Origin of the sequence: Streptomyces sp. UG1 (assembly GCF_049974585.1) — a bacterium.
Lineage (GTDB): Bacteria > Actinomycetota > Actinomycetes > Streptomycetales > Streptomycetaceae > Streptomyces.
The window spans coordinates 1-57,671 of record NZ_JBNGGG010000020.1; the positions used below are offsets into that span (position 1 = coordinate 1).

The 57,671-nt window shown below is 72.5% G+C and carries 46 protein-coding genes and 1 pseudogene (1 of these 47 running past the window's edge); 21 read left to right on the forward strand and 26 right to left on the reverse strand.

From position 1 onward, the window contains the following. Positions 1 to 56 precede the first annotated feature (56 nt). Positions 57 to 677, reverse strand: coding sequence for an ATP-binding cassette domain-containing protein (locus ACP4J3_RS22485; RefSeq protein ID WP_426537155.1), 621 nt, complete (start codon positions 675 to 677; stop codon positions 57 to 59). A gap of 15 nt (positions 678 to 692) precedes the next feature. Here ACP4J3_RS22485 and ACP4J3_RS22490 point away from each other — a divergent pair, with 15 nt between their 5' ends. Next, on the forward strand, positions 693 to 1,112 hold the full coding sequence (locus tag ACP4J3_RS22490; protein ID WP_426537409.1) for a hypothetical protein: 420 nt from the start codon (positions 693 to 695) through the stop codon (positions 1,110 to 1,112). A gap of 101 nt (positions 1,113 to 1,213) precedes the next feature. On the opposite strand, the gene ACP4J3_RS22495 is transcribed toward ACP4J3_RS22490, so the two are convergent. Beyond that, positions 1,214 to 1,789 carry a TetR/AcrR family transcriptional regulator gene (locus ACP4J3_RS22495; RefSeq protein ID WP_426537157.1) on the reverse strand — a complete coding sequence of 192 codons (576 nt, stop codon included), beginning with the start codon at positions 1,787 to 1,789 and terminating at the stop codon, positions 1,214 to 1,216. A 134-nt stretch (positions 1,790 to 1,923) separates the two neighbouring features. On the opposite strand from ACP4J3_RS22495, the gene ACP4J3_RS22500 reads away from it, so the two are divergent. The 3 genes from ACP4J3_RS22500 (at position 1,924) to ACP4J3_RS22510 (ending at position 4,820) form a co-directional block, all read left to right on the forward strand. Beyond that, complete coding sequence (locus ACP4J3_RS22500) at positions 1,924 to 2,085, forward strand: hypothetical protein (RefSeq protein ID WP_426537159.1); 162 nt, start codon at positions 1,924 to 1,926, stop codon at positions 2,083 to 2,085. 5 nt (positions 2,086 to 2,090) lie between these two features. Then, positions 2,091 to 2,648 (forward strand): hypothetical protein, encoded by a 558-nt coding sequence (locus ACP4J3_RS22505; RefSeq protein ID WP_426537161.1) that lies wholly within the window; start codon positions 2,091 to 2,093, stop codon positions 2,646 to 2,648. Positions 2,649 to 3,323: 675 nt separating this feature from the next. After that, on the forward strand, positions 3,324 to 4,820 hold the full coding sequence (locus ACP4J3_RS22510; protein WP_426537163.1) for a vanadium-dependent haloperoxidase: 1,497 nt from the start codon (positions 3,324 to 3,326) through the stop codon (positions 4,818 to 4,820). 222 nt (positions 4,821 to 5,042) lie between these two features. Here the strand turns inward: ACP4J3_RS22510 and ACP4J3_RS22515 are convergent, their stop codons facing one another. Continuing rightward, a complete protein-coding gene (locus ACP4J3_RS22515) occupies positions 5,043 to 5,924 on the reverse strand; it encodes a cytochrome P450 (RefSeq protein WP_426537165.1) in 882 nt (293 codons plus the stop codon). A 106-nt stretch (positions 5,925 to 6,030) separates the two neighbouring features. On the opposite strand from ACP4J3_RS22515, the gene ACP4J3_RS22520 reads away from it, so the two are divergent. Together ACP4J3_RS22520 and ACP4J3_RS22525 are read left to right on the forward strand one after the other, a co-directional pair. After that, a complete protein-coding gene (locus ACP4J3_RS22520; protein ID WP_426537167.1) occupies positions 6,031 to 6,435 on the forward strand; it encodes a PaaI family thioesterase in 405 nt (134 codons plus the stop codon). Between the two features lie 42 nt (positions 6,436 to 6,477). Further along, complete coding sequence (locus ACP4J3_RS22525; RefSeq protein WP_426537169.1) at positions 6,478 to 7,122, forward strand: TetR/AcrR family transcriptional regulator; 645 nt, start codon at positions 6,478 to 6,480, stop codon at positions 7,120 to 7,122. Between the two features lie 58 nt (positions 7,123 to 7,180). Here the strand turns inward: ACP4J3_RS22525 and ACP4J3_RS22530 are convergent, their stop codons facing one another. From ACP4J3_RS22530 to ACP4J3_RS22545, 4 genes are all read right to left on the reverse strand, one after another. After that, a complete protein-coding gene (locus ACP4J3_RS22530; protein WP_426537171.1) occupies positions 7,181 to 7,330 on the reverse strand; it encodes a hypothetical protein in 150 nt (49 codons plus the stop codon). 209 nt (positions 7,331 to 7,539) lie between these two features. Beyond that, positions 7,540 to 7,983, reverse strand: coding sequence for a hypothetical protein (locus ACP4J3_RS22535; RefSeq protein ID WP_426537173.1), 444 nt, complete (start codon positions 7,981 to 7,983; stop codon positions 7,540 to 7,542). Between the two features lie 222 nt (positions 7,984 to 8,205). Then, complete coding sequence (locus ACP4J3_RS22540; RefSeq protein WP_426537175.1) at positions 8,206 to 8,364, reverse strand: hypothetical protein; 159 nt, start codon at positions 8,362 to 8,364, stop codon at positions 8,206 to 8,208. Positions 8,365 to 8,813: 449 nt separating this feature from the next. Further along, complete coding sequence (locus ACP4J3_RS22545; RefSeq protein ID WP_426537177.1) at positions 8,814 to 10,349, reverse strand: fused MFS/spermidine synthase; 1,536 nt, start codon at positions 10,347 to 10,349, stop codon at positions 8,814 to 8,816. 219 nt (positions 10,350 to 10,568) lie between these two features. Here ACP4J3_RS22545 and ACP4J3_RS22550 point away from each other — a divergent pair, with 219 nt between their 5' ends. Together ACP4J3_RS22550 and ACP4J3_RS22555 are read left to right on the forward strand one after the other, a co-directional pair. After that, on the forward strand, positions 10,569 to 11,855 hold the full coding sequence (locus ACP4J3_RS22550; protein WP_426537179.1) for a cytochrome P450: 1,287 nt from the start codon (positions 10,569 to 10,571) through the stop codon (positions 11,853 to 11,855). A gap of 164 nt (positions 11,856 to 12,019) precedes the next feature. Then, positions 12,020 to 13,216: a CynX/NimT family MFS transporter gene (locus ACP4J3_RS22555; protein ID WP_426537181.1), complete on the forward strand. Its 1,197-nt coding sequence runs from the start codon at positions 12,020 to 12,022 to the stop codon at positions 13,214 to 13,216. Here the strand turns inward: ACP4J3_RS22555 and ACP4J3_RS22560 are convergent. Next, the gene (locus ACP4J3_RS22560; RefSeq protein WP_426537183.1) at positions 13,116 to 13,877 is read right to left on the reverse strand and encodes a response regulator; all 762 of its coding nucleotides are present in this window, start codon (positions 13,875 to 13,877) and stop codon (positions 13,116 to 13,118) included. The two genes, ACP4J3_RS22555 and ACP4J3_RS22560, sit on opposite strands and share 101 nt — an antisense overlap. A 289-nt stretch (positions 13,878 to 14,166) precedes the next feature. Between ACP4J3_RS22560 and ACP4J3_RS22565 the strand changes: the two genes are divergently transcribed. Next, positions 14,167 to 14,820, forward strand: a complete 654-nt coding sequence (locus tag ACP4J3_RS22565) for a class I SAM-dependent methyltransferase (RefSeq protein WP_426537185.1) — start codon at positions 14,167 to 14,169, stop codon at positions 14,818 to 14,820. A gap of 177 nt (positions 14,821 to 14,997) precedes the next feature. Here the strand turns inward: ACP4J3_RS22565 and ACP4J3_RS22570 are convergent, their stop codons facing one another. From ACP4J3_RS22570 to ACP4J3_RS22580, 3 genes are all read right to left on the reverse strand, one after another. After that, positions 14,998 to 15,720 (reverse strand): Crp/Fnr family transcriptional regulator, encoded by a 723-nt coding sequence (locus tag ACP4J3_RS22570; RefSeq protein ID WP_426537187.1) that lies wholly within the window; start codon positions 15,718 to 15,720, stop codon positions 14,998 to 15,000. A 191-nt stretch (positions 15,721 to 15,911) separates the two neighbouring features. Then, positions 15,912 to 16,394, reverse strand: coding sequence for a hypothetical protein (locus ACP4J3_RS22575; protein WP_426537189.1), 483 nt, complete (start codon positions 16,392 to 16,394; stop codon positions 15,912 to 15,914). 175 nt (positions 16,395 to 16,569) lie between these two features. Next, on the reverse strand, positions 16,570 to 17,217 hold the full coding sequence (locus ACP4J3_RS22580) for a peroxiredoxin-like family protein (RefSeq protein ID WP_426537191.1): 648 nt from the start codon (positions 17,215 to 17,217) through the stop codon (positions 16,570 to 16,572). 107 nt (positions 17,218 to 17,324) lie between these two features. Here ACP4J3_RS22580 and ACP4J3_RS22585 point away from each other — a divergent pair, with 107 nt between their 5' ends. Further along, positions 17,325 to 17,924, forward strand: a complete 600-nt coding sequence (locus ACP4J3_RS22585) for a TetR/AcrR family transcriptional regulator (protein ID WP_426537193.1) — start codon at positions 17,325 to 17,327, stop codon at positions 17,922 to 17,924. Positions 17,925 to 17,942: 18 nt separating this feature from the next. On the opposite strand, the gene ACP4J3_RS22590 is transcribed toward ACP4J3_RS22585, so the two are convergent. Both ACP4J3_RS22590 and ACP4J3_RS22595 read right to left on the reverse strand, forming a co-directional pair. Next, positions 17,943 to 18,521: an SRPBCC family protein gene (locus ACP4J3_RS22590; protein WP_426537195.1), complete on the reverse strand. Its 579-nt coding sequence runs from the start codon at positions 18,519 to 18,521 to the stop codon at positions 17,943 to 17,945. Then, positions 18,518 to 18,823, reverse strand: coding sequence for a DUF427 domain-containing protein (locus ACP4J3_RS22595; RefSeq protein WP_426537197.1), 306 nt, complete (start codon positions 18,821 to 18,823; stop codon positions 18,518 to 18,520). The genes ACP4J3_RS22590 and ACP4J3_RS22595 overlap by 4 nt, the downstream gene beginning before the upstream one ends. Before the next feature lie 215 nt (positions 18,824 to 19,038). On the opposite strand from ACP4J3_RS22595, the gene ACP4J3_RS22600 reads away from it, so the two are divergent. After that, positions 19,039 to 20,091 (forward strand): ABC transporter substrate-binding protein, encoded by a 1,053-nt coding sequence (locus ACP4J3_RS22600; RefSeq protein ID WP_426537199.1) that lies wholly within the window; start codon positions 19,039 to 19,041, stop codon positions 20,089 to 20,091. Positions 20,092 to 20,465: 374 nt separating this feature from the next. Here the strand turns inward: ACP4J3_RS22600 and ACP4J3_RS22605 are convergent, their stop codons facing one another. Beyond that, entirely contained in the window at positions 20,466 to 20,897 is a 432-nt protein-coding gene (locus ACP4J3_RS22605; RefSeq protein ID WP_426537411.1) for an antibiotic biosynthesis monooxygenase family protein, read from the reverse strand. After that, a pseudogene (locus tag ACP4J3_RS22610) lies at positions 20,883 to 21,260 on the reverse strand (RidA family protein); the annotation flags it as partial. The gene ACP4J3_RS22605 and the pseudogene ACP4J3_RS22610, both read right to left, overlap by 15 nt. Positions 21,261 to 21,332: 72 nt before the next feature. Here ACP4J3_RS22610 and ACP4J3_RS22615 point away from each other — a divergent pair. Beyond that, positions 21,333 to 22,256 carry a LysR family transcriptional regulator gene (locus tag ACP4J3_RS22615; protein ID WP_426537201.1) on the forward strand — a complete coding sequence of 308 codons (924 nt, stop codon included), beginning with the start codon at positions 21,333 to 21,335 and terminating at the stop codon, positions 22,254 to 22,256. 94 nt (positions 22,257 to 22,350) lie between these two features. On the opposite strand, the gene ACP4J3_RS22620 is transcribed toward ACP4J3_RS22615, so the two are convergent. Beyond that, positions 22,351 to 23,856 carry a salicylate synthase gene (locus ACP4J3_RS22620; RefSeq protein ID WP_426537203.1) on the reverse strand — a complete coding sequence of 502 codons (1,506 nt, stop codon included), beginning with the start codon at positions 23,854 to 23,856 and terminating at the stop codon, positions 22,351 to 22,353. Then, complete coding sequence (locus ACP4J3_RS22625; RefSeq protein ID WP_426537205.1) at positions 23,853 to 25,475, reverse strand: (2,3-dihydroxybenzoyl)adenylate synthase; 1,623 nt, start codon at positions 25,473 to 25,475, stop codon at positions 23,853 to 23,855. Before ACP4J3_RS22625 ends, ACP4J3_RS22620 begins: the two co-directional genes overlap by 4 nt. Positions 25,476 to 25,588: 113 nt before the next feature. Between ACP4J3_RS22625 and ACP4J3_RS22630 the strand changes: the two genes are divergently transcribed. From ACP4J3_RS22630 to ACP4J3_RS22665, 8 genes are read left to right on the forward strand one after another with little or no spacing between them, the layout of a single operon-like run. Further along, positions 25,589 to 33,229, forward strand: coding sequence for an amino acid adenylation domain-containing protein (locus tag ACP4J3_RS22630; protein ID WP_426537207.1), 7,641 nt, complete (start codon positions 25,589 to 25,591; stop codon positions 33,227 to 33,229). Next, complete coding sequence (locus ACP4J3_RS22635; RefSeq protein WP_426537413.1) at positions 33,226 to 34,698, forward strand: condensation domain-containing protein; 1,473 nt, start codon at positions 33,226 to 33,228, stop codon at positions 34,696 to 34,698. Before ACP4J3_RS22630 ends, ACP4J3_RS22635 begins: the two co-directional genes overlap by 4 nt. After that, complete coding sequence (locus ACP4J3_RS22640; RefSeq protein WP_426537209.1) at positions 34,695 to 40,115, forward strand: amino acid adenylation domain-containing protein; 5,421 nt, start codon at positions 34,695 to 34,697, stop codon at positions 40,113 to 40,115. The genes ACP4J3_RS22635 and ACP4J3_RS22640 overlap by 4 nt, the downstream gene beginning before the upstream one ends. After that, on the forward strand, positions 40,112 to 41,212 hold the full coding sequence (locus tag ACP4J3_RS22645; protein WP_426537211.1) for a saccharopine dehydrogenase NADP-binding domain-containing protein: 1,101 nt from the start codon (positions 40,112 to 40,114) through the stop codon (positions 41,210 to 41,212). The genes ACP4J3_RS22640 and ACP4J3_RS22645 overlap by 4 nt, the downstream gene beginning before the upstream one ends. Then, the gene (locus tag ACP4J3_RS22650) at positions 41,209 to 42,294 is read left to right on the forward strand and encodes a Gfo/Idh/MocA family oxidoreductase (RefSeq protein WP_426537213.1); all 1,086 of its coding nucleotides are present in this window, start codon (positions 41,209 to 41,211) and stop codon (positions 42,292 to 42,294) included. The genes ACP4J3_RS22645 and ACP4J3_RS22650 overlap by 4 nt, the downstream gene beginning before the upstream one ends. Further along, positions 42,291 to 43,397 carry a cytochrome P450 gene (locus ACP4J3_RS22655; protein ID WP_426537215.1) on the forward strand — a complete coding sequence of 369 codons (1,107 nt, stop codon included), beginning with the start codon at positions 42,291 to 42,293 and terminating at the stop codon, positions 43,395 to 43,397. Before ACP4J3_RS22650 ends, ACP4J3_RS22655 begins: the two co-directional genes overlap by 4 nt. Positions 43,398 to 43,400: 3 nt before the next feature. Then, on the forward strand, positions 43,401 to 44,189 hold the full coding sequence (locus tag ACP4J3_RS22660; protein WP_426537217.1) for a thioesterase II family protein: 789 nt from the start codon (positions 43,401 to 43,403) through the stop codon (positions 44,187 to 44,189). Positions 44,190 to 44,213: 24 nt separating this feature from the next. Next, complete coding sequence (locus ACP4J3_RS22665) at positions 44,214 to 45,236, forward strand: methyltransferase (RefSeq protein ID WP_426537219.1); 1,023 nt, start codon at positions 44,214 to 44,216, stop codon at positions 45,234 to 45,236. Positions 45,237 to 45,291: 55 nt separating this feature from the next. Here the strand turns inward: ACP4J3_RS22665 and ACP4J3_RS22670 are convergent, their stop codons facing one another. The 8 genes from ACP4J3_RS22670 to ACP4J3_RS22705 form a co-directional block, all read right to left on the reverse strand. Next, positions 45,292 to 47,028: an ABC transporter ATP-binding protein gene (locus tag ACP4J3_RS22670; protein WP_426537221.1), complete on the reverse strand. Its 1,737-nt coding sequence runs from the start codon at positions 47,026 to 47,028 to the stop codon at positions 45,292 to 45,294. Next, complete coding sequence (locus ACP4J3_RS22675; protein WP_426537223.1) at positions 47,025 to 48,824, reverse strand: ABC transporter ATP-binding protein; 1,800 nt, start codon at positions 48,822 to 48,824, stop codon at positions 47,025 to 47,027. Before ACP4J3_RS22675 ends, ACP4J3_RS22670 begins: the two co-directional genes overlap by 4 nt. A 42-nt stretch (positions 48,825 to 48,866) precedes the next feature. Then, positions 48,867 to 49,595: a class I SAM-dependent methyltransferase gene (locus tag ACP4J3_RS22680; protein ID WP_426537225.1), complete on the reverse strand. Its 729-nt coding sequence runs from the start codon at positions 49,593 to 49,595 to the stop codon at positions 48,867 to 48,869. Continuing rightward, a complete protein-coding gene (locus ACP4J3_RS22685; RefSeq protein WP_426537227.1) occupies positions 49,579 to 51,180 on the reverse strand; it encodes an MFS transporter in 1,602 nt (533 codons plus the stop codon). Before ACP4J3_RS22685 ends, ACP4J3_RS22680 begins: the two co-directional genes overlap by 17 nt. Positions 51,181 to 51,265: 85 nt before the next feature. Next, positions 51,266 to 51,931, reverse strand: a complete 666-nt coding sequence (locus tag ACP4J3_RS22690) for a TetR/AcrR family transcriptional regulator (protein ID WP_426537229.1) — start codon at positions 51,929 to 51,931, stop codon at positions 51,266 to 51,268. Between the two features lie 15 nt (positions 51,932 to 51,946). Further along, positions 51,947 to 54,436 (reverse strand): ATP-binding cassette domain-containing protein, encoded by a 2,490-nt coding sequence (locus ACP4J3_RS22695; protein ID WP_426537231.1) that lies wholly within the window; start codon positions 54,434 to 54,436, stop codon positions 51,947 to 51,949. Further along, positions 54,433 to 55,410, reverse strand: coding sequence for an ABC transporter permease (locus ACP4J3_RS22700; RefSeq protein ID WP_426537233.1), 978 nt, complete (start codon positions 55,408 to 55,410; stop codon positions 54,433 to 54,435). The genes ACP4J3_RS22695 and ACP4J3_RS22700 overlap by 4 nt, the downstream gene beginning before the upstream one ends. Before the next feature lie 5 nt (positions 55,411 to 55,415). Then, complete coding sequence (locus ACP4J3_RS22705) at positions 55,416 to 56,984, reverse strand: ABC transporter substrate-binding protein (RefSeq protein WP_426537235.1); 1,569 nt, start codon at positions 56,982 to 56,984, stop codon at positions 55,416 to 55,418. A 263-nt stretch (positions 56,985 to 57,247) separates the two neighbouring features. Here ACP4J3_RS22705 and ACP4J3_RS22710 point away from each other — a divergent pair, with 263 nt between their 5' ends. Continuing rightward, entirely contained in the window at positions 57,248 to 57,406 is a 159-nt protein-coding gene (locus ACP4J3_RS22710) for a hypothetical protein (RefSeq protein WP_426537237.1), read from the forward strand. Between the two features lie 81 nt (positions 57,407 to 57,487). On the opposite strand, the gene ACP4J3_RS22715 is transcribed toward ACP4J3_RS22710, so the two are convergent. After that, positions 57,488 to 57,671 carry the 3' end of a PP2C family protein-serine/threonine phosphatase gene (locus tag ACP4J3_RS22715; protein ID WP_426537239.1) on the reverse strand. Its footprint extends 917 nt past the window's final position, so only the last 184 of its 1,101 coding nucleotides appear in the window; the start codon falls outside the window, past its right edge; the stop codon is at positions 57,488 to 57,490.

The following is a 57,671-nucleotide window of genomic DNA, read 5'->3' on the forward strand; positions in this document are numbered from 1 at the left end:
CGAGCACTTCCTGGCCTTCACCGCCATCGCCTGCAGCCTCATCTGCTACCGCAGACTCACCAAATGAGACGACGTCTAAGTACGAGGCTCAGTAGCGTTTCGTAGCGACCGGACAGCCGGGTGATCTCCTCGTGGATGCCCGCGCGTCGGGCGGCACGCTCGATCAGCGCAGTGTCGCCCAGTACTTCCAGCCGGCCGCTGGCGATGTTCTCCGCGGCGGTCAGGTCGCATTCCATGAAGCCCTGGAACATGGCGCTGAGTCGGGCCCGGTACGCCTCGGGCTCGTAGTCACGGATGTCGACGCCGTCCCAGAGGATGCGGCCCTTGCAGGGGTCGAAGAAGCGGCAGAGGAGTTTGATCAGCGTGGATTTGCGCGCGCCGTTGATCCCGACGATCGCGGTGGTGAGGCCCACCGGGATGTGCAGGGTCACGCCGCGCAGGATCCAGTCCTGATCATCGTGGTAACGGAACCAGACGTCTACGAAGGCGCCCGCGCGAAACAGCCGGATCTCCTTGGCCGTGCCCTTGGCCGCGCGATGCCCGGTCAGCAGTTCGGAGTAGAAGGACTCCCTGCGGTGGACCGGGCCGAGCAGCCACATGTTGCGCGCCTGCTGGCGGTGGATGTGTGCCTCCATGACGACCGGGTCGTCCACGCCCTGGCGCAAGCGGCACGACACGCCGGCCCCGTGCCGATGGTGACCGTCCTGCGGTCGGGCTGCTACGTGACCCACGACCACGGCACATACGAGCACGTCTCCCCGCTGCCCGGGCTGAAGGCGGCGCCGACCGTGCGGGCGGTGGTCCTCTCCACGTCGGAGCCGGGGCGTGCCGTCGTCGGCGCCGGCAAACGTGAGTTGCCCTACGACGCCGGCCTGTGCGTCCTGCTCGCCGCGCACGACGCACAGGGCGTGCCGCGAGCCGGCGTCACGGCGGTCGCGGCCCAGATCTACGACCACCACCTGGTCCTCACCGGCGTACGCGGTCTGCATGTCGGTGACGAGGTCGACCTCGGGATCTCCCACCCCTGCTCCGCCTTCGACCGTTGGCCCGACATCACCGTGGTCGATGGCCGGGGTCATGCGCGCGACGTGTGGCATCCCCGATTCCGCTGATCCCGTCGGCCGATCGACGGCCCCTTTCTGAGGGGTGGTCCGAGCGGCGTCGGCATGTGTCTCGACTGCACCCCGGAGGACGCACAGCCATAGGACCGCGGTCAGGCGGGAGGCCGCAGCCCGGCCAGGGTGACCATCACGAGCCGCCGCACCGCAGCCTTGGATGTCAGGGCGCCGGCCCCGGCGAGAGCATGCAGGCAGTACCCGGTCAGTTCGTCCGGCGCGACATCGCTGCGGACCTCGCCCGCCCGGACCCCCTCCTCGAGCAGCCCACGGATGAATTGGCGCAGATGCTGCTCGGCGTGCACGACATGGTCGCCTCGGTGCAGGACGGCCGAGAGTTCCCCGCCATGACCGTGGCGCTGCTGCTGGATGAACGCATAGCGTTCCAGCACCGCTTCGAGACGCTCACCAGGGGCTCCGGGACGGTCCCGGAGCTCGGCGAGTTCGTCGAGGTGGGCGGCGATTCGTCGTTCATGCCACGCCATCATGATCGACTCGATGTCCGGGAAGTACTTGTACAGCGTGGCCCGGCCGATACCGCTCTCCTCGGCAATCCGTGACATCGTCACGCCGCGCAACCCGTGCTCGGCCACGAGCGCCGCCGTGGTCTCCAGCACCGCGTCGCGAACAGCGCGGCGGTGCTCCTCGATGGTCTCGTTCCACAACTTCGGCACCAGTGCAGTGTACGCAACGACATCATCGAAACACTGCGACTTGACGTAGACATAGTGTCTCGATAAGAGTTTTCAGTGTGAGAGATGCGAGAGAACAGCCCGGGGAACGCGTCGGCCCGACCGAGGGGACACGTATGAACGACTCGCCGTCCGGATCCGCACCCGGTGACGGCTCAGCCCCCGCCGCCCCGCGCTGGGTGAAGCTCTCCGGCGCCGTGGCACTGGCCGTGGTCGCGGTGTTCCTCGTCCTGCACCTCGCCGGCAGCACAGGCCCCGGTATGCACGGCGGCCACTGATGGCGATGCCGTCCGGCCTCCGCAAGGTCGCCCTCACCGCGCACGTCGCCTCCTCGGTCGGCTGGCTCGGGGCGGTCGCCGCCTTCCTGGTGCTCGCGGTCTTCGGCCTGACGGGCGAGGACGCCCAGCGCGTGCGAGGCGCGTATCTCGCCATGCAGGTCACCGGCTGGTACGTGATCGTCCCGCTGGCGCTCGCCTCCCTGCTGACCGGGACGGTCCAGTCGCTGGGTACGACTTGGGGACTGCTGCGCCACTATTGGGTACTGGTCAAGCTCGCGCTGACCGTCTTGGCCACCTTCCTCCTCCTTGTGCACATGCAGGTGGTCGACCACGTGGCGGACACGGCCGCGCAGATGGACCTGTCCGGCTCCCAGCTCGACGGGATGAGGATGCAGCTCGTGTTCGACGCCGCCGCCGGTGTCGCCGTACTGCTCACGGCGACGGCCCTGTCCATCTACAAGCCACGCGGCGTCACCCGGTATGGATGGCGGGTCCAGCAAGGACAGCGGAAGCAACGGGCCGGCGGCGGGACCGCGGACACGACGGCCCCCGCCCGGCTCTGATCAGGCTGTTCCTGTCGGAACCCCTCGACCGGTGCGCGACGGGCTGAAGCCCTGTGCGGCGTCCTGATGGAAACTCGCGCTCTGCCCAACTGCACCCCAGAAGACAGGATCAGTCCCGCTCCGGCCGCTGATCACCGGGAAGGTTGATCGCGTCCTGCCGATGCAGACTGGACACCTCGGCGAGAGTCATCGCACTCGGGCACTTCATGGTGGCGCCCAGACCCTCTGACCGCGAAGGCACCCAGCGCCCTGTGGGCGGCGTCCCCGATCCCGGGGGTGGAGGGTGGTCCTGGAACGGACTCGACGGCGATACGGCCTGGCCGGGCGTGAGCTGGAAGGCCAACGGGCGCAGCGGCCGTCGGCCGTCATATGGATCTTGATGGTCAGTCCGCCGCGGGACCGGCCGAGGGCAAGCCCCGTCCGGGGCGCGCACCATCGTGCCGTCCACCGCGACCCGCCGTCCAGGTCGCCGTCGGCGTCCGCCCGCGCGAGCAGCACGGTGAACACCCGGGGCAGAGTGGACAGGCCCTAGGCGCATATCGGGAATCTCATGCGTCATTTGTGCAGATGTCATTGGTTGTCATTTATCGCACAACGATTTCAGGCTACTTGGTGTCTCATGAGATGAGTGCGATGTCACGCACGACTCATGGGGGAACACGGGGGTATGCACAAATGAGTGATCGTCGCTTTGCCGCGCGCGACGCGCGCGTCCGGGCCGCCGAGGCGGAGTTTCAGCGCCACGTGCCGGTCCACGCCTCGAACGGGGAGGAAACGGACTACCCCTTCGTCGCGAACTACTCCAAGGGGCTGCCGCACGACAAGTTCGGAGAGGTCGCCCCGGCCGCGTACCACCTGCTGCGCCGAGCGCTGGCCACAGGCAGCTACGAGGACTTCGAGCGGATCCCGCTCGCAGACACCCGCAAACTGGTCAACCCGCAGGCCGGTCTGGCCTTCGACCCGCAGGGCCCGGACGCCCAGGCACTGTCCATGCCCCCGGCGCCGCGCATCGACAGCGCACAGAACTCCGCCGAGGCCGTCGAGCTGTACTGGATGGCGCTGTGCCGTGATGTGCTGTTCACCCGGTTCGCCGAGAGTGACCTGGTCGCCGAGGCGGCCGGTGAACTGAGCGGGCTGACGGACTTCCGGGCGCCGAAGCTGGACGGTCAGGTCACGCCGCAGACCATCTTCCGGGGGGACACCCGGGGCGATCTGGCCGGGCCCTACCTGTCGCAGTTCCTGCTCAAGGACATCCCGTACGGGACGCTGCTGGTCGACCAGCGGCAGGACACCCTCGTCCGCCCCGTCGACCATCTGACCACCTGGGGCGACTGGCTGGAGGTGCAGAACGGCTCCGAACCCGAGCCGGACGAGCGGGACTTCGCCACCCGGCGCTACATCCAGACCCCGCGCGACCTGGCGCACTACGTCCACTTCGACGCGCTGTACGAGGCGTACCTCAACGCCGCGCTGATCCTGCTGGGCGACAACGCGCCGGTGGACGCGGGCAATCCGTACAACTTCTCCCGCAACCAGATCGGCTTCGGGACGTACGGCGGACCGCATGTCCTCTCGCTGGTGACCGAGGTGGCCACCCGCGCGCTGAAGGCGGTGTGGTTCCAGAAGTGGTACGTGCACCGGCGACTGCGGCCGGAGGAGTTCGGCGGCCGGGTCCACCAGCAGTTGCGCGGGCAGCGCGAGTACCCGATCGACTCCGGTGTGCTGGACTCCGTCGCCGTGAAGCGGGTCTTCGAGAAGCACGGCAGCTACCTGCTGCCGCAGGCCTTCCCGGAGGGCAGCCCGACCCATCCCTCGTACGGATCCGGGCATGCCACGGTCGCCGGAGCGTGCGTGACCATCCTCAAGGCGTGGTTCGACGAGTCGCACATCCTGACCGACCCGGTCGTCCCCACCACGGACGGCACCGCCCTGGAGCCGTACACCGGCCCCGACGCCGACCGGCTCACCGTCGGCGGCGAACTCAACAAGGTCGCCGGCAACATCGCCACCGGCCGCAACATGGCCGGTGTGCACTGGCGCACCGACTACACCGAGTCCGTCCGCTTGGGTGAGGAGATCGCCATCGGCGTCCTGCGCGAGGCCAAAGAGGCCACGCTGGAGGACGCGGTCTTCACCCTGAGCCGCTTCGACGGCACCACCCTCGCCATCTGACCACCTCCGGACCTGCCGGCCTGGTGTCTCCGGGGAACCCGGCGACACCAGGCCGGTCAGTGCAGTGGCAGCACGTGCTCGTCCACGGTGAAGATCATGCTGCGGACCGGGGCGAGTTATCGGAGACGTGACGCGTGGGCCGCGGTGTCGCGTGCCTCGGGTGTGGCGGTAGCAGGTGATGACGGCGGCACCGGCCTGCTCGGCAGCCAGTCGAAGACACGCTCAGGCTCCCGGCGACGACCCCGTCCCGCCGCTCGCGTTTGACGGCGTCCACCAGGTCGCCGTCAAGAATCTGGGAGTTCGCCACGCCGACGTGTCGGTGTGGGGGGGCAGCGTGCGGGAGGCGACCAGCTTCCGCACGGCGTTCATCCGCGGGCGCGGCGAACGGATCGTCGCGACCCGGCCACAGCCGCGAGAACGGCTGCCAGGTGGTGCTGCGCACGAGCAGTAGCACCCGTCGTCCAGCGCGCGGCCGAGAGGCGGAGCCTGTCTCCGGCGACCGCCTCTGGGCCGTGCCGGATTGCCCAGCCGCCCAGCGGCGTGCCACGGATCCGTCCCGGTCGGAACGCTGACGCGTCGGGCGGCGTTGGTCTCGCGGCGGAGGGCTCCCGGGCGCGAGGGGCGTGCGGCGGCCTGATCGGTACGGATCCTCCTGATCGCGACGCGGCGGCCGCCGAGCGATTCGAGCGATCGGGCGATCGGGCGAGGTAGCTGGCACCCGTGCCGCCGCCGGTTTGAAGCGGTCGTGGACGAGGCAGGGCCCGAGGTCCTTGAGGGAGGTTGGTTCATCGAAACGGGGCCACAGTTGCAGAACGGTCGCCAGGATGATCCGCAGCTCGCTCCACACGAAGTCCTCGCCGATGCACTTTCGGCGCCCTCGGGGATGTGGTGGCCGCCCAGGTCGATGTCGCGGGCCGCGGTCCTTGTCGCCATCCACGCAGGCCCGTACTTGCGGACGGCTTCCTGCTGCACCTGGCGGGCGTACGGAAGTGGGTCGAGGTCGTCGTACTGAAGGTGCCGGGTGATCTCGTACAGCGTCCAGGCCAGAGTGGTGCCCGTGGTCTCGATGGCACCGGTCAGCAAAGTGACGGCCTCGTGCCGCAACTGCTGGCGCGTCAGCGGATCTACGGCTGACCGGCCCGAAATCCTGTGTTGACGGCATGAGTTAACGTCGATAACTTATCGTCATTCACTCAGATGGGAGTAGCCCGTGCCCGCACTTGCAGCCGAGGACGTCTACGCTTTCGCGCCGTACGCCAAGACACTCGGAGTCGTGTTCGACGAGATGGCCCCCGCCGGCGTTCGCGCCACGCTGGCGCACGACCTCTCTCTTTCCACGGTGGGCGGCGGCCTCCATGGCGGAGCGTTGATGGGGCTCGCCGATGTGAGCGGTGCCGTGTGCGCCGCTCTCAACAGTCCGCCCGGCACCGCACCGGCCACGGTGGAGTCGACCACGCACTTCCTTCGGCCGGCCCACACGGACGTCGTCGCGACGGCCCGCCCCCTGCGCGTGGGGCGCAACACCGTCGTCGAGGTCGACGTGCACGACACTCAAGGCGAACTGTGCGCCCGGGTGACCCAGGTGGTCACCGCCGTCAAGCCGAAGACACCCTGAAGACGCCCTCATGCCACTCCTTGCTCCCGAAGGCCTGTTCCTGTGACCGGCTCCCGAGTTCGCGCTGCCAAGGGCCAGGGGGGCCTGCTCCGTGACCAACTGCTCGACATCGCCGATCAGTTGCTCGAAGACGGTGGCGCCGACGCTCTGACGATTCGCGCGGTAGCGACAAGTGCAAGTGTCACCCCGCCGGCCGTGTATCTCCACTTCGCCTCGAAGAGGGAACTCATCCACGCCACATGTCTGCGTGTGTGGAGTTCACTGTTCATCGAGTTGGAAGCGGTGTCCCGGGAGCTCCCGGATCCTGTGACGGCGCTCTACGAAACCTGCGTCGCCTACATCGGGTTCGGGCTTCGCCATCCCTCGCAGTACCGGCTGGTGATGGACGGCAAAGCCACCGAAGCCAGTCGCCAGAACGAGGACGCGTGCTTCCGCTACTTCCGGGACAAGGTCACAGCCTGCCTCGATGCCGGAGTACCGGTGGGGAGCAGGACCGAAACCACCAGACTGCTGTGTGCCAGCGTGCACGGCGCGGTTTCCCTCCTGATCCACCAGGAGCGTGACGCCTGGCCTCCGGACACCGCTCGCTATGTCACCCGGGCGGCGTCCTCAGCCGTCCAGGGCGCGCTGCTCACCGCATCTCACGCGGCCAAGCCCTCGATGTCTGCCGTGATGCGGTCGGGCTGAACCACGTCCGAGGCCGGCCTGCCCCTGATCCCGGACGGCCCGCGGGGCCCAACTGTATCTAGTCCAGTGCCTCCCGGGCACTGGCCGTGAGGATCCGCACATGCTCGGAGGCGAAGAGTTCGGCGAGTCGGTGGGCGTCGAGGAGGGAGTCGCCGACGTAGACCTGATGCCGGCCCTTCCGATTGCCACCCCGGTCCGACGGATGCAACCCCCGCCGGCGTCAGCCGCTCAGCCAGTGCCCCTGACGTCGTTCAAACTGCCCGGACCGGTCCCGGGCGGCTGGCGAGCGAAGCCTGAACGTACCGATCGCCGACCGGCCCGAGCCGTCACGCAGGCAACAGGCAACGCAGGCACAGCGAGTCGGGTCTGCCGTACAACTCACCGGAGGGACGGCCTCGACCGGGGCGTGCGGATGGTTCACGGTTCCTGTTGGGAGGCAGTCGAGTGTTTCACCGAAGCCGGCATCGTCAGATCGAGAAGTTCGGCAGGGCACTGGACGAGGTCAAGTCGCCCACCACCGCCGCCCGGTGGCGGGATGCCGTCGACGCAGCGGCGCACGAGACCGAACTCGAAGCCCGAGAGGCCGGCCCAGCGGAGCCGGAAACGCTGATGGCGCACGCAGCCGACGCTCGGGCAGGACTCGCCAGGCTGTTGGCCACCTACCAGCACCAGCGCAGCCCCGGCGATGCCTCGGTGATCGACCGCTGCCGCCGCCTTGGCGTGGCAGCCGAGGTCGACCTGCTGGGCCGCGATGCCGCCGGTACGTACAAGGTGCTGGTCGAGAATCTGCACGCCGGCCGGGAGGACCTCGACCGCGTCACGAACCAGTACCGGGTCGCGCTCGAACGCCTCTTTCAGCACCGGGCAACGAACACCCTCGCCCGGTCGAGAGCACCGTCGTTGGCGTACGGCCTCGATCCGGCACTCGATACCGCGCTTGTTCCATCGAGCCTCCGGGCGGAGGTGTGCGAGTCGTTCGGCCGCCATGACCGTACGACAAGGGGCGCGGCTCCTCCTCGTACAGCAGGTACCGTCGGCCTAGGACGAGCAGCAACAGCCGTTCGTCGTCGTCGAGTGGTCAGGTCACCGGACGTACGGCTCCGGCGTAGCGGTGCTACACCGGCCAGGGTCGTCAGGGCCCGTCACGTGCAGCTCGACCAGGTGCTCACGGTTGCCGGAAGCCTTCACGAACAGCGGGCTGTAGCCGGTGGAGAGCGGGATCGGCTCGGTGCCGTGGTGCATCGTCCGGCTTCGCACCCCGCCCGAAGCGGACCGTCCGCGCCGGCCTGGGCGGGGCGCTGAGGTCGTCGAAGAGCGTGCGGGCATGCGCCGTGCCGGGCGGGCTGGGGGCGGCTCCGCGCGCGAGGCTGACGGAAACGGCTGCCGGGTGACGGCTCCGGGGAGGGGGCGGAGCCAGCGTCCACGAGTACGCCGTCGAGCGCGAGGGGAGGCTGGCTGCTTTCGTCGGGCCCCTTCGTACCGTCGCCGGCCGATGCCCGGTTCGGTCACGTCGGCCTGGCGACCGACACGGCCGGGCAGAGGGCACGTCAGCCACTCGCCGCACCGCTCGTGCACCAACGCCGCGGCCGCAGTGGGCGACGCCTGCGCGGAAGCCGGGGCAGCGATGTCGTCCGGCGAGCCACTGCCGGGGCTTGTTCAAATGTCCCGGCAGGGCCAGGGCATGCATCGTGTCACCGGCTGCTTCGTGGACTGGAGGGCTGGAGGAGCTGGTCGACGGGGGCGTAGTCGTCGGTGAGCGGTTGGGCGTCGCCGGTCCAGGAGGTGAGGTCGTCACCGGTGGTGATCTTCCAGCCGGTTTGCCGGGCGTCCAGCGCTTCCTGGGTCGCGCGCAGGTCGACCGGTCGCTTCGACGCGAGCACCACCAGATTGCCGCCCTCGGGGGTGGCGGTCGGGTCGAGGCCGATATCGGTGGGTTCGCCGATGAGGGCGACGTGCTCGAAGACCTCGCCGAGGGTGGCCACTTCGGCACGTGCGAAGGCCAGATCACCGTGATCGATGAGGTTGACGACGTACAGTCCGTCCTCGTTGAGCACCCGCCGTACGCCGGTCATCGCTTCCACTGTGGTGAGGTGCCACGGCACGCTGACGCCCCCGAAGGCGTCGCCGACGACGAGGTCACGACTGCCGGCGTCCAGCCGCCGCAGACCGAGCCTGCCGTCCTCGGTGCGTACGTCGATGCCGGCTTCCGATCCCAGACCGAGTTGGGCGCGATTGATGCGCACGACCCCGCTGTCGATCTCGGAGACGAGGCTGCGTGTTCCGGGCCGCGTGGCCGCGAGGTAACGGGGAAGGGTGAGCCCGCCGCCGCCCAGATGGTAGGCGGCAAGTGGCTCGCGTTCGGGAAAGGCGGCATCGACCACCGACGCGATGGCGCGCACGTACGTGAATTCCAGGAAGGTCGGGTCGTCGATGTCGACGTAGGAGTGCCGCAAGCCGTCCAGAACGAGTGTGCGGCCGCCGCCCCGGTCCGGGTCTGCGACGACCCGTACGCAGTGGTACTTGGTCTCCGTGTCGCAGCCACCGGGCGCGACCGTGGCGGCGAGGCCGCCGGCAACGACCACGAGTGCCAGGGCTGGAGTGCCGCTCCACCCGCGTGTTCTCCACTCGACCAGCGCCGAGCCGACCACCAGCAGTGTTCCGAGGCCGATCAGTATGCCGCTGACCGGCAGCCGCGATACGAGGACGAAGCCGGTGAGCACGGTGCCGACGATGGCGCCGACGGTGCCGACACCGGACAGCCGCCCGACGACCGTTCCGGTCTCGGCGAGGCTGGTCAGACGCAACTTGGTCACGATCGGCGTCACCGCGGAGAGCAACGCGCCCGGTACGAGGATGGTCAGCGACGCGATCAGCAAGAGCATCGCGGGTGCCCACTCCGCAGTGGTGCGCAGCACGGCGGGGGTGAGCGCCACGACGGCTCCCGATACCCCGAGCGCGGGGCCGATGAGCCGGCGTGGATCGACCTGGTCGGCGATGCGTCCGCCCAGCCAGGAGCCGAGGGCGATCGCGGTGAGGGCGATGCCGATCACCATGGTGCTGGTCTCGAGGGTGAGGCCGAGGTAGGGAGCCAGCAGCCGCAAGGCGACGATCTCGACCACCAGGACCGCGGCCGAGGACCCGAACACGAGCACGACAGCGGCACGGGGACCCAGGCCGTGGTTGCCAGGCCTCCCCTCGGCGACAGGCGAGGAAGACGATCCGGTCACGGGCGACATCCTCGCACGCCACTCGTCGACGCACGCCCGGGTGTTGAGCGGCTACGCAGGCGGCGGTGGTCGCTGTGACGATGCCCGTCTTCGGCCACGTCCACGAAGTCGGGCTCGGCGCCGCCGGCGCCTCCTGCGGCCCAAGAGCTCCAATCCTTCATCTGGATGAAGAGCGTCGACGACGCCCCTGCGCTGCAGCGCCACCACTAACATCCGACAATGCGCACATCCTCATCGCTGCTGCGGGCGTTCCGCCCCCAAGTCCAAGAGCGCCTCTACGACTTCTACGACGAGCTGCGGAGCACCGACGAGCTCTTCTGGGACCGCCACCTGGACGCCTGGGTGGCGACCGGGCACGCAGTGGTCAGCGACGCCGCGGGGAACCCGGGGTTGTCCTCGGTGCGCTATCCCGACATCGCAGCCGTCTCCGAGGAACTGCGCCCGCTGGCCCGCGTACTGAGCCGGCAGATGCTCTACAACGACGCCCCCGACCACGCCCGGCTGCGTGCCCTGATCAGCAGGGCCTTCACCGCCAGGGCAGTAGCGACACTCCGCGCCCGGATCGCGGAAGCCGTCGACCGGATCATCACCCACACCGCGCCGACCGGCCGGATGGACATCGTCGCGGACCTGGCCCGCCCGCTGCCTCTCACCATCATCTGCGACCTCCTCGACGTGCCCCAGCAGGACCGCCCCGCCCTCGCCGCCTGGTCCGAACCGATCGCGGAAGCCATCGGCAACTCCCGGCTCGACGCCGACGGCAACCGCTCGGCCTCGCAGAGCATGACCCATCTGCTCACCTACCTCCGCGAACTCCTCACCCGCCACGACACCCCGCCCGCTCCCCACACGCTGCGCGCCCTGGTGACCGCACAGGCACAGAACACCGACCAGGACCTCGACGAACTCCTCGCCAACTGCGCCCTGCTCCTGATCGCCGGCCACGAGACCACCACCCACTTCATCGGCAACGCGACACTCGCCCTGCTCCGCCACCCGCACGCGGCCGACCAACTGCGCCGTCGGCGCGATCTGATGCCCGCCGCGGTCGAGGAACTCCTGCGCTACGACGCCCCGGTGCAGCTGATGCTGCGCCGGGCCCGGCAGGACATGAACCTGGCGGGCCGCACCATCGCCCAAGGCCAGGCAGTGCTCCTCGTGTGCGGTGCCGCCAACCGGGATCCGGCCGTGTTTCCCGATCCCCACGTACTGGACTTCGAGCGGTCCGGCGGACGGCACATGGCCTTCGGGCACGGACCGCACTTCTGCCTCGGCGCGGCCCTGGCCCGGCTGGAAGGCGCGATCGCCCTGGAAGCACTCCTCACACGCCTCCCCGGTCTACGCCTCGACGGCAGCTCGCCACAGTGGCAGCGCAGCCTCAACTTCCGTGGACTCACCCGTCTGGACGTCGCTTTCACCCCCGTCTCGGACGACCAGTCCCAACCTCAGGCCGGCGCGACCGGACGGGGCGGGGGAGGAGGAGCGGCGCGAGCAGTGGTGAGGTAGGGCCGGTTACGCCCCAGGGCCGGCCCTCCACAGAATGGTGAGATCATGCCCCTGATCCTCAACGTGGTGCGTACGCGAAATCGCGCGATACGGCCCATGACCTCCCATGACCCGCGTGGATAAAGTCGCCGGCGATCCAGCCACTGTCGTCGGGAGGAGCGTCCGTGGGTATCGGCCCGGGCCATGCAAGCCGGACGCCTGCCCGGCCCGGCACGGCGGCGACCGGTGAGCGCCGTGTCATCGCTCTCGTCTATCTGGCGGGAGTGTCGGCGGCCGTCGCGCTGGGGCGGTTCGTTCCGCTGGAGGCGGGGGTCAGAGATGGCTTCGGGCTCTCGCTCTCGGCGTTCGGCTGGCTGGTCTCGGGGATCACCGTCGTTGCCGCCTGTCTGGCGATGCCGGCAGGGCTCTGGGTCGCGCGACGCGATCTGGGCCGGGTCCTGTCCGCGGGGCTGGGCACCATGCTGCTGGGCGGGGTGCTCGAGGTCACGGCCCCTGTGGCGCTGGTGCTGTACGGCGCCCGGGTGCTGGAGGGGGTGGGGTATCTGGCGGTGGTGGTCACGGGGCCGCTGGTGCTGTCCGCCCGGTGCGGGCCCGCGACGCAGCAGCGGGCGCTCGCGCTGTGGAGCACCTTCATTCCGGTGGGTATGGCTGTCGCCTCGGCCGTCGGGGCGCTCGGCGCCATGGTGGGCTGGCGGGTCGCCGGCGCGCTGACGCTGGTGCCTGGCCTGGCCGCCCTGGCCGGCACTGTGGGACTGCAGACCGGCATGCGGGGTGAGGTGGGTGACCGTCATGTCCGTCACGGCAAGGGTGTCGGTCCCGTTCTCCAACTCTCCCTTTCCTTCGCCCTCATCGCGTTGCTCGGTGTCACAGCGATGGCCCTGCTGCCGAGCCTGGCCACGGACCGCGGCGTGGGCTCGGCGGTCGGTGGTGTGACAGCCGCCGTGGTGTCGCTGGCGGGTGTGCCCGGTGGGCTGTCGGCGGGGTTGCTGCTGGGCCGGGGAGCCGGGCCGCGCGCGCTCTCCGCAGCCGTACTCGTCCTGCCGTGTGCCGCGGTGGTGACGTACGAGGTCACGCCCTGGGCGGCCGTCACCGCGGGGGCTGTCGTACTGCAGTTCACGGGCGGGCTGGTGCTCGCCGTGCTGTACGCCGGCGTGCCGTCCGTCGCGCACTCGCCGTACGAACTCGGGCGTGGATATGGCCTGTTGAATCAGGCGGGCAGCGTCGGAACGCTCCTGGGCCCGCCCGCCTTCGGGTTCGCGGTCACCCGCACCGGCTGGACCTCGGCGACCGTCCTGGTCGCCGCGGTCGCTCTGGCCTGTCTTGCGCTCTTCCTGGCGGCGACCAGGCGTCCGGAACCGTAGGCACCGTGAACCCGGACTGATAGGCGAAGACGACGAGTTGGGCGCGGTCCCGCAGGCCGAGCTTCTCGCGCAGGTGGTACACGTGCGAGCGTACGGTCGCCTCTTGAAGCGTCAGCCTGGCGGCGATGTCCGCGTCCGTCAGACCGGCCGCCACCAGGAGCAGGATCTCGCGTTCGCGCGGGGTGAGGCGGCGCAGGCCCTGCTGTGCCGCGGCGACGGGCTGGGCGTTGCGCCAGTAGAGCCAGTCGATCAGACGTCTTGTGACGGGGCCGCTGGTGGCGGCCTCCCCCGCGGCCAGAGCGCGCACCGCGCGGATCAGCTCCTCGGACGGAGCGTCCTTGACCAGGTACCCGTACGCCCCCGCCTCCAGCGCCTTCATGACCGTCGCGTCGTCGGTCCGTGCGCTGAACACGAGCACTTCGGGGCGCGGCGCCGGCCACGCCGGGTCGGTCACCTCGGCGGCGACCTCCAGGCCCGAGCGCCGTGCCAGGCCGATGTCGGTGATCAGTACGTGGGGTGCGTGATGCCGTGTCAGGTCGAGGGCTTTCACTCCGTCTCCGGTGGCCGCGACGACGGTGATGTCCGGGTCGCGGGCCAGTGTGCCGGCGAGCCCGTCGCGCACCACGGGCAGCTCGTCGCAGATCAGAACGCGGATTGTCACTCGCCAACGGTAAGGGTGCTCAGCGGTCGGCGGGACCTCGTCAGAGGGTGGGGGTGCGGGTGAGTCACCGGGCCGGGGTGGCCGCGAACTCGTCGGCCCGGGAGGGCTGGGTACGGGGATCCATCCGGAGGAGCGGGCGGCGGATGCTCCCGGGACAACGCGAGCTTCGTTGCAGGGAGTTCGGAGAACCTCATGACGCTTGACCTTGCCCGAGGGTGAAGGCCGACAGTGTCTGTGGCGAGCAACCGGCCGGCCTGAGCCGACCGAATCCGGGTGAGAGGAACCCAGATTGGATGACGACGCTCTCCTGGCCGAGCAGATGGCCTACTACCGGGCCGGCGCGGCCGCATACGACCGGCCCTATGCAGAGTACGCGGACCTGCAGGAGCTGCTGGCTGTCGTCGATGACCTTCCGATTGCCGGGGATGTGCTCGAGTTGGCCTGCGGAACGGGCCAGTGGACGCCGAGGCTTGCCGCGCGGGCGCGTTCGGTGACGGCTGTCGACGTGGCAGCCGAAGTACTGGCCCTTGCTCGTGCGCGCACCGGATCCCCCACCGTCCGGTTCGTCCAGGCCGACCTGTTCGAGTGGCAGCCGGCACGACGCTACGACACCGTGTTCTTCGCCTTCTGGCTGTCCCACGTCCCGCCGGCTCGGCTGCCCGGCTTCTGGAACACCATCGCCTCCGCGCTCGCGCCAGGCGGTAAAGCGATCTTCATCGACGACGGTCCCGCCGCAGCCACGTACGAGGAAGTGCTCGCGAACCAGCCGACCCCGGCGGCGCTGCGGCGACTCGATGACGGCAGTCAGTACCGCATCGTGAAGGTGTTCCACGATGCCCAGACCCTCACGGACGACCTCGCGGCTCTGGGATGGTCGGCCCGCATCCGAACCAGGGCCGGGAACTTCATCGGCATCGCGGAGCCATCGGCCATCCCTGGCTAAGAACCAGGATCAAGGAGTGCGCGCAACCGCTCCACGCTGGGCACGGAGCCGACTCGGCAGGACGGGCTCGCTGGTTGCCCTGATGGGGCCGGCGGGTCGGTGCCGTGGATCAGCGGGGTGGGTTCGGCGTCCGCGCTGTCGGTGATCTCGCTCCAGGTCACCGCGGCGTCCGCCGGTTCATCCGGCGGCGTCGTTCAGCCGCTCGGGGTCCAGGACGGTGATGCGGCCGCGGGCCAGACGGAGCAGGCCGCGGTCGGCGAAGTCGTGCAGGACCTTGGTGGTCGTCTCGCGGGAGGTGCCGGCCAGGGCGGCGAGCTGTTCGTGGGTGAGGGCGATCTGCGGGTGGCGTGCCATCGCCAGCAGCCTGCCGGTGGGGGTGCCGGCGCGGGCGGCGAGGGTGGTCAAGGTGGCGGCGATGCGCTGGGGGACGGACTTGAAGACGCTGTCGGACAGGCGCTGCTCGAGGTCGGCGACGCGGTGGCCGAGGATCTCGGTGATCCGGGCGGCGATCCGTGCGTCGGAGAGCAGGAACCTGTGTACGTCGGCGCGGCTCATCACGCAGACGGTGACGTCGTCGAGGGCTTCGGCGAAGTTGTCGTACATCCGCTGGCCGAGCAGGGCCATCTCGCCGAAGATCGTGCCGGGGCTGATGATCGCGCAGGTCAGGGCCCGGCCGTCGGCAGAGACCCGGAAGATGCGGACCCGGCCGCGTTTGAGGATGAACAGCACCTCGCTGGGCTGCTGCGGGGTGTGGAGGATCTCCCCGGCGGAGTAGGTCTTCATGGGGGCCGCTTCGGCGATGGCCTCCATCTCCGGCTCGGACAGGTCACGGAAGATGTCGACCTCGGACATGCACCAGGTGCGGTCCGGTTCGTCGGCGGCGGCGTCGCGTTCGATCATGTGCGTGGTCTCCTCGCGGCGCCCCGGCGCCCAGGGCGGTGGCGCGGTGCCCCACGGTGGGTCGGCCAGTGCGTCTGTACCCTCGGCCAGACAGTAGGGCACCGGGCCGCCGCCGGGGGTGCTGCCACGCTGGGCGGCACTCTGTGGCAGGGGTCCGGGGCCGTCCGGAGACGCGAGTGGTGCTGGCATCGTCACCCGGCCGAGCCGGTCCGCCTGTCCATGATCCGGGCGAGGCCTGCGTAGGTCAGACCGGCGAGCAGCCCGAAGACCAGGTGGCCGCCGAGGCTGGAGCTGGTGACGTCATTCCATTCGAAGACCGGCATACCCATGTTGGCGGGCATGATCCACAGGGCGCCGAGGGTCCACCAGACGGCCCCGTAGGCCAGTCCGAGGACGACGGCGGGCGCGAGCTTCTGGGCGAACTCGCCCAGCAGGACGCCGAAGCCGATGCCCGCGAAGAGGGCGATGGCCAGGTGGATCAGCCAGCCGACGAAGGCGTTGGTGGAGCCGAGCAGTCCGGCCACCATGGTGATCATCGCGGTGTCCGCCATCGGCCGCGACACCGACATCCAGATGCCGAACCCGACTCCGCCGACCAGCCCGGCCGCCGCGCCGTAGAGCGCGTGGACCGGGATGACGGCGGTGGTGGGAGATACCCGCAAGGTGGTGGTCATGGTGACTGCTCCTCTCCTGCTCTGGGGCTTTCTGTCCTTCTTCTCGCTGTCGACTCCGACGCTAGGAGCCGTGCAGCGTGCAGGTATGTGAGGGCGCTTACGTACGGGCCGGTAGGCCGTTGCCGGCGGGCAGTTCGTCGCGCTCCGGCCGGACGGCGGTGGGAGCCGGGACAGCTCAGTCCAGGGTGTCGAGCGCGGCGAGGACGTCGGCCGGTTCGGCGCGGGTGGTGTAGTCGGTGTTGACGAAGGCCCAGCGGATCACGCCGGCGCGGTCGATGACGTACTTGGCGGGCAGCGGAAGCGTGCGCGGGTGGCCGTCGTTGACGCGCTGGAGGTCGAAGCCGAGCTTGTCGTAGACGGCGGCGAGGTCGTCGGGGGGGTCGAAGGCGATGCCGTACTGCTTGGCGGTGTCGGAGCCGAGGTCGCTGAGGACGTCGAAGGCGAGGTCGTGCTTCTCGGTGAGGGCGAGGGACTCGTCGGGGATCTGCGGGGAGACGGCCACCAGGCGGGCGCCGCGGGCGGTGATCGCGCCGTGGTGCTGCTGGAGGGCGCGCAGGGTGATGTTGCAGTACGGGCACCAGGCGCCGCGGTAGAAGGTCAGCACGACCGGGCCGTCGGCGAGCAGAGCGTCCAGGGCCACCGTCTGCCCGGTCGCCGAGGGGAGCGTGAACAGCGGGGCCGGGTCGCCGACGGTCAGGGCGCGGTCGGCCTGGCCGGAGTCGGCGAGTTCCTGCCCGGCGCGGCGCATGACGGCGCGTATCTCGGCGGGGATCTGCTGCTGACGGGACTCGTAGAAGGCTCGTAGCTCGGCGTTGAGGGTCATGGAAACGGACCTCCTGGGGCACGATTCGATCAACTCGGAACGACCGTTCCAAGATAGCGGGATCGGGCGTATCCTGAAACCCTCGTTTCAAGATGGCGGGGTGAGACGTGCCGGACATCAAGCACTTCGACCCGGATACGGCCCTGGACACCGTGGTCCGGCTGTTCTGGCGCCGAGGCGTGGCCTCGACCGGCATCCAGGACGTCGTGACGGCGACCGGGCTCAACCGCTCCAGCCTGTACGCCACCTTCGGCGGCAAGCAGGAGCTGTACCTCGCCGCGCTGCGCCGCTACATCGAGCAGCGCTCCCAGCCGACGTTCCGCCGCCTCGCCGAGGACGGTCGGGGCCTGCCCGCGATCGCCGACTTCTTCGCCGGACTGATCGAGGCCCGCTGCTCGGGCGAGTACGCCCGCTGGGGCTGCATGGTCTCCAACGCGCACGCCGGCGCCGAGAACGGTGAACCGGACGTCCGGAATCTCCTCGACCTGCATCACCAGCAGTTGCGGGACGCGCTGCACGCCGCGCTCGTGAAGGCCGGGGCGCGCGGGCAGCTCGCCCCGGGGGCCGACCCGGCAGCCGCGGCCGATCTGCTGGCGCTCCTCGCCTACGGCGTCAACCTCCGCTCCCGCGCCGGAGCCGACGCGGGAGAACTCGGCAGGACGGTGACCGCGGTGCTCGCCTCGCTCGGCGGCCGGGCAGAGCCGTAGCGTTGCCCGGCACCGCGCTCAGTGCCCTGCTCTGCGCTCCGCCTCCTCCTTGACCGAGGCGAGCGACCCGGCGACGGTCGCCTCCCAGCGGACGGCCACCTTCTCGCCCCACCAGGCGCCGGCCCGCCACAGGTCGGTGCCCAGCTCCCCCTCGTACACCAGGCGCGTGCCCGCCCCGTGCTCGCCGAGCACGAAGGACTCGGTCACCTGCGGCACCGGACCCCGCACCAGGCGGAAGTCGATCCGCTCGGGCCGGGTGAAGCGCACCGTCTCCACGGTGACCGTCGTCAGCCGGCCGCCCGCGACCGGGGTGAAGTGCTCGGCCAGCACCAGGTCGCTGCCGCGCTCCAGCACGTTCAGCTTCTGCCGCATCGCCCGCGGGGTCCGCCTCAGATACGGCCCCGCCACCACGTCGAAGACCACCTCCCGGGGCGCCGCGATGTCCACGGTCTGCGGCCCCAGCGGCCGGATCCGCCGCCCCACACCCACATCGACGGACAACGCCCCGGTCACCAGCCCCAGGTAGACGGCGGCCGCCCCACCGCCCGCGCCCACGGTCCACCCCGCGACCCGCGCCAGACGAACGCCGCCCGTCACCGCCGGTCCTCCGGCACCACTTCCTCCACCATGACGCCCTTCCCGAAGGCGACATGGCCCTTGATCCGCCTGGCGAACGGGCTGGGGTGCGGGTAGTACCAGGCCGCGTTCGTGTTGTTCTGCCCGTCGACGGTGACCGTGTAGTAGCGGGCGATCCCCTTCCAGAAGCACAACGACCGCATACGGCTCTTTGTGAAGTACCTGCGCTCGAGCGACTCGGGCGGGAAGTAGTGGTTGCCCTCCACCACGACAGTGCGGTCCGCCTCGGCGAGTACCGCACCATGCCATACGGCGCGCATCATGAGCGTCCACCTCCGGGCAGGACAGGATTCCCTACACCACGACGTCCCTACACCTCGACGTTAGAACGCCGGCTCCGCTCCCCTCGGTGATCCCGCTTACAGTCTTCCGATCGACGGGAACTTAGGTTAGCCTTCCCTCACTTCTCATGCTGTTCCCTGCCTGTCCTGATCTCGCCCGTCCCTGTCCTCCCTGCGCGCCAGAGAGAAGCACCCCCATGACCGCAACGACGTCCCGCTCGGACGCTTCGCCGGGCCCGTCCCGACGTCGCCTGCTCGCAGTGGGCGGCGCGCTCGCCCTCGGTCCCCTGCTCGCCGCATGCGGCAACGACGACAAAGACACACCCGACTCATCCGCCGAGGCCGCCGCGAGCAGCGGACCGTGGTCCTTCAAGGACGACCGCGGCCGCACGGCCAGGACCGACAAGAAGCCCGAGACGATCGTCGCGTTCGTCAGCACCGCAGCGGCCCTGTACGACTACGGCGTCGAGTGCGAGGGCATCTTCGGCCCCAGCGAACCGGTGGACGGCAAGCCCAACCCGCAGGCCGGCGACATGGACGTGTCCGAGCTGACCAGCCTGGGCACCGCATGGGGACAGTTCAGCGTCGAGAAATACGCCGCCCTCCGGCCCGACCTGCTGATCAGCAACATGTTCCCGCCGCCGGGACTGTGGTACGTGCCCGAGGAAAGCAAGGACAAGGTCGAATCCCTCGCTCCGACCGTCGGAATCAGCGTCGCCCGCACCTCCCTGCTCAACCCGCTCAAGCGCACCTCCGAACTCGCCGAGTCCCTCGGCGCGGACCTGAGCGCGAAGAAGGTCACCGACGCCAAGGCCCGCTTCCAGAAGGCCGTTCAGACGCTGCGTACGGCGGCGCAGGCCAACGGCGGGCTCAAAGTCATGGCCGTCACCGGCGACAAGGACAACTTCTACGTCGCCGTTCCCGACTCCTACTGCGACCTCAACTACTTCAAGGACCTGGGAGTGGAATTCGTCGAGGGCAAGAAGTCTGACGAATGGGGCTTCTGGGAGTTCCTGAGCTGGGAGAACGCCAACAAGTACCACGCCGACCTCATCATGGTCGACAACCGCTCCACCTCCATGTCCCCGGAGCAGCTCGACGAGAAGGCCACCTGGCGCCAACTGCCCGCGGTCAAGGCCGGCCAGACCACGCCCTGGTCGATGGAGGAGCGCTTCAGCTACGCGGGCTGGGCCCCGGTCGTCGAACGCCTCGCCGCGGCGGTGGAGAAGTCGAAGAAGCTCCACGCGTAGCCCAGGAGGCACATCCCGTGCCCCGGCCCAAGCGGCGACCCGAATTCGGCGACGTTCAGCAGAGGTTGCTCATCCCGCTCTACGGACGTGCGGTGGAGACCCGTGCGCGGCACGGCGTGCTCAGCGGTCCATGCGCCGTCCTTCGGCAGCGGGAGGTCCATCGCGCTCGGTGGGGTGGCAGCGAGGTCGGCCGAGGCGAGGAACGGCAGGTCCGGAACGGGCTCGTGCTCGGGCATCGGCGGCAGCCCGCCGAGCCGTCCGGCCACCGGTCCGTCGGGCGGCGCCTGACCAGCGGGGCTCAGCGTCGCGCAGAGTGTGCCAAGGGTGATTCTGGCCGCCTGCCCCGATGAAGTGAACCCGCACCGGCGGGTGCTTCAAGCCTGTTGGTCAGTCTGCTCTCGGGCCCCCGCGTCCTCCGCTCGCGTGAACCCGTGGCTCCGCTCCACTTTCGCCACGTGCAGGGTGTAGCTCTGGTACCACTCGGCTCGCCCGCGCCCCTGCGCCGCCCGGTGTTCGGCGTTGCTCCGCCACTCCGTGAGGGCGTCGGCGTCGCGGAAGTAGCCGACGGTGATGCCCAGCCCGCCAGGAGTCTGCGCGTGGTCCATCCCCAGGAACCCAGGGACGTCCTTCACCAGGTCTTCCATGAGTGCGGCGGTATCGCTGTAGCCGCTCTGGTTCTCGGTCCGCACCGTAGTGAAGACGGACACGTAGTACGGGGGTTCATAAGCCCTGACGGGCGCGCCAGGCGCTTCCGACTGGTGGCTCGTGGCGCCACCGTGACGCGGGACGCGTCGCCGCGCGTACACCTCTATTTCGATCTTCATCCGCGGGTCGGCGAGGCCACACACGAGCATCGTGGCGGCCGGCCGAACGTCGCCGAAGCAGCGGCGCAGGACCGGCCAGCAGGGTTCGAAGTCCTCGCGGTCGGGCAGTAGGTAGCGCACCCGCACCACGTCGGCGAAGGTGCACTCCGCCTCGGCCAGCGCGGCCTCGATGTTGCGCAGGCACTGCTCGGCCTGCTCCACCACGTCGTCGGAGATCGTCATGGAGGCGTAGTCGAACCCGGTCGTCCCGGACACGTGCACCCAGTCGCCGTCGACCACGGCACGGGCATAGCCAATCTGCTCCTCGAAGGTCGAGCCGCTGAGGATCGCGTGTCGCTCCGTCATGCGCCGAACGCTAAATGACCAGCGTTGATACGTCTAATACGGCCGCATGCATGATCTGATATCCCTAGGCGTATGGAACGCCCAGAGCTCCCCCTGCCGCAGCTCCACGCCTTCGTCGTGCTCGCCGAAGAACTCCACTTCGGCCACGCTGCCGCCCGCCTGGGCATCGCCCAGCCACCGCTGAGCCAGCAGATCCGCCGCCTGGAGGACAAGGTCGGCCACGCGCTGTTCACCCGTGCCCCGGGGCGTGTCGCCCTCACCCCGGCCGGCAGCGAACTGCTGCCCGCCGCGCGGCGGGCACTCACCGACCTCGCGGACGGGCTGGCCGCGGCCCGGGCCGTCGGCAGTGGCCGGGCCGGCCGCCTGCGGATCGGCTTCGCCGCCTCTCTCGCCCTGACGGTCCTGCCCGGTCTGCTGCGCTCCTTCCGTCACCGGTTTCCCGGCGTGCACCTGGACATCCACGAGATGACCACCGCTCCGCAGATCGCCGCCCTGCATGACAAGAGCATCGACATCGGTCTACTGCGCGAACCCCCCGCCGACGAGACAGGGCTCGGCTTCAGAACGGTGCTCAGCGAGCCCTTCGTGGCCGTGCTGCCGTCCACCCATCCTCTGGCCATGCAACGGACCGTACGGCTCGCGCAGTTGGCGGACTCGCCTTTCGTGCTGCTGCCCCGCACGGCCGGCCCGCCACTGCACGACCAGATCATCGGCCTGTGCACCGCGGCAGGGTTCACACCGCGGGTGGTCCAGCACGCGGTGGAGTGGCAGACCGTGTGCGCCCTCGTGGAAACCGGTCTGGGCGTTTCCCTGGCCCCGGCGAGCATCCGACGCATCCGCCTCAAAGGCGTCGCCTTCCGCAGGATCGAGCCCGGCACCGCCCGTACCCGGGTGGCCGTCGCCTGGCGCGAGAGCGACCATGACCCCTTGGTCGCACACCTGCTGGAGACCATCAGTCAGGATCCGCCGGACGAGTCCCAGGGCTGCTCACGATGAGTTCCCCCGGGCTGGGCTGCTGCTCAACAGCGCTTCGTTCGGCCGACCGGTCGCCTCGACAGGCCCATGGCCCACGGCACAGGGCCGTTGGGCCTCACCGCGACTCCCGCGGTACTTCCGACCGGGCAAGCCGCAGGTGCGGGGCCACGCTGCGGAGCTTCTCGCAGGTCTCCTCCCATTCGCGTTCCGGTGTCGACTGACCCATCACCCCGGCACCCGCGCGCAGCCAACTGCGCCCGTTCCGCTGGAAGACCGTGCGCAGGACCAGCGCGGCGTCGAGGCCGCCGTCGGCGTCGGCGGTGAACACGGCTCCGGCGTACAGCCCGCGGGGTTCGTCCTCGTACCGGCCGATGGCGCGCAGGGCTCCCGGCTTCGGGCAGCCGGTGGCCGTGATCGCCGGGAACAGCGCCGCCAAGGCGGCCCAGGGGCCCCGGTCGTCGGCGAGGCGTCCGGTGACGCGCGAGGCGAGGTGCTGTACCGATCCGCGCTCGCGGACCGTCATGAACTCCTCGACCACGACCGCGTCCCGGCCACCGCAGACCTGGCTCACTTCATCGACGGCGAGGCGTACCGAGAGGGCGTGCTCGTGGATCTCCTTGGGGTCGCCGAGCAGGTCGGCGCGCAGGCGGGCGGTCTCGCCGGGGTCCGTCGCGAGGGCCCGGGTGCCGGCCAGTGGCTGGGTGGAGACGCGCCGGCTGTCCCCGTCCACCTCGACGACCGTCTCGGGGCTGAAGCCGGCGGCTCGCCACCCGCCCAGGTCCAGCAGGAAGGACCGGGCGGGGGTGTTGGCCCTTCGGCCCGCCAGGTAGGTGGCGGCGAGGTCGGGGCCCAGGTGCTCCGGCAGCGGCAGGGGGCGCGAGAGGACGGCCTTCTGCAAGCGCCCCGCCCGGATGTCGGCCACGGTCCGGGCGACGGCGTTCTGGTAGGCGCCGGTTCCGGAGCCGAGGAGCCGCTCCGCGTCGGCGAGCCGCTCTGTGTCGGCGGCCCTCTCCGCGCCGGCGGGGCGCTCCCCCGCCTGCTCGGTAGGAGCAGCCACCCCCACCTGCTCGAAGGAGCTCACCCCCATCTGCCCAGCGGGGCGCTCCCCCACCTGCTCCATGGGTCGGGAGAGCGCCTTGGCGATCAGAGGTACGTGTTCGGGGTCGGTCGTGCGGATGTGCGCCGTGCCCGGGGTCAGTTCGACCTCCGTGACCGGCAGCATGAGGTGGAGCAGCGGGTCGTGTCCCGGGTCGCCGGTGTCCGGGTGCAGCAGGTGGGCCAGTTCGAAGGTGGCCCAGCCGTACGCCCGCCAGTCGTCGCGGTGCGGCAGGTGTGCGAGGACCGTGGCGATCTGTTCCAACGGCGCCTGGCGGTCCAGGGGTTGGGTCACCGAGCGGTTCCCGCACCGGGCGGTCACCTCGTGGGCGTCCAGGGTGACGGTCGCGGCCGGTCCGGCGGCGTACGCCCAGGTCCCGGCGCGCTCGTAGACCACGTACTCGCCGCCGAGGCCCGCTCGGGCGAGCCGTACCGCCGCCTCCGCCGGATCGTGCGGCGCCTCGACGACATGCGCGGGCTCCGGCGCGGGCAGGGCGTCCGCCCAGGAGCTCCAGGTACCGGTCATGCGCGGGGACTTCCTTTCAGCTCTCGGGCCAGCGCTGTCAGTGCCTTCTTGTCGGTCTTGCCGACCGCCGTCACCGGCAGTGCGTCCAGCGCCTCCACGCGGTCGGGGATCTTGTACGGCGCCAGCCCCCGCTCCCGGAGGAAGGCGGCCACCTCGGCGCGGCCGGGGGCGTCGGCTCCGGGCACCGGCACGACGAAGGCGCAGGTGCGCTCGCCGAGCAGGTCGTCGGGTACAGGGACGACGGCGGTGTCCAGCAGCGCGGGATGGTGGACGAGCTGCTCCTCGACCTCGGCGGCGGCCACCTTGTCCCCGCCCCGGTTGATCTGTTCCTTGACCCGGCCCTCGACGACGAGGTGGCCGGTGAGGGTACGCCGGACCAGGTCGCCGGTCCGGTAGTAGCCGTCGGCGGTGAAGGCGGTGGCGTTGTGTTCGGCGGCCCGGTAGTAGCCGCGCAGGGTGTAGGGGCCGCGGGTGAGCAACCGTCCGGTGGCGCCGGGCGGGACGTCGTGGTCGTCCTCGTCGACGACGCGGATCTCGTCGTCGGGTGACAGGGGCCGGCCCTGGGTGTGCAGGACGATCTCCTCGGGGGCGTCCGGTTCGGTGTAGTTGAGCAGGCCCTCGGCCATGCCGAACACCTGCTGAAGCACGAGGCCGAAGGCGTCCCGCGCCTGTGCTGCGTGCTCGGGCAGCAGCCGGGCGCCGCCGACCTGGAGCAGCCGTAGCGACGACAGGTCCGCGTCGCCCCACTCGGCCGCCGCCGTCCACATCCGGGCCGTGGGCGGCACCAGTGCGGTCGCGGTGACGCCTTCGCGCTCGATGAGGGCGAACGCCGCGTCCGGATCGGGTTCGTCCGTGAGGATCGCCGTGCCGCCCGCGTGCAGGGCGCCGAGGACGCCGGGGCAGCCGAGGGCGAAATTGTGGGCGACGGGCAGGGCGGCGAGGTAGACGGTGCCGGGGCCGAAGCCGCACAGCTCGGCGCTGGCGCGCACGTTGTAGGCGTAGTCGTCGTGGGTGCGCGGGATCAGCTTGGGCAGACCGGTGGTGCCGCCCGAGACGAGCAGCAGCGCCACCTCGGAGGCGTCGTCGGGGGCAGGGGGCAGGTCGGGGGCTCCGGGGCCGTCGAGCGGGGTGTGGGCTCCGGGGTCGCCGGCCACCAGGACGTGCCGGAGCTCGGGGCTCTCCTTGAGGACCTCGGCAGCCAACTCGCGGTGGTCGAAGCCCTGGTGGACGTCCGGGACGACGTACGCGACGGCCTGGGACAGCCGGCACAGGTGGACGATCTCGCTGCGGCGGTGCAGTGGCAGGGCGAGCACGGGAATCGCGCCGAGCCGCTGAAGGCCGAAGAAGACGGTGAAGAACTCGGGGACGTTCGGGAGCTGGAGCACGACCCGGTCCCCTGCCCGGACGCCGAGCCCGGCGAGTCGGCGGGCGACGCGCTCGGCCTCCCGGGCGAGCTGGGTCCGGTCCAGTCGCCGGGTGCCGCACACGAGCGCGGTGCGCTGCGGATGGGTCCTGACCCAGGTCCGCAGTAGCCGGTCGAACGTTTCGCCTCGCCAGTGGCCGGAGGCCCGGTACTGCGCGGCGAGGTCCTCGGGCCAGGGCGTACAGCCGTCCAGCACGTGAATCCCCCTCTGGTCGTATCCCGCTCGGCGGGGCTTGTCGATCCCGCCAGTCATACTGTAGTAAATGAATATCATTTTCAATAACTGATGCCATCGAGGCTGGTGAAGCAGTGTCAGAACCCGATCTCCTACGGTCGATCCGTCCCCTGCTGGCGGACTGGCTCGGTCCGGACGCCGAGCGGGTCGGCCCCCACGACAACCTCATCGAGCAGGGCCTGGACTCCATCCGCCTGATGACCGTGTCCGCGGCACTGCGCCGCGACGGGATACGGCTGCCCTTCGCGGCCCTGGCCCGTACCCCGACGCTGCACGCCTGGGCGGAACTGGCCGGCGAGAGAAGCGGCCCGCCGAACGAGACCGTCGCCGAGACGGTCGAGGCCGACGCCGACGCCGACGCCGACGAGACCTCCCCCTTCGATCTGGCCCTCATGCAGCACGCCTACTGGGTAGGCCGTGGCACGGAGCACGAACTGGGCGGTGTGGCCGCCCACTTCTACAACGAGTTCGACGGCGAGGGCGTGGACCCGCAACGCCTGGAGCGTGCCGTACGCGCCCTGCTGGCCCGCCACGCGCAGTTGCGCGCCGTGTTCGCCGACGACGGACGCCAGCACACACCGACCGCCTCCGCCTGGCCCGGGCTGCGGGTGCACGATCTGCGCGAGCTGCCCGAGGACCAGGTGGAGAGCCGGCTGGCGGATCTGCGGGACGAGCTGTCGCACCGCATGCTGCGGGTCGGCGCGGGCGAGGTCTTCGACGTTCAATTGTCGCTGCTGCCGGGCGACCGCACCCGGGTCCACCTCAACCTCGACATGCTCGCGGCCGACGCGCTCAGTCTGCGCGTGCTCCTCGCCGACCTGGCGGTTCTCTACCGCGGCACCGGCTCCCTCTCCCCCATCGGCTACAGCTACCGCCGCTACCTCGCGGACCGGGCCGTCTCCGCCGAACGGGACCGCGACCGGGCACGGGACGCGGCCTGGTGGGCCGCCCGGCTGCCGGATCTGCCCGGCGCGCCCGCGCTGCCCGTCGCCCAGGCGCCGGTACGGCCCCGGGTCACCCGGCGCCACCACTGGCTGCCGCCTCAGGCGCGGGACGCCCTGTTCGCCCGCGCGCACCGGCACGGCGTCACCCCGGCGATGGCGCTGGCCACCGCGTACTGCGAGGTGCTGGCCGCCTGGAGCGCCGAGCACCGCTTCCTGCTGAACGTGCCGCTGTTCGACCGTGAGCCGCTGCATCCCGATGTGCCCCTGCTCGTGGGTGACTTCACCGGTTCCGTGCTGCTCACCGCCGACATGTCGGACGAGGCTCCCTTCCAGAATCGGGCCCGGTCCGTGCAGGAACGCTTCCTCGGGGATGCCGCGCACGCCTCGTACTCGGGTGTCGAGGTGCTGCGGGATCTGAACCGCGCCCAGCGCGGTGGTGGGCGCGTGCTCGCGCCGGTGGTGTTCACCAGTGCGCTGAACCTGGGCGAGCTGTTCTCCGAGGACGTCCGCGCCTGCTTCGGGCGCCCGGTGTGGATCATCTCGCAGGGCCCGCAGGTGTGGCTGGACGCCCAGGTCACGGAGCTGGACGGCGGACTGCTGGTCAACTGGGACGCGCTGGAGCAGGCCTTCCCCGACGGGATGCTGGACGCGATGTTCACCGCGTACCGCACGCTGGTGGACTCCCTCGCCGCGTCCGACACGCCCTGGGGCGCACCCGTACCGGACCTGCTGCCCGGGTCCCAGCGGGAGGCACGCGCGCGTGCCAACGCCACCGACGGGCCCCGCAGCGGTCTGCTCCTGCACGAGGACTTCCTGAGCCGCGCCGAGCAGGCTCCCGACCGACCCGCGCTGCTCTGGGGCACGGACGGTGTCCTCACGTACGGTGAACTCGCCGACCGCGCACGGCGGATCGCCGCCGCGCTGGCCGCGCAGGCGATCGGCCCCGGCGACCTGGTCGCCGTCTGTCTGCCCAAGGGGCCCGACCAGATCGCCGCCGTGCTGGGCACCCTGACCGCGGGCGCGGCGTACGTGCCCGTGGGACGCGACCATCCGCCGGCCCGCCGCGACCGCGTCCTGACCCGGGCCGCGGCACGGGTCGCCTTCGTCACCGAGGACACGGCGCCGCTCCCGGACGGTGTGGTGGGCCTGACGGTGCCGGAGGCACTGGCGCACGCGCCCGTCAAGGAGCCGGTGGCCGTCCCCGAGGGCGATCCGGCGTACATCCTGTTCACCTCCGGCTCCACCGGCGAGCCCAAGGGCGTCGTCGTGCCGCACCGCGCCGCCCGCAACACGGTCGACGACCTCGACGAGCGGTTCGCGGTGACGGGCGACGACCGGACGCTCGCGCTCTCCGCCCTCGACTTCGACCTGTCGGTGTATGACGTCTTCGGGCCGCTGTCCGCCGGCGGCGCGATCGTCCTCGTGGCCGAGGAGGATCGCCGGGACGCGGCGAGCTGGCACGCGCTGATGGCGCGGCACGCGGTCACCGTCCTCAACTGCGTGCCCTCCGTCCTGGACATGCTGCTCAGCACCACCGGGGAAGGGCCGGCCGGGCTGCGGCTGGTGCTGCTGGGCGGCGACTGGGTGGGCGTCGATCTGCCGGGGCGGCTCGCGGAGCGCTCGCCGTCCTGCCGTTTCGTGGCGCTCGGCGGTACGACCGAGACCGCGATCCACTCCACGGTGTGCGAGGTCGTCGGCGGCACCGTGCCCGAGGACTGGAGCGCGGTGCCGTACGGCACACCGCTGGGCAACGTACGGCTCAGGGTCGTCGACGCCCGGGGCCGGGACTGTCCGGACTGGGTGCCGGGTGAGCTGTGGATCGGCGGGGACGGTGTGGCCGACGGCTACCTCGGCGATCCCGAGCGCACGGCCGACCGGTTCGTCCGGTACGACGGGGTGCGCTGGTACCGCACGGGCGATCTGGCCCGCTACCGGCCCGGCGGCATCGTCGAGTTCCTCGGCCGGGCCGATTCCCAGGTCAAGCTGCGCGGGCACCGGGTGGAGCTGGGCGAGGTCGAGGCGGCGCTGGAGCGGGCGCCGGGTGTGGGGCGCGCGGTCGCGGCGGTGAGCAAGGGCGTGCTGGTCGCGGCCTGCGCCCCGGCGCCGGGGTCCGGCGGTGAGCGCAACGAGGGCGTCCGGCCCCAGGTCGTGGCCGCGCGGCCCGATCCGCTGGAGGCCGAGGTGGTGGCGTACGTCATCGGCCGCGTCCTGGAGGGCGGTCCGCGCCCGGGCGAGGACATGCGCGGCGTCGTCCATCTGTGGCGGGACTGGCTGCATCGGCACGCGGTGACGGTCGACGGGGACGGGTTGGCTCAGCGCGTCGCCGGGACCCGGCTCGCGCCCGTGCTCGCCCGCCTCGTCGAGCGGCTGCCGGACCTGCGCGCCATGCTCGCGGGTGAGCGCGACCCGCTCGAACTGCTCGACGACCCTGTGCTCGCCCCGGAGGCGGCGCTCGACGCGCTGCCCGGGAGCGATGAGGCCGCCGGCGCGTGTGCCGATGCGCTGCGTGCGCTCTCGGCGCAGGCGGGCGGCCGTGTCGTGCGGGTCGCGGTCGTCGGGGCACGCGGCGGGCTCGGCATCGAGCGCGTGGCCCGGCAGCTACCGGCGGATGCGGTTCAGTTGACACTTCTCGACACGTCCGCCGGTCTTCTGGAGCGGGCCCGCGAGCGGTTCGCCGCGTCGCCGCACGACGTGCGCTGCCAGGCGCTGCCCGACGGTGCGCTGCCGGAGGGGCTGCCCGGGGCCTTCGACGCCGTTGTGGCGCTCGGCTCCCTGCACGCCTTCGACGATCCGGCCGCCGGTGTCGCCCAGGCGGCGGCCCTGCTGGCGCCCGGTGGCCTGCTGATCGCGGTGGAGCAGGGCGGTCTGGCGCCGCTCGGTCTGATCTGCGCCGCACTGCCCACCCGGGGTTTCGCTGCCGCGGACCCCGCCCGTCGGGCAGCCGGCAGTCCGCTGCTGCCGCCGGCTGCGTGGGAGCAGTTGATGCGTGCCCACGGCTTCGCCGAGGTGGACACGGCCGTACGCCGTCAGGAGCCCGCGCTGCTGATCCGCGCGGTCCGCGACCCGGACGCCGCGCCGAGCGACACCGCGGCGGTACGCGCCGTCGCCGCCGGGCAGTTGCCGTCGTACATGGTCCCCGACCGGCTGGTCCTGCTGCCGGTCATGCCGCTCACCGCGAACGGCAAGGTCGACCGGCGCGCCGTACGTGAACTCCTCGACCGGCATGTGGCGTCCGGGGCTTCTGCGCAGGGTCGGGGCACGCCTCCCCGTCCCGGCGTCGAAGAGCTGGTCGCCGAGGTGTGGCGGGAGCTGCTAGGGGCCCGCACGGTCCATCGCGAGGACGACTTCTTCGCCGTCGGCGGTGACAGTCTGCTCGCCACGCGGATGCTGCACCGGCTGGGCGAGCGCGGCGTGCGCGGCGCCCGGATCGCCGATCTGTTCACCACCCCGGTGCTGAAGGACTACGCCGTCACGCTCACCCTGGACGGCAGCCGCCCCGCCCTACCCGAGCTGGTGTCGGACCCCGGGCACGCGCACGAGCCCTTCCCCGCGACGGACGTGCAGCGCGCGTACTGGCTGGGGCGGGCCGAGGAGATGCGGCTCGGCGGTGTCGGGGCGCACTACTACTCGGAGTTCGACGGGGTCGCGGTCGACGTGCCCCGGCTCGAGCTGGCCTGGCGGCGGCTGATCGACCGTCACCCCATGCTGCGGGCCGTGTTCGACGAGGACGGGCGTCAGCACGTCCTGGCTGCCGTCCCCGAGTTCACCATCCCCGTCGCGGAAGGTGAGGAACAGCTCGACGTCCTGCGCGAGGAGATGTCCCACCAGGTCCTCGACCCGTCCCGCTGGCCGCTGTTCGACGTCCGCGCGGTGCGCTACGGCGACGGCCGGACGCGGCTCGGCGTGAGCCTCGACAACCTGATCCTCGACGGCCTCAGCATGATGACGGTCTTCACCGAGCTGGGTGTCCTGTACGCCGATCCGAGCGCCCAACTCCCGCCCGTGGAACCGACGTTCAGGGACTACCTCGCCTCGGTCGAGCCGGCGCCCGAGATGCTGGCCGCCGACCAGGCGTACTGGCGCGAGCGGCTGCCCGACCTGCCCCCGGCGCCTCGCCTGCCGCTCCTGCGCGACCCGGCGACCCTGGGCCGCCCCCGCTTCGTACGCACCTCGGGGGAACTCGACGCCGAGCGGTGGGGACGGATCAAGGCGCGTGCCCGTGAGCACGGTGTCACCCCGTCGACGCTGCTGCTGGGCGCCTACGCGGAGGTGCTGGGCACCTGGAGCGAGAGCCCTGAGCTGACCGTCAATCTCACGCTGTTCGACCGTCAGGAGATCCACCCGGACACCAACCGGGTGCTGGGCGACTTCACCTCACTGCTGCTCGCCGCCCACCGCCCGCAGCCCGGCGAGGACTGGCTGACCCGGGTGCGTGGGCTGCAGGAGCGGCTGTGGCGCGACCTGGACCACCGCTCGGTCTCCGCGGTGTGGGTCATGCGCGAACTCGCCCGGGCCCGCGGGGAGCGGGACGCGGCCGTGCCGGTGGTGTTCACCAGCGCGCTCGGCGTCGATGACGGCGTGTCCATGGACGCGCCCGACGGGTTCCCAAAGCGGGTGTGGGGTGTCAGCCAGACCCCGCAGGTGTGGCTGGACCTCCAGGTCTACGAAGGCCGGGACGGGGCGCTGCGCCATCAGTGGGACGCGGTGCGGGAACTGTTCCCCGAAGGGCTCGTCGAGACGATGTCCGCCGCGTTCGGCAGGCTGCTGCGCCAGCTGTGCGACGGCGACTGGCGGACGCCTCGGCCCGCCCTGCTGCCCGGCGGGCAGCGCGCCGTCCGCGAGCGCGTCAACGCCACGGGACGGCCCGGTGGCGTGCGCGCCCTGCATCTGCCGTTCTTCGACCGGGCCGCCGCCGATCCGGACGCCCCGGCACTGCTGTGGGGCGAGGACGGCGCCATGTCCCGGGGTGAGCTGCGCGAGCGTGCGCTGCGCATCGCCGCCGGGCTGGCGGCGCGTGGGGTCGTGCCCGGTGACACGGTCGCCGTCTCGCTGCCCAAGGGGCCCGAACAGATCGCCGCCGTGCTCGGGGTGGCCGCCGCCGGGGCCGCGTACGTGCCCGTCGGCGCCGACCAGCCGCCGGTGCGGCGCGAGCGGATGCTGCGGGCGTCGCGGGCGCGCTGCGTGCTCGACGCGGAGTTCCTCGCGCGACCGCTGCCCTCGCCTTTGGAAGCCCCCGTGGCCTCCGACCCGGACTCCTGCGCGTACGTGATCTTCACTTCGGGTTCCACCGGTGAGCCCAAGGGCGTCGAGCTGACGCACCGGGCGGCCGCGAACACCGTCGAGGACATCAACGAGCGGCACGGCATCGGCCCCGCCGACCGGGTCCTGGCGGTGTCGGCGCTCGACTTCGACCTGTCCGTGTACGACATCTTCGGGCTGCTCGGCGCGGGCGGCGCGCTCGTACTGGTCGCCGAGGACGAGCGCCGGGACGCCCAGCGGTGGCGGGACCTGGCCGTACGGCACGGCGTCACGGTCTGGAACTCCGTACCGATGCTGCTGGATATGCTGCTCACGGCGGCTGCCGGGCAGGCTCCGCCGGGGCTGCGGGTCGCGCTGGTCTCGGGTGACTGGGTGCCGCTCGACCTGCCCCGGCGGGTGGCCGAGGCCTCGCGGGGGCGATGCCGGCTGATCGCCATGGGCGGCGCGACCGAGGCGGCGATCTGGTCCAACGCGTACGACGCCACGGGCGGCGCGCCGCAGGGCTGGCCGTCGGTGCCGTACGGCACTCCGTTGCGCGCCCAGCGGTTCCGCGTCGTCGGGCCGCTCGGCGAGGACTGCCCGGACTGGGTGCCCGGCGAGCTGTGGATCGGCGGGGCCGGGGTGGCCACCGGCTACCGGGGGGATCCGCAGCGCACCGCCGACCGGTTCGTGACGGATGCCGGGGAGCGCTGGTACCGCACCGGTGACCTGGGCCGCTACCGGCCCGACGGGCTGCTGGAGTTCCTGGGGCGCCGCGACCACCAGCTCAAGATCCGCGGCCATCGCACCGAACTCGGCGAGGTCGACGCGGCGCTGCTCGCGCAGCCGGGCGTCGCCCGTGCGGTGACCGTGGCGACCGGGCCACGGGGGAAGCTGCGGCTGACCGCGTTCGTGGTGCCGGAGGGCGCCTTGGACCTGGCCGAGGTGGAGCGGCGGCTCGCGGAACATCTGCCCGCGCATGCCGTGCCCGCCGCGCTCGTACCGCTGCCCGACGGGCTGCCGTTGACCGCCAACGGCAAGGTGGACCGGGCCGCGCTGGCCGAGCGGGCCGCCTCGGTCGGCGTACCGTCCGAGGGCGGCCGGGAGCCGAGCGGACCCGTGGAGGAGCTGGTCGCCGCCGCCTGGCGGGAGCTGCTGGGGGCCGAACACGTCGGCAGGGACGACGACTTCTTCGCCCTCGGCGGGGACAGTCTGCTCGCCACGCGGCTGGTGGCGCGGCTGCGCGAGGCCGGCCTGAGCGGGGCCAGCATCGCCGGACTGTTCACCCGTCCCGGGCTCAAGGAGTACGCCGGCACGCTCGCCCTCGACACGGGCGGACCGTCGTGGCTCCCGAGCTGGTGCTCGACCCGGAGCACGCGCACGAGCCGTTCCCGGCGACCGATGTGCAGCGGGCGTACTGGATCGGGCGGACCGCGCAGCTCGACCTGGGCGGTGTCGGTTCGCACTACTACAGCGAGACGGACGAGGAGTACACGGACGTCAGTGCGCTGGAGCGGGCCTGGCGGCGGTTGATCGACCGTCATCCGATGCTGCGGGCCGTCTTCGACGCGGACGGGCGGCAGCAGGTCCTCGAGTCCGTCCCCGAGTTCACCATCCCCGTCGCGGAGGGTGAGGAACAGCTCGACGTCCTGCGCGAGGAGATGTCCCACCAGGTCCTCGACCCGTCCCGCTGGCCGCTGTTCGACGTCCGTGCCGTGCACTACACGACGGCCGGCGGAGAGCGCCGCACCCGGATCGGGGTCAGCCTCGACAACCTGGTCCTCGACGGCCTCAGCATGATGATCGTCTTCACCGAGCTGCGGCAGCTCCGGGACGATCCGGATGCCGAACTGCCGCCGGTGGAGCCGACGTTCAGGGACTACCTCACCTCGGTCCGGCCCGCGCCGGAGTCGGTGGCCGCCGACCAGGCGTACTGGCGCGAGCGCCTGCCGGGTCTGCCCCCGGCGCCCCGGCTGCCGCTCCTGCGCGAGCCGTCCGCCGTCGGGCGCCCGCGTTTCGTCCGCCGTGCGACGCACCTGCCGCAGGACGTCTGGGCGCGGCTTCAGGAACAGGCCCGGGGGTATGGCATCACCCCGTCGGTCCTGCTGCTGGGCGTCTACGCCGAGGCGCTGGGCGAACAGGCGGAGAGTCCCGCACTCACCGTCAACCTCACCCTGTTCGACCGCCAAGAGGTCCATCCGCACATCAACCGGATCGCCGGTGACTTCACGTCGCTGTTGCTGGCGGCCCACCATCCGCGCGCGGGCGAATCCTGGCCGGCGCGGCTGCGCGGGCTCCAGGCCCGGCTGTGGACCGACCTGGACCACCGGGCGGTGTCGGCGGTCTGGGTGATGCGGCAGCTCGCCCAGGAACGCGGGCCGGGGCAGGCCGCCATGCCCGTGGTGTTCACCAGCGCGCTCGGCATCGACGACGAACGGGCCGGGGCGCTGACTCCGCCGTACTGGTCCGTGTCCCAGACGCCGCAGGTCTGGCTCGACCACCAGGTCATGGAGGACGCCGAGGGGCTCAGGCTCACCTGGGACGCGGTGACCGGACTGCTGGCCGATGATCTGCCGAGGACCCTGATGGGTCGCCAACTGGAAATGCTGAGCGAGCTGTCCACGACGGAGGACTGGGACGCGCTGATCCTCGGCACCGGCCTGAAGGACGGTGAGCGGTCACCGACGTCGCCCACCACCCTCGTCACCAAGGCTGCCGACGCGGGCGAGCCTCCGCGCGGCGCCACCGAGGAACTTGTCGCCGCGCTCTGGTCCGAGCTGCTGCCCGACCACCCGCCCACCGGCCGGGAGCAGGGCTTCTTCGCCGCCGGCGGCGACAGTCTGCTGGCCACCCGGCTGATCGCGCGGCTGCGCGAACGCACCGGCGTGGAAGTCCCGCTCAGGGCGTTCTTCGCCCACCCGACCGTGGCCGCACTCGGCGCCGCCGTCGACGACATCACGAACCACACGATCGATCAGAACTGGGAAGAGGGGGAACTGTGAGCGCCGCCGAGCTGGTGTCGGAACTGGCCGCCGTAGGAGTCGAGTTGTGGGAGGAGGACGGCCGTATCCGCTTCCGGGCGCCGCAGGGTGCCCTCACCGAGGAGCTGCGCGAGCGGCTGCGCGCCGACCGCGACGCCGTACTGGCCTATCTGCGCGACCCGTTCGCCGAGCCCCTCGTCCCCGACCCGGACGGGCGGCACCTGCCGTTCCCGCTGACCGAGGTGCAGTCCTCGTACCTGCTGGGCCGCACGGACGCCTTCGCCTACGGCGGGATCGGCTGTCACGCCTACCTGGAGTACGAGCTGCCCGGCAGCGTCGCGCCGGCTCGGGTGGCCGACGCGTGGCGGGCGCTGGTGGAGCGGCACGACGCGCTGCGCACGGTGTATCACCCGGACGGCCAGCAGGTGCTCAAGGACCTGCCGCCGTACGAGATCCCCGTGGCGGAGGGCGAGGAAGCCGCCGAGATGGTGCGCGGGGAGCTGGCGCAGCGCACGTACGACCCGGCCGCCTGGCCGCTGTTCGACGTGCGGGTCACGCACTCCCCCGAGCGGCTGCTGGTGCACCTCTCCGTCGATCTGCTGGTCACCGACTTCTCGGGTGTCCAGCAACTCCTCGGCGAGCTGGAGCAGTTGTGCCTGGAACCGGAGACGGCCCTCGTGCCCGTACCGGTCTCCTTCCGTGATCACGTCCTCGCCGAGCGGCGGCTGCGCGACAGCTCCCGCTGGGCCCGGGACCGCGCCTACTGGCTGGACCGCCTCGACTCGCTGCCGCCCGCGCCCGAACTCCCGGTCCTGGCCGAGGAGCCGGCCGGCGAGGTGCGCTTTTGGCGGCTGGCGGACCGGCTGACCGCCGAGGAGGCGGCCGGGCTGCGGCGCCGGGCCGCCGCGCGCGACCTGACCGTGTCGACCGTGCTGCTCGCCGCGTACGCCGAGGTCATCGGCCGCTGGAGCGCCAAACCGCGCTTCACGCTCAACCTGCCGGTCTTCGCCAAGCGTCCGGTGCACCCCGACATCGGCCGCGTGGTCGGCGACTTCACGTCCGTGACGCTGCTGGCGGTCGAGCCGGACGCCGAGGCCTCCTTCGCGGAGCGGGCCCGGGCGCTCGGTGGGCGGCTCTTCGAGGATCTGGACCATGGGCTGTACTCGGGCGTCGAGGTACTGCGCGAGGCGGCCCGCCGCTCGGCGCCCGCGCTGATGCCGGTGGTGTTCACCAGCACCCTCCAGGGCACCGAGGCGCCGCAGTCCGGCGCCGGACGGGTGGTCTACGGGGTCACGCAGACCCCGCAGGTGTGGATCGACTGCCAGGTGATGGAGTCGGGCGGCGAGGTCCTGCTGGGCTGGGACGTGCGGGAGGGCGTGCTGCCGGAAGGGCTGGCGGAGGACGCGTTCGGGGCGTTCGCCGCGCTCGTACGGGAGTTGGCGGTCTCGGACGTGCCGTGGGACGGCGCCGCCGATCCGGTGCGGCTGCCCGAGGCGCAGGCGGCCCGGCACGCGGAGGTCAACGCCACCGGGCGGCCACTGCCGGAGGGGCTGCTGCACGAGCGGGTCTTCGCCGCGGCCGCCGCGCATCCCGGCCGTCCGGCGGTCATCGCGCCCGACCGCACGCTCACTTACGCCGAACTGGCCGCGCACGCGCACGCGGTGGCCGCGCAGCTGCGCGCGGCGGGCGTCGGGCCGGGCGAGCGGGTGGCGATCGTGATGGACAAGGGCTGGGAGCAGGTCCCTGCCGTGCTGGGCGCCCTGCACGCCGGCTGTGTGTACGTGCCGGTCGACACCGTCCACCCGCCCGCGCGCCGCGCCGGGGTGCTGGCCTCCAGCGGGGCGAGCGTCGTGCTCACGCAGGCGCGGGTCGATGCTTCGTACGACGTGCCGGTGATCGCCGTGGACACGCTGGAGCCGTCGTCGTCCGCGCCCGAGCCCCGGCCGGTGGACCCCGGCGAGGCGGCGTACATCATCTACACCTCCGGCTCGACCGGGGAGCCCAAGGGCGTCGAGGTCTCGCACCGGGCCGCGCTCAACACGGTCGCCGACATCGACGACCGGTTCGGCGTCGGCCCCGGAGACCGGGTCCTCGGTCTCGCCCAGCTCGGCTTCGACCTGTCCGTCTACGACCTGTTCGGTCCCCTGGCCCACGGCGGCGCCCTGGTGCTGCCGGAGGCCGAACGGCGCGGCGACCCCTCGCACTGGGCGCGGCTCGCGGCCCGCCACCGCGTGACGCTGTGGAACTCGGTGCCCGCGCAGTTGCAGATGCTCTACGACTACCTGGCCTCCGCCACCGGCTCCGGGGACGTGGCCGGCCTGTCCGACCTGCGGCTGGGCCTGCTGTCCGGCGACTGGATTCCGGTCCGGCTGCCGGACCGGGTGCGCGCGCTGCTGCCGGGGCTGCGGCTGATCAGCCTCGGCGGTGCGACGGAGGCGGCGATCTGGTCCATCCACCACCCCATCGAGCAGCCCGTCGACCCGGACCGGCCGAGCATCCTGTACGGCAGGCCCCTCGCCAACCAGACCTTCCACGTCCTGGACGACGCCCTGCGGCCTAGGCCGGACTGGGTGCCGGGCGAGCTGTGCATCGGCGGCGACGGGCTGGCGCTCGGCTATCACGGCGACCCGCAGACCACGGCACGGCGGTTCGTCACGCATCCCGTGACCGGGGAGCGGCTGTACCGCACCGGTGACCTGGGCCGTTGGCTGCCGACCGGGGACATAGAGTTCCTGGGCCGCGAGGACGGGCAGGTCAAGATCCGCGGCCACCGCATCGAACTCGCCGAGGTCGAGGCCGCGTTGACCAGGCACCCGGCGATCGGTGCGGCCGCCGCCCTCGCTGTCGGCGACGATCCGCTGCAACGCCGGCTGGTCGCCTTCGCGGAACCGGCACGGCTCGCGAACGGGCAGGCCGGCGCGCCGGACCAGGCGCTGATACGGCGGGCCCGCGAGGCGGGCGACGCGGTCGAGGTCGCCGAGCCGGAGCGGATCGAGGAGTTCGCCCGGCTGCTGGACGAGGCGTCGCTGGCGTCCATGCTGGACGTGCTGCGGGCGCGCGGCCTGTTCGGCGAGCCCGACGCCGTCCACACCGCGGACGAGGTGGCGGCGGCAGCGGCCGTACCGCGGCACCACCGGGTGATCCGGCGCTGGCTGTCCGTGCTGGCCGACGAGGGGTGGCTGGAACTGGCGGACACCGGCCACTACCGGCTCACCGCGCCGCCCGCGTCGGCGGCGGAGGCCTGGGACCGGGTGGCCGCCGTGTGGAGCGACGAGCTGGGCCCGGCCGAACTGCTGGCCTATCTGCGGGCCAACGCCGACCAGTTGGGCGAGCTGACGCAGGACCGGGTCGCCGCCGTCGACCTGCTCTTCCCCGAGGCCCGGATGGAGACGGCCGACGCGGCCTACCGCGAGAACGTCATGTCCGCCTACCTCAACCGCGTACTCGCCGCCGCCCTGCGCTCGGCCGCCGAGGCTCAGGCCCCCGGCCGGCCGCTGCGGGTGCTGGAGGTGGGCGCCGGGACCGGGGCGAGCACGGCGGGGGCACTGGCCGCGCTCGACGGCCTTCCGGTGGAGTGGCGGTTCACCGACGTCAGCCCCTTCTTCCTGGACCGGGCGCGGGAACGCTTCGGGCCGGATCCGCGGCTGCGGTACGGGCTGTACGACGTGGACGGCGACCCGGCCGAGCAGGGGCTGACCGCCAACTCGTTCGACGTGGTGGTGTGCGCGGGCGTGCTGAACAACGCCCGGGACACGGCGGCGGCCCTCGCCGCGCTGCGCTCGCTGCTCGTCCCCGGCGGCCTGCTGCTGGTCACCGAACCGACCCGGGAGCACTACGAGATCCTGATCTCGCAGGCGTTCATGATGACCGGAGCCGAGGACCTGCGCCGCACCGACGACGCGGACGCCACTTTCGTGACCCGCGAGCAGTGGCTGCGGCTCTTCTCGGAGGCGGGCGGACGCAACGAGGTGTGCCTGCCGCAGCCGGGTCATGTGCTGGAGCCGCTGGGCCAGCATGTCTTCGCGGTGCGCTTCAAGACCGACCGCGCGCACGTCGATCCCGCCGAGGTCGGCGATCATCTCGCGGCTCGGCTCCCGGCGTACATGCTGCCTGCCGCGCTGCACGTCGTGGACGGGCTCCCGCTGACCGCCAACGGCAAGGTGGATCGCAAGGCACTGGCGGCGCGGGCGGCCACCGCCGCCGGCTCCGACGAAGGGAGCCCCGCGGCCCGCACGGACGAAGTGGCACAGCCCGCCGACGAGTTGGAGCAGCGGCTGGCGGACGTCGTCGCCCGGGCGCTCGGTGTCACGGCCGTGGACCGGGAGCGCAGCCTGTTCGACCTGGGTGCGGACTCGCTGATCCTCGCGCAGTTGTCCGCGCGGCTGATCGAGGAGGTGCCTCAGGCCGCGGACCAGCAGTTCGACACGCTGCTGCGGGAGTTGCTGAACCGTCCGACGGTCGCCGCGCTCGCACGCCACCTGCGGGGCGCGGACGAGGGCACCGGCTCGGGAACGGTCGCGGGTTCGGCGAGCGCGCTGCTGCCCCTCGGGGACGCGCCCGACGGCGGAGTGCTCCAGGTGCTGGTGCACGAGGGGATCGGCACCATGGCCCCGTACCGCGATCTCGCGGCCCGGCTGGGCGCGTACGGGCCGCTCGTCGGGCTGGCCGTCGGTGACGTGGACATGTGCGTGGACCTTCCGGCGGAGGGGTTCGTGGAGCGGCTGGCGGCCGAGCACGTACGGCAGTTGACCGCTACCGGAGCCGAGCGGTTCCGGCTCACCGGCTACTGCCTGGGCGGGCAGCTCGCCACCGAGATCGCCCGGCAGCTCACCGAGGGCGGGGCGCATGTCGAACGGCTGACGGTGGTCAGCAGCAGCCCGCCCGCGTTCGTGTGCGAGGACGAGCTGCTGATCGAGCACGCCTTCGCGCGGGTGCTGGGCGCGGATCCGGAGGCGGCCGGTTATCCGGACGACGAGGAGGAGCTGGGGGCCGCGCTGCGGGCGATCCTGGACGCCACGCCGGGCCGGGTGCCGGCCGGTGCCTTCGCCGCGCTGTGCGGTGAGGCGCGGCTGGAGTCGGTGGCCCGCCGGATGCGGGCCCTGGGTGAGGTGCCGCAGCAGGAGCGGCTTGCGGCGATCGCCCGCACGCTGGGCGGGGACGGCGACGCGGCCCATGTGCCGGGCCTGTACCGGGTGTTCCGGCATGCCTTCGCCGCCGCCTCGCTGCACACCACCCAGCCGTACGCGGGTGACATCACCCTCGTCCGGCCGCGCGGTCGGCTGCGGTTCCTGTCCGGGTTCGGGCAGGAGGCGGACGAGCTGTGGCGCGAGGTGTGCCTCGGCGATCTGACGGTGGTCGACGTCGACGGCGACCACTTCAGCTGCCTGCGCGCACCGCACGTCGACTCTGTCGCCTTCGCGGCCGGCGGCACCCCGTGAACCGGGGCCGTACCGCCCCGGTCGCCGTGGGTGTGGTCGGGGCGGCCGGGGCGGTGGGCCGGGCCGTGGTGGAGGAGTTGCTGCGGCTCGGTGTCGGGCCGGTGCGGGCGGCGGTGCGCCGCCCGCCCGGCCGGGCGCTGCCCGCGGGGGCGGAGCTGTGGCCCGATCCGGTGGAGGTGACCGACGCCCGCGCCCTCGCCGCGTTCTGCGCCGAGTGCCGCGTCGTCGTCAACGCCACCGGGCCGGTCCGGGCCGTCGGCCATCGGGTCGCCCAGGCCGCCCTTGCGGCGGGCGCGGACCTGGTCGACGTCAACGACACGGCGGAGCTGCCGGAACGGCCGCCGTACGAACGGCTGTTGCGATGGCGGACGGTGGTGGTCGGCACCGGGTTGATGCCGGGGTTGGCGGGGTTGCTGCCGGGGCTGCTCGGCGGGATGCGCGGCGCCCTGACCGTCCGCGTCGGCGGGCTCCCGCACTTCCCGCCCGCCGCCGCCCGGGACTTCATGGACCGGCTCGCGCGCCCGGGCGGTGAGGTGACCGCCGTGTGGCGCGGCGGGCGTCGGGTGCCGGGGGCGCTCGCCGTGGAGCGTGGCGTCCGGCTGCCGTACTTCCCCGGGGCCGTGACGGCGATCCCGTATCTCACCGAGGAGGCCGTGGGGGTCGCCCGGCGGTACGGGCTCGACGAGGTGCGCTGGTACACGGTGTTCGGCGGCGAGGGCACGCGTGCCGTCCTCGACCGGTACCGCGCGGGGCTCGCCCCGGGCCCGGCCGTGGATGTGGCGGCGGCCGAGCTGTCGCGGGCCACGCTCACCGACCTCGCCGGACGGGCGCCGTACCAGATCGTGACCTGCGAACTGGACGATCGCCGCAGCCTGGTCCTCACCGGCACCGATTCCTCCGCCCTGACCGGCACCGCCGCCGCGCACGCGGCGCTCGCTCTGCTCGACGGTGTACTCCCGCCGGGGCAGCTCCACTTCGCCGACCTCCCCGATCCCGGTCACGTCGTCCGTCGTATCGCCGAGGCACCCGCCGTACGCGAACTGCTGCTGATCGACGGGCCCTTGGCCGATCTCCCCGTGGAAGAAGGAATCCTGTGACCAGAGTCGTGGTCTGCGGTACCGGCTTCGGCCGCGTGTACCTCAGCGCCTTCCGGGAGCCCGGACCGGAGTTCCCGCTCCGCCTGACCGGCGTCCTCGGCCGGGGCAGCCCCCGCTCCAAGGCCTGCGCCGAGCGCTACGGCGTGCCCCTGCTCACCGACCCCGACGATGTGCCGGACCTCGCCGACCTGGCCTGTGTGGTCGTGCCGAACGGGGTCGGCGGCGGGGAAGGCACGGCGCTCGCGCGGCGGCTGATGGAGCAGGGGGTGCACGTGCTGCACGAGCACCCGATCCATCAGTCGGAGCTGGCCGCGTGCCTGCGCACCGCGCGCGAGCACGGCGTCCAGTACCGGCTCAACACGTTCTACCCGCACCTCGCCCCGGTACGCCGCTTCCTCGCCGCGGCCCGGCATCTGGCCGAGCGGCAGGAGCCGCTGTACGCGGAGGGCGCCTGCGCCATCCACGTGGCGTACGACCTGATCGACATCCTCGGGCAGGCGCTCGGCGGGCTGCGCCCCTGGAAGTTCACCGACCCGGCGCCCGAGGGCGGCCCGTTCAGCACCCTGGAGGGCCGTCTCGCCGGCGTCCCGGTCACCCTGCGCGTGCTGAACCAGCTCGACCCCGAGGACCCCGACAACCACACCCATCTGCTGCACCGCGCCGCCCTCGGCTTCACCGGCGGCACCCTCACGCTGGCGAGCACGCACGGCCCCGTCCTGTGGAGCCCGGCGCTTCCCGCGCCCCGCGGCGAGGACGGCGAGCTGGACTTCGACAGCGACGCCCACCGGCTGGTGCATCTGCCGAGCGTGCAGCCGGTCGGCCCGGCCGAGGCCCCCACGCACCGCGAGGTCTACACCGAGGTCTGGCCGGAGGGCGTACGGCGCGCCCTGCGGGCCATGGTCGACGCGGCGGAGTCGGGCGCGGACCCGATGCGCGCCGGTCAGTACCACCTCACCCTCAGCCAGATCTGGCAGGACCTCACGGCCCGGCTCGGCTACCCCGAACTGGTGCGCCGCCCCGCGCCCGAGCCGGTCACCGCGCCGGACCTGGCCGCGGCGGTACACGAGCGGGAGGGCCTGTGACCGGTACGATCACCGCCTTCAACCCGCTCGACCTGAGCCACACCGACGACCCCTACCCCCGGCTGGCCGCCCTGCGCCGCGACCGGCCGGTCTCCACGCCGCTGCCCGGCTGGCACGTGGTCGTGCGGGACGCCGACGTACGGGCGGTGCTCGCGGCCCCGGAGGTGTGGTCGAGCCGCCGCAACAACACCTCCGTACCGGAAACCCCGGAAGCGGACCGGGAGTTGGCCCTGTCCCAGCTGGACCCGCCCGCGCACACTCGGCTTCGGCGTCTCCTCTCCCCCGCCTTCGCCCGGACCGTGGTGGCGGAGCTGGAGTCCGTGGTGCGGGAGCGGGCCGGGGCGCTGGCGGGCCGGCTCGAGGATGGTGGGGACCTTGTGGCCGCGTTCGCCGCGCCGCTGCCGCGTGCCGTGCTGGCCGCCTTCTGCGGGGTGGGCGACGGTGACGCGGCGGAGTACGACCGCTGGGCGGCCGGGTTCACGGATCTGCTGGGACACCGGGCGCGCCCCGAGTGGCCCGCGTTCGAGCGGTGGGCGCTGCGGGCCGCCGAGGGACGCGCGATGGGCGGCGTGCTGGGGCGTCTGGACCGTACGGAGGCCGTGACGTTCCTGCACTTCCTGATCGTGGCCGGCGTGCCCAACCTCCGTCATGCGCTGGGGAATCTGGTGCTGCGGCTGCTGCGGGAGGAGCACTGGCGGGCCGAAGGACTGCCGGAGGCGATCGAGGAGTCGCTGCGGCTCGATCCGCCCGCGCTGTGGCAGATGCGCACCGCCACCCGGGACACCGTGCTGGCGGACACGCCGGTGCGGGCCGGGGAGCGGGTGATCGCCGTGGTCGCCTCCGCCAACCGTGACCCGGCGCGCTGGGGCGAGGACGCCGACGCGTTCCGGCCCGGCCGACCGGGGCTGCGGGCCCACCTCGCCTTCGGCAAGGGCCCGCACGCATGTCTGGGGGCCTCTCTCACCCGGCTCCAACTGCGCGTGGCCGCCGAGGTGTTGATCGAGCGCTACCCGGGGCTGCGGCTCGCGTCCGACTTCCGTTTCCGGCGGGCCGGCGACTTCATGAGCCGCGGTCCTGCGGCCCTTCCCGTCCATGTGGAGTGACGAGTGACCTCTGTGACCAGTAACACCAGTTCCGCGCCCTCGCTGTGGCTGCGCCGGCCGGCGCCCCGTGCGGCGGCGTCGATCTGCCTGGTGTGCTTCCCGCACGCGGGCGGCAGCGCCGCCTTCTACACCGCGTGGGCCCGGCTGCTGCCGCCGCACGTCGAGCTCGTCGCCGTGCAGTATCCGGGCCGGCAGGACCGGCTCGCGGAGCCGGCCGCCCAGTCCATGGACGAGCTGGCCGGAGCCGTCGCCGAGGCGCTGCGCGTGGACCGCCCGGACCGGGAACGCGTCCTGTTCGGGCACAGCATGGGGGCCTCGGTCGCGTGGGAGACCGCCCTGCGGCTGGAGGCCTCCGGCACCACGCCACGGCATGTCTTCGTCTCCGGCCGCCCCGGCCCGCGCCGCCAGCGCCCCGGCGGGGTGCATCTGCGCGACGACGACGGCCTCGCCGCCGAGTTGCGGCGCCTCGACGGCACCCACGCCGAACTGCTCGACGACCCGGAGGTACGGGCCGTGCTGCTGCCTTCGGTACGCGCCGACTACCGCCTCATCGAGACCTACCGCCCGGATCCGACGGCCCGCCTGCGCTGCCCGCTCACCGCGCTCACCGGTGACCGCGACGAGGAGGCGCCGGTGGCGGACGTCGCGGCCTGGAGCACAGCGACAGAGGGCGCCTTCGGCAGCCTGGTACTGCCCGGCGGGCACTTCTACCTGGTGCCGCAGGCGGAGCGGGTCGTCGCCGCCGTCGTCGATGCGTGCCGCGCGCCCACCGCCCATCCCGTGTTTCCCTGACCTGACCGGCCTGACTGGAGCGACATGACCACCCTTCCGGAAGCGGCGCCCGCGCGCGTCGACCTGACCGCGCTCGCCGACCTCGTCACCCCGTGGGCGATCCGGGTCGCGGCGACCCTGCGCCTGGCCGACCACATCGCCGCGGGCCACACGGCCCTGCCCGAATTGGCCCGGGCCGCGGGCGCCGACGTGGACGCGCTGCGGCGCATGCTGCGCGTGCTCGTCGGCCGTGGTGTCTTCGCCGAGCCGCGGCAGGACACGTACGCCCTGACGCCGGCGGCGGAACTCCTCAAGGACAGCGGGGCGTTCGGGCTGCGGGCCTGGTTCGACCTGGACGGCATGGGCGGGCGAATGGACCAGGCGTTCGGGCGGCTCCTGGACACCGTGCGCACCGGGGAGCCCGCGTATCCGCTCGTGCACGGCCGGTCCCTGTGGCAGGACACCTTGGACAGTCCCGAACTCGCCCGTTCCTACGCCGACTTGATGGCGGCGCACACGACGTTCGCGGCGCCGGAGGTCGTGGCCGCGCACCCGTGGCCCGAACGCGGGCACGTGGTGGACGTCGGCGGCGGTTCCGGGTCCCTGCTCAGCCGGCTGCTGACCGCGCGGCCGGGGCTGCGCGGCACGCTGCTGGACCTGCCGGAGGCGGCGGAAGAAGCCGGCCGGGCGCTGGCGGCAGCCGGGCACGGGCAGCGCGCCTCGGTGCACCCCGGGAGCTTCTTCGACCCGCTGCCGACCGGTGCGGATCTTTATCTCCTCACCTGGGTTCTGCACGACTGGAACGACGAGGACGCGGTGCGCATCCTGCGCCGCTGTGCCGAGGCGACGGCGGACGGCGATGGCTCGGTCCTGATCGTGGAGAACCTGGTCACCGAGGGGCGTCGCGCCGACGTGGCCGCCGCCATGGATCTACGGCTGCTGGTGCTGTTCGGCGGGCGGGAGCGTACGCCCGGGCAGTTGGACGAGCTGGTGTCCCGGGCCGGGCTGCGGGTGACGGGGCGCCGCGTCACCGGGACCGGGATCCATCTGGTGACCTGCTCCAGCTGACACACACACGGCGGTGGGCGGCACGGGGGAACCGTGCCGCCCACGCGTCATGTGCTCAGGACCGCGCCGCCAGCCTCCATCCACGCGTCCCTTCCCGCTCCCGCCAGAACTCCGCGTATCGTCCGCCGAGCTCCAGCAGTTCCTCGTGCGTGCCCTGCTCCACGATCCGACCGCCGTCCAGGAAGGCGATCAGGTCGGCGCCGCGGATGGTGTCGAGGCGATGGGCGACGACCAGGACCGTGCGGTCGGCGGTGAGCGCGGCCAGAGCCTGCTGGACCGCGGCCTCGTTCTCGGCGTCGAGGGCCGAGGTCGCCTCGTCGAGCAGGACGATGGGGGCCCGCTTGAGCAGGGCGCGGGCGATGGAGATCCGCTGGCGCTCGCCGCCGGACAGGGCCGCGCCGCCCTCGCCGACCCGCGCGGCCCAACCGTCCGGCAGCCGCTCGGTGATCTCGTCGACCCGGGCGAGCCGCCCGGCCGCCCGCACCTCCTCGTCCGTGGCGTCCTCGCGTCCGGCGCGGATGTTGTCCTCGATGGAGCCGGCGAAGAGGTACACGTCCTGGAAGACCATGGCCAGCCGGGACATGAGCTGGTCCGTCGTCAGGTCGCGTACGTCCGCGCCGCCGACGCGGACCGTGCCCGCGCTCACGTCCCAGAAGCGGGCGATCAGCCGGGTCACCGTCGTCTTGCCCGAGCCCGAGGGGCCCACCAGCGCCACGGTGTGCCCGGCCGGGACCCGCAGGTCGAGGCCGTCGAGAACGGTCCGCTCGTCGTCGTAGCCGAAGGAGACGCCGTCGAGTTCGATGCCGTACGACTCCGGCAGCGGGCCGTCGGTCGCGGGCTGCGGCAGCGGTGCGGAGGCGAGCATCCCGTCCAGGCGCTCCAAGGTGCCGCGGGCCACCCGCAGCGAGCCACCCAGCTCCGCCGCCGCGCCCATGGGTTCGACGAAGCGCACGGCGAGGACCAGCACCGCGATCAGCTCACCCGCGCCGACCGAGCCGCCGACCGCGAGGGCGGTGCCGAGGACCAGGACGCAGGTGAAGCAGACCTGCACGGCGAGCGCGAAGCCCGCGATGCCGGGCACACCGATGCGGACGGCGGCGCGGGCCTCGGCGTGCTGCTTGCGCAGGGCGGCGTCGAGGAGTTCGTGGTCCTGCGCCGTCCGCCCGAAGGCGCGCAGCGCGGGTTGGTGGCGGGCGAACTCCACGAGCCGGTCGGCGGTTTCGACGGACGCGGCATGGGACTGCCGGTCGACCCGGCCGAGCAATCGCCCGGACCAGCGGTAGGCGCCGGCCGCGACCGGCGCCGCCACCAGCATGGCCAGCGCGAGCCGCCAGTCGAAGGCGAACGTGGCGAGCACGACGACGGCGGGGGTGACGAAGGCATTGCACAGCGGCCGCAGCAGGTTGGCCGCGGCGTTCATCACCTGCACGACTCCCTGTCCCGCCAACTGGCCCAGCGCACCGGTGCGTTCGCCGCCGAACCAGCCCAGCGGCAGCGCGACGACGTGATCGCCGATCCGGCGGTGCAGATGGCGCCCGAGCTGCGCGCTGAAGCGGTTGCCCCGCACGGTCGCGGCGAACGCGGCGGCGCCGTAAGCGGCGGTGGCCACGGCAAGGGCGCCGACCCACGGCCAGGCCCCGGCAGGGTCGTCGCCGAGGAGCCGGGTCAGCAGCGGGACCAGGAAGGCGTACGCCAGGCCCTGGAGAGCCGCCGCGAGGACGGCCCACAGCACGACGCGGCGCAGCCCGTCGGTCTGCTCCCGGCCCAGTACGCGTGTCAGCAGCGCGGTCATCGCGCGACTCCCTTCTGCTGGAGGGCCCACATGCGTGCGTAGCGGCCGTCCAGGGCGAGCAGTTCGGTGTGGGTGCCCTGCTCCACGATCCGCCCGCCGTCCAGGACGGCGATGTGGTCGGCGTCCTGGACGGTCGCCAGCCGGTGGGCGATCACCAGCAGGGTGCGGCCGGCGGCGAGTGCGGACAGGGCCTGCTGGACGGCGGCCTCGGACTCGGGGTCGGCGAAGGATGTCGCCTCGTCGAGGACGAGGACGGGCGCGTCGGTGAGCAACGCCCGTGCGACGGAGAGGCGTTGGGACTCGCCGCCGGACAGGACGGCGTCCTCGCCGATGACCGAGTCGTAGGCGCGCGGCAGTGCGGTGATCCGGTCGTGGATGTGCGCGGCGCGCGCGGCCTGTTCGACGGCCTGGTCGTCGGCGTCGGGCCGGCCGAGCCGGATGTTGTCGCGGACGGTCGTGCGCAGCAGGTGGGGGTCCTGGAAGACGAAGGACACCTGCCGGTACAGGTCGGCCGGGGCTATGTCCCGGACGTCCGTGCCGCCGATGCGTACCGTTCCGGCGGTGGTGTCCCAGAAGCGGGGCACGAGCCGGGCGAGCGTGGACTTGCCCGAGCCGGAGGCGCCGACCAGGGCGGTGACCGTGCCGGGTCGTAGCGTCAGGTCGATATCGCTGAGTACCTGGGTGGCACCGTCGTAGCTGAAGGTCAGTCCCTCCAGTTCGACCTTGCCGTCAGCGCCCGCCGCCTTCGGCGCGGATGCCTCGGGCAACGGTGGGACGGCCAGCAGCGCGTGGATCTGACGGGCGCTCTGCAGGCCGCCCTGGACCGCGTGCCCGGACTGGGCCAGCCCCATCACGGAGCCGGTGATGGCCGGTCCCAGCAGGACGAACGGCACGAGGTCGACGGCGTCGGCCCAGCCCTGGGTGACGAAGAGCGTGCCGGCGGCGGTGGCGACGAGCAGGGCGGCCGGGCCGGAGAGGGCGAGCGCGGCCGAGGTGCTGGCCCGCGTCGTACTCATGATCCAGTCCCGGAAGAAGACGGAGAAGTCGTCGGCCGCGTCGTCGTAGGCGCGGTGGGCGCGGGAGGTGCGGCCGTACGCCTTGATCACGGCGATTCCGTGGACGAGTTCGACGACGGCGGCGTTCACGGCGCCCATGGAGCCGAAGAAGCGTGCCGTCACCTCCTCGCCGCCCGACATGGCCTGCTTGAAGAAGTAGATGCCGACCAGGAGGGGCAGCAGCGCGACGAGGGCGAGCCGCCAGTCCACGGTCAGGAGGTAGGCGAGGGCGGTCAGCGGGGCGACGAGCGCGGCGGTGACCTCCAGCGCGGTGTGCGCCACCAGGTGGTGCAGCGTGGAGATGTCGTCGGCGGCCGCCTTCTTCACCTCACCCGAGCTGTTGTCGGTGAACCATCCGAGCGGCACCCGGCCGAGGTGGCGGGCGAGTCGCCGCCGCAGGTCGAGTTGGAGGTCGGCGTCGGCGTGGTGGGTGAGGACGCCGGCGGTGGCGTAGAGGACGAGCCGGGCGACGAGGGCGCCGACGGCCGTCCAGGCGGCGGCCCAGGCGCGGCCCTCGTCCGGACCGCCGGGCGCCAGCAGAGCGCGGGCCAGTTCGGCGACGGCGATGAACGGGATCATCGAGCAGACCGCGGCGGCCGCCTGGGCCAGGATCGCGGCGGTCAGGCGCCCGCGTATGGGGGCGATGAGTTCACCGAGGCCCGGCGGCTTCGCCGGGGTCTCGGGTGCGGGGAGGGTGTCGGGGGTGCCCTCTCGCGTGTCGGCGAGGGCCGCGCCGGTCATGGTGGGTGTTCCTCTCGGGTCAGGGGTGGAACGGAGTACGGCTCAGGGGGTGGGACGGATGACTGCGAAATCGGGGGCGAGCGCAGTGCATTGGAGCCCGGCCGCCGCGGCTTCCTCGGCAAGTGCCTCGATGCCGATGCCGGACCAGGGCAGGGGTACGGCGTGTTCGCGTACGACGGTTTCGCCGTCGCGTACGCGGTAGGTGAGCGTCCAGCCGTCGTCGGCGCCCTCGCTCCACGACTCGTAGTCCAGGTCGCCCACGCGGCGGGTCGAAAGCCGCAGCGGGGCGCGGGTCGGGGGTGCGGTGCGGTCGAGGACGTCGACGACGGCAGGGGCTCCGGGTGCCAGTCGCGCGGCCAACGACCGCCACAGGGCGGCGCGTTCGCCGAGGTCGAGATGGCCGACGACACCGAGGACGACGGCCGCGCACAAGCGGTCCGGCAGTGGTACGTCCGTCAGCGTGCCCGCGACGACGGTGACGCGCTCGGCGAGCCCGGGGCGGCAGGCGAGCCGCGTGGCCAGTGCGATGCGCATCCCGGCGGAGGGCTCGATCGCGATCACCCGCGCGCCGGGGACGGCGTCGGCGGCGGCCTCGGTGGACAGGCCGGTGCCTGCGCCCAGGTCGAGCAGCGGGCCGTTCGCGGGGTCGGCGCCGTCGAGGGCGCGGCGCAGGTGGGGACCGAGCCGTGCCCAGGCGGGCCCGGCGAGCAGGTCGTAGAACTCGGCGGCACCGCCGTACAGGTCACGGTCGGTGTCAGGCGGCAGGGGCATCGGCCGGCTCCTCGGCAGCGGTGAGCTGGTCCTTGTCGCGGATGAGGGTCCACGAGGCGAGGGCGGCGAGCAGGCTGACCACGGACGCCGTCACGAGGATCGTCGCGAGGCCGTCGGTGAGCGCGGAGCGGGCCGCGTCCAGGACGGGTTCGCGGGCGCCCGTCGGCAGGGCGCGTTCGAGGGGCCCGAACTGCCCGGCGGCGACGGCGTCCCGGACCTGCTGCCGCATTCCCTCCGGGACGTGCAGCGCGGCGAGTCGCGCATCGTCCAGGTCATGGTCGATACGGGTGCTGAACACCGCGCCGAAGGCGGCGACGCCGGCCGCCGTGCCGAGCGGGAAGAAGGTGTTGGTCATCCCGGAGGCCATTCCGGCCCGCTCCGGCGGTACGACACCGACGGCGATGCCCATGAGCGGCGGGAAGGCGATCGCCCCGCCGATGCCGAGCAGCACCAGACCGGGCAGCATCACCAGCCAGGAGTCGTCGGGGCCGACGCGCGCCATGGTGAGCAGCCCGAGCGCGGTGATGCCCGTGCCGAGGGCCATGACCGCGCGGGTGGGCAGCAGCTTGAGCAGCAGCCCGCTGAACGGGGCGACCAGCATGATGAAGGCCGTCATCGCCAGCAGCCGCAGCCCGGTGCCCAGCGGGCTGTGCCCGAGCATCCCCGACAGCCACAGGATCAGATACGGCAGGACACCGAAGCTGACCACCCGGCAGACGAAGCTGAGCACGATCGCCCCGCTGAACGAGGGCACCCGCAGCAGCCGTACGTCGAACAGGGCCGCGTCCCGCTGCCGGACCTCCCAGGCCACGAACCCGGCGACGAGCAGGGCGCCGCCGACGAGGGGCAGCAGCGCGGAGGCGGACGTCCAGCCGTCCTCGGGGCCGGTCACCAGGCCGTAGTTGAGGCCGAGCAGGGCGCCGGCGGCGAGCAGCAGCCCGAGGAGATCGAACCTGCCCTCGGGGCGCGGCAGACGGCTTGCCCGGTCGTCGTGTGGCACCCGCAGCACGGTGCCCAGCACGATGAGGACGCCGACCGGCAGGTTGACGTAGAAGATCCACCGCCAGTCGAGGCCCTCGACGACGGCGCCGCCGACCAGCGGGCCGAGGGCCGCGGCGGCGCCGCCCGCGGCGGAGAACATCCCGATGGCGGACTGGCGGCGCCGGCCCTCGTAGGCCCCGGCGATCAGGGCCAGCGCGGTGGACATCACCAGCGCGCCGCCCAGGCCCTGCAGGGCGCGGCAGGCGATGAGCGTGCCGACGCCGGGCGCCGCGCCGCAGCCCGCCGAGGCGGCGGTGAAGACGGCGACGCCGGTGAGGAACATGCGGCGGCGGCCGATGCGGTCGGACAGTGATCCGGCGGGCAGCAGGAGGGCGGCGAAGACGAGCGTGTAGGCGTTCACCACCCATTGCAGTCCGGTCAGTCCGGCGTCGAGGTCGGCGGCCACCTCGGGCAGGGCGACGTTGACGACGGTGATGTCCAGGGTCATCAGCACGGCGGCCAGCGACGTCATGGCGAGCAGCCAGCCGCCGCCGGCTGCCGGAGCGGTCTCGGCCGGCGGCTCCTGGCGTATGTCCTGGGTCATGGGAACCCCTCGCAGACATGGATATACGGCGTATACGGATGGGCGGACGGCAGCCGCGCACCGCCCTGGGCAGGGGACGGCGGGGTCAGTCCGCCAGCAGGCCCCGCAGGAGGGCCCTCAGACCCGGCACGAACAGGTCCTCGGCCGCGCCCGCGTGGGGCGGCCGGGACAGCAGCCGGGCCAGTCGGGGATGGTCGTCCATACCGACTCGGGTCATCAGTTCCCGCCGGGCGGGGCGGGCCTCGGGCCCCAGCGCGGGCAGGTACGACAGGTGGCCGAAGGTGTACCACCACAGGGCCCAGTACGCGTCGGCCGCCTGCTCGTCGTCCAGCCCGGCCTCGGCCAGGAGGGCGAGCACATGCTCGACGAACCGCGCGGCGCGCGGCCCGAACAGCTCGCCGCCCCTGAGGACTTCGGCCACCCACGGCTCCGCCGTCAGATGGTCGTGCAGTGCCCGGAAGGCCAGGACCAGCCGGTCCGAAGGCGAACCGGCACCGTCCGGTATCACCAGCTCCTCGGCCACCTCGTCCAGCATGGCGACCAGCAGTTCGCGCTTGTCGCCCACGTGCCGGTACAACGCCATGGCCGTCACGCCGAGTTCGCCCGCCACCCGGCGCAGGGTGACCGCGGTCAGTCCTTCGTCGCGGGCCAGCCGCCGGCCGACGGCCACGACGGTCGTCCGGTTCAGCGGTGCGCGTCGTTTCCCGGTCCCGGGCTGTGTCCCGTCGCTGTCGGTCGTCGTGCTCGGCATACCGCCACCCTAGAGTCACCGTGTCGCGTCCTCTCCGCGGGCCCGTGCACGGGGCATGGCCGCCACCAGTGCGCGGGTCACGTCGTGTCCGGGCCGGCTGAGCACCCGGGCGGCCGGTCCCGTCTCGCGGAACCGCCCGTCGTGCAGTACGGCCACCCGGCCGCCGAGGCGTGCGGCCACCGACAGGTCGTGCGTGACCATGACGACGGCGACCCCCAACTCCGTGCGCAGCCGGGCGATCAGCTCGACGACTCCGACGGCCACGGACGGGTCCAGCGCGCTGGTCACCTCGTCGCAGAGCAGCACCTCGGGGTTCGCGGCCAGCGCCCGTGCGAGGGCGACGCGCTGGCGCTGGCCGCCCGAGAGCGCGCCGGGAAGCCGGGCGGCCAGGCCTGCGCCGAGGCCGACCTGTGCCAACAGCCGCTCGACCGCCGCCTGTTGCTGTTCCCTGGACAGGTCCTGCCGGAGCACGAGAGGGCGGCCGACGATCGTGGCCACGGTGTGGCGCGGGTTGAGCGAGGCGTACGGGTCCTGGGGTACGAGCTGCACGCGACGCCGTTGCCGGGGGTCGCGGTCGCGCACGTCAGGTGCGAGGGCCTCGTCGTGGAGACGGATCTCGCCGCTCGTCGGGGCGTCGAGACCGGCGAGGCAGCGCAGCAGGGTCGTCTTGCCGCAGCCGGAGGGGCCGACGACGGTCAGGCAGTCGCCGGTGCCGAGATCGAGGGACACGCCGTCGAGGACCCGTGTCGCGCGGCGGAGGAGAGCGAGATCCGAAGCCTGGAGCAAGGGACCCCCTTGCGAGCCCTCCTGTCCTGTGGGGCCCTCCGGCCGGGCGGCCTCGACCAAGGCCTGTCCGCGCTCGCTGACCGGGTCGCTCAATACGGCCTCGGCAGGCCCGTGTTCAACGATCCGCCCACCGTCCATGACCGCCACCCGGTCCGCAACGGCGGCCACCGCGGCCAGGTCGTGGGACACCAGCAGCACCGCCGTGCCCGTCTCGCCGCGCAGCCGGGTCAGGTCGGCGAGGAAGGCGGCCGCGGTGACGGTGTCCAGGGCGCTGGTCGGCTCGTCCAGGACCAGCAGCCGCGGTTCGGCGGCCAGAGCCACGGCCAGCGCCACCCGCTGCCGCTGGCCTCCGGACATCTGGTGCGGCCGGCGGTGCGCGATCTCGGACGGCCGGTCCAGTCCCGCGAGCCGCAAGGCCCGTTCGACGCGTTGCGGCCACTGCTCCTCGGGGACCCGGCGGGCCCGCAGCACCTCGGCGATCTGCGCGTCGGCCCGCAGGTGCGGTGCCAGTGCGGTGCGCGGGTCCTGGGCGACGTAGCCGCACACGGATGCGCGCAGCCGCCGTAGCCGCCGCCGGTCGAGGGCCAGGGCGGGGTGGCCGTCGAGCCATGCCTGGCCGTCGGTGTGCCGCAGCCCCGCCGCCACGTGTCCGAGGGCGGCGAGGACGAGCGTGCTCTTGCCGCTGCCCGACTCCCCTACGACGGCGAGGAGTTCACCGGGCGCGAGGTCGACGTCGACGCCGTCCAGCACGGGACGCCCGCCTTCGGTCTCCACCCGCAGCCCCCGCACGGAGAGCAGCAGCTCACCGGGCGCGTCGGCCGTCGGAGCGGTGGTGGTGCGCCGACGGCCCGGCCTGCGCGGCCTGCGCGCCTCGACGTCGGGGAAGGCCGCGTCGAGCAGCAGATTCGTGGCGAGCAGGAGGACGAGGAGCAGAGCCGCCGGTGCCAGGACCGCGAGGGGCTGGAGGGTGAGCCCGTCGCGGTTCTCCAGCACCATCAGCCCCCAGTCGGCGGCCGGGGGTTGAGTGCCGTATCCGAGGAAGGCGGCGGTCGCCACGACGGTGATCGCGCCGAGGAAGCGGACCCCGGCGTCGGCGGCGAGGACCGGGGCGAGGTTGGGCAGCACCTCGCGCCCCAGCACGCTCGCCGTGCGCTCGCCTCGCGCGATGGCGACCTCCACGTAGTCCTGGGCCAGGATCCGCAGCGTCGCGGCGCGGACCACGCGGATGCTCTCGGGCAGCAGCACGAGTCCCGTGGCGAGCGCGACGCCCGCCGGGCCGCGTCCGGTGGCCACGACCACCACGCTCAGCAGCAGGAAGGCGGGCATGCCCAGCAGGACGTCGGCCAGCCGCAGGATCAGGGTGTCGGTCCAGCCCCTGCGCCAGGCGGCGGTCATGCCGGCCACCGCCGCGAAGGCGCACACCGCCGCCGTGACCGCGAGGCCGTTCAGCAGCAGCGAGCGACCGCCGGACAGCACGCGGCTGAGTACGTCGGAGCCCAGCCGGTCGGTGCCCAGGGGGGCTTGGGCGCTGCCGGGCGCGTACGGGATGTCCACGGCGTCGGTGACCTGGTGCGGCGCGAGCAGTGGTCCGAGGAGGGCCACGCCCACGACCAGTAGCAGGACGGCGAGCGCCGCGCGTCCGCCCCATCGCCGTCGCGGCGGTGCGTCGTCGGCCATCGTGGCCGCGACGGACGGCGGGCGCACGGGGGTGAGGGTCATCGCGGGTGCCTCTGCACGGGGTCGAGGAGCGGTACGGCCAGGTCGGCGGCGAGGTTCGCGGCGACCGCGACGGCGGCGCCGAGCAGCGCCACGGCCTGCACCACGGGGACGTCCCGGGCCGCCGTGGCGTCCACCAGGAGTGCGGCGAGCCCGGGGTAGCCGAACAGGGACTCCGCGACCAGCGCCCCGCCGAGCAGGTAGGCGACGGAACGGGCGAGCATCGGAACGGCGGGGCCGAGTCCGGCGGGCAGCACGTAGCGCAGGGCGACCCGGTGTTCGGGGATCCCGTTCAGGCGGGCCGCGTCCACCGCCGGGGACCGGGCGGCCTCGGCCACTCCGGCCCGGACCAGCCGCAGGTTCTGCGCCAGGCTCACCGAGACGAGGGTGAGCACCGGCAGGACGAGCACGGCCGGATCGTCCAGTGGCCCCTGCCCGGCGCCGAGCAGGGACACGGCGGGCAGCCAGCCGAGGCCGGCCGCGAACACCGCCATCAGCAGGGCGCCGGTGACGAACTCCGGCACGGCGGCCAGGCCCAGCGCGCCGCCCGACACGATCCGGTCGCCGCGCCGCCCGGCCCGCAGCCCCGCCCACAGTCCGAGCCCGACGGCGAGCGGGACGAGCACAGCCGTGGCGGCGAGACCGAGGACGAGGGAGTTGCCGAACCGGTCCCCGATCAGCTCGCCCACCGGCCGGCCGCTGGCGTAACTCGCCCCGAAGTCACCGCGGACGACATGCCCGAGCCAGTCGAGGTAGCGCACCGGCGCGGGCCGGTCCAGTCCCAGCCGGTCCCGCAGCGCCGCGACGGCGTCCTCGGACGCCTGCGGTCCCAGCCGGGCGGTGGCCGCGTCGCCGGGGGCGGCCTCGGTGGCGGCGAACACCAGCACCGACACGGCGAACAGCACGAGCAGCGCGCCGCCGATCCGCGCCGGCCACCGGCGTGAGAACCGCGGCCGCTTCCCGCCGATTCGGCTCATCCCGGTCACTCGACGAACGCGTCCCGCAGGCTGGGGAAGTCCGCGTAGCCACGCGACTCGACCCCGTGCGCCTTCGCCGCCGCACCCGACACGGTCGGCACGCGCGCGAACAGGGCGTCCCCGCCGTGCTCGTGCAGGTGCTTGAGCACGTCCGCGACCCGTGCGCGCCGCTGTTCGTCCCGGGTCGCCCGGTTCATGGCGGCGATCAGCGGATCGAGCGCGGCTGCGTCCTTGGTGCCGGTGAGCGGGAAGGAGGCCGTCGAGCCGTAGTACGTCCGGATGGCCAGCGGCAGCGGGTTGGGATGGTAGGCGGCGGTCTGGACCGGCGTGCTGAGGATCGTCTTGAAGTCGCTGTAGTAGTCGGCGGCGGGCACCTTGTCGAGGGTCGCCTTGATGCCGGCCTTCTCCAGCATCGGCACCATCGCGGTGGCGCTCTCCTCGGTGCCGTAGTCGTAGTCGGAGGTGCGGATCCGCACCGCGAGCCCCTCCTGACCGGCCTCCTTGAGCAGCTTGCGGGCCTGCTCCGGGTCGTACCCGGTCTGCGCGATGCTCGTGTCGTAGTACGGCTGGTGCGCGCCCACCAGGTCGTTGCCGACCTCACCCTGGCCGAGGGTGACCGTCCGCACCAGGGCTTCGCGGTCGAGCGCGAGCTTCACAGCCCGAACGACACGTGGGTCGGTGAACGGCTTCAGCCCGAGGTTCATGGGGAGGTTGAGGTCGACCCACAGGTCCTTGGAGGGGGTCTCGAGACGCAGGGCGCTGTTGCCGCGTTCGGTGCGCAGAGCGGTCAGGGCGAGGCCGCCGGCGTACTCGAACTGGCCGGACTTCAGGCCGCTGAGCCGTGCCGCCGCGTCGGTGACGGGGATCAGTTCCAGCTCGTCCAGGTAGGGGCCGCCGTTGTCCGCGTCCCAGTAGTCCTCGCGGGGGACGAGCAGGCTGCTGCGCCCGGCCTGCCACTTCTTCACCACGTACGGCCCGCTGCCCACCGCCTTCGCGAGGTTCTTGGTGCCGTCGGGGAAGACGAACATGGAGTGCGCGAGGGCGAGATCGAAGAACCCGTCGGCCATGGTGAGCGGCAGTTCCACGGTCCGCGCGTCACGTGCGCGTGCCTTCTTCAGGTCGAGGTGCGTCATGAACCCGGCCTGCGGGCTCCGCTTCTCGACGAGCATGCGCAGACTGAACAGCACGTCGTTCGCGGTGAGTTGGCGCCCATCGCTGAAGGTGACGCCCTTTCTGATCCGTACGGTCCACTGCGTGGCGTCGGAGTTGGGCTCGACGGTCTCCGCGAGCCGCCACACCGGCTTCCCGCCGTCCAGTTCGCCGAGGGCGTCCCAGACGACGCGGGCGCGCACGTAGTCGATGCCGACGCCCGCGGCGAGCGTCGGGTCGGTGGACTCCGTGCTGCCACCGATGAACGCCGCCCGCAGTTTTCCGCCCTTGCGCGGGGTGGCGGACGCCCTTGCGGCGGCGGGCCGCTCATCGCCCCCGCCTCCGCAGGCCGCCAGCGCCCCGCCGGCGGCCACCGCCACCGCTCCTCCCGCGACGCCGCGCAGCGCGGCACGCCGAGTTATCACTCCGGTTCCCTCTCCCCTGGCACACACACCGGCCCCAGGGGTCTGAACGCCTGGGGTATACGACGTAGATGACCCTACCCATGACGAAAATCATTTTCAATAACGAGCCGGATACCGTTGCGCGTCAGCTCGAGGTCCCAGGCCACGAGGTACCAGTGGCCGCGCCAGGTGACCAGGTGGTGAGGCGGGGTCGCTCAGCGGTGGCGGCGTGGTTGTGCCCGTAGTCGAAGCGAAGCTCGACATGGGTACGGGCCATGTCCGTCGTGACCACCACCCACCTGAACTTCCGAGGCGCCGCGTCCGCGGCGCTGGGCTTCTGCCAGTCGGCCTTCGGCGGGCGCACCGTCGACGTCACGGACAAGGACGCCGGCAACGTACGGAACGAGAACTCGGCGGACTGGGTGACAGCGCCCTGTGGCTAGGCCTGGGGCGCGAGGGGGCGCCAGTGAACTGCTCGTCCGGCTCATCAGCCGGACGATGGCTCGATCCGCGCCCCCTGGACATCACTCTCGCGGCTCTTCGGGAAGGCGGTATGCGGCGAGGGCGGCGATGTCGTCGTCGAGGCTTCCGCTGCTGTAGGCGAGCAGGTCTTGGTGCAGGTGGTCGAGGAGTTCGCGGGGAGGGAGCGTTGTCCAGGCCCGGCTGCGCTCGGTGAGCGGGTAGAAGGATCCGGTGGGGTCGCGTGTC

Bases quoted from the DNA above. Each gene is read 5' to 3' on its own strand.
- ACP4J3_RS22540 (WP_426537175.1), bottom strand. From the start codon at position 8,364: ATGCACCACGGCACCGAGCCGATCCCGCTCTCCACCGGCTACAGCCCG.
- ACP4J3_RS22690 (WP_426537229.1), bottom strand. From the start codon at position 51,931: ATGCCGAGCACGACGACCGACAGCGACGGGACACAGCCCGGGACCGGG.
- ACP4J3_RS22675 (WP_426537223.1), bottom strand. From the start codon at position 48,824: ATGACCGGCGCGGCCCTCGCCGACACGCGAGAGGGCACCCCCGACACC.
- ACP4J3_RS22575 (WP_426537189.1), bottom strand. From the start codon at position 16,394: ATGACCACCACCTTGCGGGTATCTCCCACCACCGCCGTCATCCCGGTC.
- ACP4J3_RS22685 (WP_426537227.1), bottom strand. From the start codon at position 51,180: ATGACCCAGGACATACGCCAGGAGCCGCCGGCCGAGACCGCTCCGGCA.
- ACP4J3_RS22550 (WP_426537179.1), top strand. From the start codon at position 10,569: ATGCGCACATCCTCATCGCTGCTGCGGGCGTTCCGCCCCCAAGTCCAA.
- ACP4J3_RS22670 (WP_426537221.1), bottom strand. From the start codon at position 47,028: ATGACCGCGCTGCTGACACGCGTACTGGGCCGGGAGCAGACCGACGGG.
- ACP4J3_RS22680 (WP_426537225.1), bottom strand. From the start codon at position 49,595: ATGCCCCTGCCGCCTGACACCGACCGTGACCTGTACGGCGGTGCCGCC.
- ACP4J3_RS22695 (WP_426537231.1), bottom strand. From the start codon at position 54,436: ATGACCCTCACCCCCGTGCGCCCGCCGTCCGTCGCGGCCACGATGGCC.
- ACP4J3_RS22700 (WP_426537233.1), bottom strand. From the start codon at position 55,410: ATGAGCCGAATCGGCGGGAAGCGGCCGCGGTTCTCACGCCGGTGGCCG.
- ACP4J3_RS22490 (WP_426537409.1), top strand. From the start codon at position 693: ATGGTGACCGTCCTGCGGTCGGGCTGCTACGTGACCCACGACCACGGC.
- ACP4J3_RS22615 (WP_426537201.1), top strand. From the start codon at position 21,333: ATGGAACGCCCAGAGCTCCCCCTGCCGCAGCTCCACGCCTTCGTCGTG.
- ACP4J3_RS22665 (WP_426537219.1), top strand. From the start codon at position 44,214: ATGACCACCCTTCCGGAAGCGGCGCCCGCGCGCGTCGACCTGACCGCG.
- ACP4J3_RS22500 (WP_426537159.1), top strand. From the start codon at position 1,924: ATGAACGACTCGCCGTCCGGATCCGCACCCGGTGACGGCTCAGCCCCC.
- ACP4J3_RS22595 (WP_426537197.1), bottom strand. From the start codon at position 18,823: ATGATGCGCGCCGTATGGCATGGTGCGGTACTCGCCGAGGCGGACCGC.
- ACP4J3_RS22600 (WP_426537199.1), top strand. From the start codon at position 19,039: ATGACCGCAACGACGTCCCGCTCGGACGCTTCGCCGGGCCCGTCCCGA.
- ACP4J3_RS22580 (WP_426537191.1), bottom strand. From the start codon at position 17,217: ATGACCCTCAACGCCGAGCTACGAGCCTTCTACGAGTCCCGTCAGCAG.
- ACP4J3_RS22570 (WP_426537187.1), bottom strand. From the start codon at position 15,720: ATGATCGAACGCGACGCCGCCGCCGACGAACCGGACCGCACCTGGTGC.
- ACP4J3_RS22505 (WP_426537161.1), top strand. From the start codon at position 2,091: ATGCCGTCCGGCCTCCGCAAGGTCGCCCTCACCGCGCACGTCGCCTCC.
- ACP4J3_RS22510 (WP_426537163.1), top strand. From the start codon at position 3,324: ATGAGTGATCGTCGCTTTGCCGCGCGCGACGCGCGCGTCCGGGCCGCC.
- ACP4J3_RS22620 (WP_426537203.1), bottom strand. From the start codon at position 23,856: ATGACCGGTACCTGGAGCTCCTGGGCGGACGCCCTGCCCGCGCCGGAG.